The 57671-nt window shown below is 45.7% G+C and carries 37 protein-coding genes and 1 tRNA gene (2 of these 38 cut by a window edge); 21 read left to right on the top strand and 17 right to left on the bottom strand.

Annotation, left to right across the window (positions count from 1 at the left end):
- From QUA53_RS04670 to pyk, 3 genes are all read right to left on the bottom strand, one after another.
- Nucleotides 1-485 carry the 5' portion of a bifunctional serine/threonine-protein kinase/ABC transporter substrate-binding protein gene (locus QUA53_RS04670; RefSeq protein WP_333094680.1) on the bottom strand. Its footprint begins 1981 nt before the window's first position, so the window shows 485 of its 2466 coding nt (coding positions 1-485); the start codon lies at nucleotides 483-485; its stop codon lies beyond the left edge, outside the window.
- Between the two features lie 529 nt (nucleotides 486-1014).
- Nucleotides 1015-1086: transfer RNA gene (locus QUA53_RS04675), tRNA-Thr, on the bottom strand.
- 94 nt (nucleotides 1087-1180) lie between these two features.
- Entirely contained in the window at nucleotides 1181-2968 is a 1788-nt protein-coding gene (pyk, locus tag QUA53_RS04680) for a pyruvate kinase (protein WP_333094681.1), read from the bottom strand.
- Nucleotides 2969-3399: 431 nt separating this feature from the next.
- Between pyk and crtR the strand changes: the two genes are divergently transcribed.
- The gene (gene crtR / locus QUA53_RS04685) at nucleotides 3400-4290 is read left to right on the top strand and encodes a beta-carotene hydroxylase (protein WP_333094682.1); all 891 of its coding nucleotides are present in this window, start codon (nucleotides 3400-3402) and stop codon (nucleotides 4288-4290) included.
- Between the two features lie 161 nt (nucleotides 4291-4451).
- On the opposite strand, the gene aroH is transcribed toward crtR, so the two are convergent.
- Nucleotides 4452-4859 (bottom strand): chorismate mutase, encoded by a 408-nt coding sequence (gene aroH, locus QUA53_RS04690; RefSeq protein WP_333072926.1) that lies wholly within the window; start codon nucleotides 4857-4859, stop codon nucleotides 4452-4454.
- A 138-nt stretch (nucleotides 4860-4997) separates the two neighbouring features.
- Nucleotides 4998-5816 carry a signal peptide peptidase SppA gene (sppA, locus tag QUA53_RS04695; protein ID WP_333094683.1) on the bottom strand — a complete coding sequence of 273 codons (819 nt, stop codon included), beginning with the start codon at nucleotides 5814-5816 and terminating at the stop codon, nucleotides 4998-5000.
- A 276-nt stretch (nucleotides 5817-6092) separates the two neighbouring features.
- Between sppA and QUA53_RS04700 the strand changes: the two genes are divergently transcribed.
- Nucleotides 6093-7166, top strand: coding sequence for a DMT family transporter (locus tag QUA53_RS04700; RefSeq protein WP_333094684.1), 1074 nt, complete (start codon nucleotides 6093-6095; stop codon nucleotides 7164-7166).
- Nucleotides 7167-7199: 33 nt separating this feature from the next.
- Here QUA53_RS04700 and QUA53_RS04705 read toward each other — a convergent pair whose 3' ends face one another.
- Nucleotides 7200-7877, bottom strand: a complete 678-nt coding sequence (locus QUA53_RS04705) for a phage tail protein (protein WP_333094686.1) — start codon at nucleotides 7875-7877, stop codon at nucleotides 7200-7202.
- Between the two features lies 1 nt (nucleotide 7878).
- A complete protein-coding gene (locus QUA53_RS04710) occupies nucleotides 7879-8988 on the bottom strand; it encodes an AAA family ATPase (RefSeq protein ID WP_333094688.1) in 1110 nt (369 codons plus the stop codon).
- 47 nt (nucleotides 8989-9035) lie between these two features.
- Here QUA53_RS04710 and QUA53_RS04715 point away from each other — a divergent pair, with 47 nt between their 5' ends.
- From QUA53_RS04715 to QUA53_RS04730, 4 genes are all read left to right on the top strand, one after another.
- The gene (locus QUA53_RS04715; RefSeq protein ID WP_333094689.1) at nucleotides 9036-9884 is read left to right on the top strand and encodes a M20/M25/M40 family metallo-hydrolase; all 849 of its coding nucleotides are present in this window, start codon (nucleotides 9036-9038) and stop codon (nucleotides 9882-9884) included.
- A gap of 72 nt (nucleotides 9885-9956) precedes the next feature.
- Nucleotides 9957-13649 carry a hydantoinase B/oxoprolinase family protein gene (locus QUA53_RS04720; RefSeq protein WP_333094807.1) on the top strand — a complete coding sequence of 1231 codons (3693 nt, stop codon included), beginning with the start codon at nucleotides 9957-9959 and terminating at the stop codon, nucleotides 13647-13649.
- A 435-nt stretch (nucleotides 13650-14084) separates the two neighbouring features.
- Nucleotides 14085-14732 (top strand): sigma-70 family RNA polymerase sigma factor, encoded by a 648-nt coding sequence (locus QUA53_RS04725; RefSeq protein ID WP_333065799.1) that lies wholly within the window; start codon nucleotides 14085-14087, stop codon nucleotides 14730-14732.
- 111 nt (nucleotides 14733-14843) lie between these two features.
- Nucleotides 14844-15167, top strand: a complete 324-nt coding sequence (locus QUA53_RS04730) for a 2Fe-2S iron-sulfur cluster-binding protein (RefSeq protein ID WP_333072940.1) — start codon at nucleotides 14844-14846, stop codon at nucleotides 15165-15167.
- A gap of 607 nt (nucleotides 15168-15774) precedes the next feature.
- On the opposite strand, the gene treS is transcribed toward QUA53_RS04730, so the two are convergent.
- Complete coding sequence (gene treS, locus QUA53_RS04735) at nucleotides 15775-19143, bottom strand: maltose alpha-D-glucosyltransferase (RefSeq protein ID WP_333248711.1); 3369 nt, start codon at nucleotides 19141-19143, stop codon at nucleotides 15775-15777.
- 585 nt (nucleotides 19144-19728) lie between these two features.
- Here treS and QUA53_RS04740 point away from each other — a divergent pair.
- Nucleotides 19729-19959: a photosystem II protein, Psb35-related gene (locus QUA53_RS04740; RefSeq protein WP_333072942.1), complete on the top strand. Its 231-nt coding sequence runs from the start codon at nucleotides 19729-19731 to the stop codon at nucleotides 19957-19959.
- Nucleotides 19960-20058: 99 nt separating this feature from the next.
- Here QUA53_RS04740 and QUA53_RS04745 read toward each other — a convergent pair whose 3' ends face one another.
- Nucleotides 20059-23010 (bottom strand): AAA family ATPase, encoded by a 2952-nt coding sequence (locus QUA53_RS04745; RefSeq protein WP_333094691.1) that lies wholly within the window; start codon nucleotides 23008-23010, stop codon nucleotides 20059-20061.
- 275 nt (nucleotides 23011-23285) lie between these two features.
- On the opposite strand from QUA53_RS04745, the gene QUA53_RS04750 reads away from it, so the two are divergent.
- The 3 genes from QUA53_RS04750 (at nucleotide 23286) to QUA53_RS04760 (ending at nucleotide 27724) form a co-directional block, all read left to right on the top strand.
- Complete coding sequence (locus QUA53_RS04750) at nucleotides 23286-24701, top strand: MBOAT family O-acyltransferase (protein WP_333094692.1); 1416 nt, start codon at nucleotides 23286-23288, stop codon at nucleotides 24699-24701.
- Nucleotides 24702-24706: 5 nt separating this feature from the next.
- On the top strand, nucleotides 24707-25678 hold the full coding sequence (locus QUA53_RS04755; protein WP_333094694.1) for a DUF459 domain-containing protein: 972 nt from the start codon (nucleotides 24707-24709) through the stop codon (nucleotides 25676-25678).
- 276 nt (nucleotides 25679-25954) lie between these two features.
- Nucleotides 25955-27724 (top strand): hypothetical protein, encoded by a 1770-nt coding sequence (locus tag QUA53_RS04760; protein ID WP_333094695.1) that lies wholly within the window; start codon nucleotides 25955-25957, stop codon nucleotides 27722-27724.
- A gap of 116 nt (nucleotides 27725-27840) precedes the next feature.
- Here the strand turns inward: QUA53_RS04760 and gloA are convergent, their stop codons facing one another.
- The 4 genes from gloA to QUA53_RS04780 all read right to left on the bottom strand — a co-directional run bounded on the left by gloA (nucleotide 27841) and on the right by QUA53_RS04780 (nucleotide 31398).
- Nucleotides 27841-28269 carry a lactoylglutathione lyase gene (gloA, locus tag QUA53_RS04765; RefSeq protein WP_333094696.1) on the bottom strand — a complete coding sequence of 143 codons (429 nt, stop codon included), beginning with the start codon at nucleotides 28267-28269 and terminating at the stop codon, nucleotides 27841-27843.
- A gap of 110 nt (nucleotides 28270-28379) precedes the next feature.
- Nucleotides 28380-28892, bottom strand: a complete 513-nt coding sequence (locus tag QUA53_RS04770; protein WP_333094697.1) for a cupredoxin domain-containing protein — start codon at nucleotides 28890-28892, stop codon at nucleotides 28380-28382.
- A gap of 19 nt (nucleotides 28893-28911) precedes the next feature.
- A complete protein-coding gene (locus QUA53_RS04775; RefSeq protein WP_333094699.1) occupies nucleotides 28912-31167 on the bottom strand; it encodes a heavy metal translocating P-type ATPase in 2256 nt (751 codons plus the stop codon).
- A gap of 36 nt (nucleotides 31168-31203) precedes the next feature.
- Nucleotides 31204-31398, bottom strand: coding sequence for a heavy-metal-associated domain-containing protein (locus QUA53_RS04780; protein ID WP_333094700.1), 195 nt, complete (start codon nucleotides 31396-31398; stop codon nucleotides 31204-31206).
- Nucleotides 31399-31720: 322 nt separating this feature from the next.
- Between QUA53_RS04780 and QUA53_RS04785 the strand changes: the two genes are divergently transcribed.
- From QUA53_RS04785 to QUA53_RS04810, 6 genes are all read left to right on the top strand, one after another.
- Nucleotides 31721-32443, top strand: a complete 723-nt coding sequence (locus QUA53_RS04785; protein ID WP_333094701.1) for a DUF305 domain-containing protein — start codon at nucleotides 31721-31723, stop codon at nucleotides 32441-32443.
- A gap of 348 nt (nucleotides 32444-32791) precedes the next feature.
- Nucleotides 32792-32989, top strand: coding sequence for a hypothetical protein (locus QUA53_RS04790; RefSeq protein ID WP_333094702.1), 198 nt, complete (start codon nucleotides 32792-32794; stop codon nucleotides 32987-32989).
- A 193-nt stretch (nucleotides 32990-33182) separates the two neighbouring features.
- Complete coding sequence (locus QUA53_RS04795) at nucleotides 33183-35138, top strand: efflux RND transporter periplasmic adaptor subunit (protein ID WP_445305231.1); 1956 nt, start codon at nucleotides 33183-33185, stop codon at nucleotides 35136-35138.
- 97 nt (nucleotides 35139-35235) lie between these two features.
- Nucleotides 35236-38349, top strand: coding sequence for an efflux RND transporter permease subunit (locus QUA53_RS04800; RefSeq protein ID WP_333094704.1), 3114 nt, complete (start codon nucleotides 35236-35238; stop codon nucleotides 38347-38349).
- A gap of 39 nt (nucleotides 38350-38388) precedes the next feature.
- Nucleotides 38389-38868 carry a hypothetical protein gene (locus tag QUA53_RS04805; RefSeq protein WP_333094706.1) on the top strand — a complete coding sequence of 160 codons (480 nt, stop codon included), beginning with the start codon at nucleotides 38389-38391 and terminating at the stop codon, nucleotides 38866-38868.
- 739 nt (nucleotides 38869-39607) lie between these two features.
- The gene (locus tag QUA53_RS04810; RefSeq protein ID WP_333094707.1) at nucleotides 39608-47140 is read left to right on the top strand and encodes an amino acid adenylation domain-containing protein; all 7533 of its coding nucleotides are present in this window, start codon (nucleotides 39608-39610) and stop codon (nucleotides 47138-47140) included.
- A gap of 329 nt (nucleotides 47141-47469) precedes the next feature.
- Here QUA53_RS04810 and QUA53_RS04815 read toward each other — a convergent pair whose 3' ends face one another.
- The 3 genes from QUA53_RS04815 to QUA53_RS04825 form a co-directional block, all read right to left on the bottom strand.
- Complete coding sequence (locus tag QUA53_RS04815) at nucleotides 47470-48414, bottom strand: FTR1 family protein (protein WP_333094708.1); 945 nt, start codon at nucleotides 48412-48414, stop codon at nucleotides 47470-47472.
- An 87-nt stretch (nucleotides 48415-48501) separates the two neighbouring features.
- Complete coding sequence (locus QUA53_RS04820; RefSeq protein WP_333094709.1) at nucleotides 48502-49530, bottom strand: helix-hairpin-helix domain-containing protein; 1029 nt, start codon at nucleotides 49528-49530, stop codon at nucleotides 48502-48504.
- Nucleotides 49531-49690: 160 nt separating this feature from the next.
- Nucleotides 49691-50695: a multicopper oxidase domain-containing protein gene (locus QUA53_RS04825; protein ID WP_333094710.1), complete on the bottom strand. Its 1005-nt coding sequence runs from the start codon at nucleotides 50693-50695 to the stop codon at nucleotides 49691-49693.
- Nucleotides 50696-50900: 205 nt separating this feature from the next.
- Here QUA53_RS04825 and rppA point away from each other — a divergent pair, with 205 nt between their 5' ends.
- The 5 genes from rppA (at nucleotide 50901) to rpmB (ending at nucleotide 56075) form a co-directional block, all read left to right on the top strand.
- On the top strand, nucleotides 50901-51590 hold the full coding sequence (gene rppA, locus QUA53_RS04830) for a two-component system response regulator RppA (RefSeq protein ID WP_333094713.1): 690 nt from the start codon (nucleotides 50901-50903) through the stop codon (nucleotides 51588-51590).
- Nucleotides 51591-51676: 86 nt separating this feature from the next.
- Entirely contained in the window at nucleotides 51677-51907 is a 231-nt protein-coding gene (locus QUA53_RS04835) for a hypothetical protein (RefSeq protein ID WP_333218968.1), read from the top strand.
- Between the two features lie 198 nt (nucleotides 51908-52105).
- Entirely contained in the window at nucleotides 52106-53437 is a 1332-nt protein-coding gene (gene rppB / locus QUA53_RS04840) for a two-component system sensor histidine kinase RppB (protein WP_333094716.1), read from the top strand.
- 264 nt (nucleotides 53438-53701) lie between these two features.
- A complete protein-coding gene (gene htpG / locus QUA53_RS04845) occupies nucleotides 53702-55690 on the top strand; it encodes a molecular chaperone HtpG (RefSeq protein ID WP_333094718.1) in 1989 nt (662 codons plus the stop codon).
- 148 nt (nucleotides 55691-55838) lie between these two features.
- Nucleotides 55839-56075 carry a 50S ribosomal protein L28 gene (rpmB, locus tag QUA53_RS04850; RefSeq protein WP_333065932.1) on the top strand — a complete coding sequence of 79 codons (237 nt, stop codon included), beginning with the start codon at nucleotides 55839-55841 and terminating at the stop codon, nucleotides 56073-56075.
- 78 nt (nucleotides 56076-56153) lie between these two features.
- On the opposite strand, the gene QUA53_RS04855 is transcribed toward rpmB, so the two are convergent.
- Nucleotides 56154-57671, bottom strand: partial view of an adenylate/guanylate cyclase domain-containing protein gene (locus QUA53_RS04855; RefSeq protein ID WP_333094720.1) — the 3' portion only. It continues 1458 nt past the right edge of the window; the window shows 1518 of its 2976 coding nt (coding positions 1459-2976); its start codon lies off the right edge, out of view; its stop codon occupies nucleotides 56154-56156.

Here is a 57671-nt window from a genome sequence, read left to right on the forward strand (position 1 = left end):
CCAAAATCAATCAGAACTATTTGCCGATCGCAATCGCGCCGAATTAAGTTAGAAGGAGTGATATCGCGGTGAATGACATTGTGTTCGTGAACAAAAGCGATAACTGGCAAGATATCCTGCAAAAATTCAACTACTTGCTCTTGAGTCCATTGAGTATTTGGAGCGAATTCTTGCCTCAGCGGATGTCCTTCAATGTATTCTTGAATTAAATAAAAATTGTCATTCTCTTGAAAGCTATCGAATAACTGTGGAATGCGCGAATGTCCGCCCAATCGGCGCAAAGATCGAACTTCTCTTTCCAATCGCTGCTGTGCTTCTGGCAAGAGTTGCGGATCGCTTGGCTGCCTAATTTCCTTAATAACGCACAGGTGGTTATCCGGTATGTCTAAATCCCTAGCTGTATATGTCCTCGCAAACCCTCCCCGACCTAATTCACTGACAATTTGGTAACGTTGGCGCAGGATATCTCCTGGTTGCAGGCACATAGATTTTTCGCTATTTTTTTAATTGTCTGCGCTCTTCAAGGTTGATTTTACCGCATTTTTACAGCGATTTCTGTTAAGTTTCTGTTAAGTTTTAGAAACACTAGCGATCGGCAAAGTAATTACAAATTGTGTTCCCTTTCCTCTTTAACAATTTACCTCAATTGGGACTTGATTTTTGGCAACAATTTGACAAGCAATAGCCACCCTCTATCTGGTATTTTTGCCATCGACAAAAGCCGCAATGCCATAGGTTTCCAGCATCGGACTTCAGTCCTTATTAAAATCCGAGGACTTTACTCCTGACTAAAAACCATAAAAATTGGTAATGAAATAGCTTCGTAGTGAAGAGTTCAGTCCTCATTAAAATCCGCGATGAAATAGGTTCCTAGTGAGGACTTCAGTCCCCATTAAAATCCGACGACTTGCATTCCTCACTAAAATAGACAAACCATAGACAAGTCATGGAAAAAACAAAGGTTCTACAGCATTAATAAGCTATAGAACCCTTGAAAATATATATTTTATTGCAAGCCGATGGTGGGATTTGAACCCACGACCGTTCGATTACGAATCGAATACTCTACCCCTGAGCTACATCGGCACAGACAATTTTGAATTGTAGCACAGCCTAAATGAAAAAATCAAGGAGTTGTAGAATTTAATTCACAACTCCAAAACTCCTAGCTCACCAAAAGTTAAACGGTCACTTCCGCGTCAGTTGAGCCGCCTCTGGCCCCGGAATAAACTAAACCCCGCTGCATATCCAGCGTCAGCATAGTTCCGTCCCGAATTACCCGCGTGGCATTCTTCACGCCCACCATCACCGGCACGCCCAAGCGCAAACCGATAATCGCGGCGTGAGAAGTCAAACTGTCCTCCTCCGTCACCACACCGGCTGCTTTCCGAATCATCTCCACAAAAGCGACGCTGGTGTGTTCCACTACCAAAATTTCTCCAGGGTGGAAATTTCCTACATCTGCCGCAGTGCGAGCAACCCTGGCCATGCCACTCACCGATCCCAAACCGACACCGGTGCCTTTGCCTAAAACTGCTGTCACTACCTCAACTTTGATCAAATCCGTCGATCCGGCAACCCCTTGCAGAGTACCGGCGGTCATCACGACTAAATCTCCGTCGCACACTAACTCTTTTTCCTGGGCGACTGTCATGGCAGAGTGAAATGTCTGGCCGGTGGAGGGCAAATCCAACACCAGCAAGGGTTTGACTCCCCATACCAATTGCAGTTGTCGGGCTACGTCTACGTGAGGAGTAACTGCCAAAATGGGAGTTTTGGGTCGGAACTTCGAGACATTTCGGGCTGTGGCGCCGGTTTTGGTCAGCGTCATGATGGCTGCGGCGTTCAACTGTTCGGAGATTTGGCTGACTGCTTGGCTGATGCCGTTGGGGATCGATCGACCAATATCTTCTACATTCCTAATATTCCGCTTAATTCCTTCCTTCTCCATCCGCACTGCAATTCTCGCCATCGTCGCCACCGCTTCGACGGGGTACTTGCCGACAGCAGTTTCATTCGAGAGCATCACTGCATCAGTTCCGTCAAGAATCGCGTTTGCCACGTCGGAAATCTCGGCGCGGGTGGGACGGGGATTGTTGACCATGCTGTCGAGCATCTGGGTAGCGGTAATTACCGGAATACCCAGGCGGTTGGAGGTAGCAATCAGGCGCTTTTGCAAAATCGGCACGTCTTCGGCGGGCAGTTCCACTCCCAAATCGCCGCGGGCGACCATCACGCCGTTGCAAAGGGTGAGAATTTCCTCCATTTGTTCGATCGCCTCGTGCTTTTCGATCTTGGCAATCACTGGTACTTGCTTGCCCGCACTGGCAATCAGTTCTTTAATTTCGAGTACGTCTTGGGGATTTCGCACAAAGCTCAGGGCTACCCAATCGACACCTTGGTCGAGGCCGAACATTAAATCTTTGCGGTCTTTATCAGTCAGCGCCTTAATTGATAGGTAAACTCCCGGAAAATTCACGCCTTTGTTGTTGGAAAGCGGCCCGCCGACGACGACGCGGCAGTACAATTCCCGCGCTGCGCGGTCTACTTTTTCCACCAGCATTTCCACTTTGCCGTCGTCAAGCAGAATCACTGCTCCCTCTGGAACTTCGTCTGCTAGGGGGTCGTAGGTGACGGAAGAAATGAGTTCGGTGCCGGGAACCGGGCGGCTGGTTAAAATAAAAGGATCGCCGTTTTTGACCACTATAGAGCCTGTCTCAAAGCGCCCTAAACGAATTTTCGGACCTTGGAGGTCTTGGAGGATGGCAACCGGCTGGTTGAGTTCAAAGGAAGTTTGCCGGATTAAGCGAATGCTGCGCTGGTGGTCTTCTTCTGTTCCGTGGGAAAAGTTGAGTCGCAAAGTTGTGGCACCGGCTTCTATGAGCTGGCGCAGCACTTGTGGGTCCGAAGTTGCTGGGCCAATGGTGGCGACGATTTTAGTCCGGCGTAGGGCTTTTGGCAATTGCATCAGCGGTGTTCTGGGGAGGCAGGTGGATTTCTTGTTTAAATTTCGGCTAACGTTTCATCTTTCACTACAAGCAATGACGCTAGTCTCAAGTCTTAAAAATTTTGATAGTCGTCAAAAAAGCAGGTATTGAACAATATATAGAATATCTGACTTTTTACCCATCGGTAATCTTTTCTCGGGCAGCGCGCTTTTTTGCAAATTTATCTGCTCTCAGGCTTGACATAAATACAAAGATACCCATTGATTTTATTGGGTCTGCAGAGTTCTTTTGGCTAATCTAGCACTGGTATCCTTGCACAACAGCAATACTTTCCTGGTTGTGCAGAGGCTAGTTTCTGGCGATCGAACTCTGTTCTTTCATAAAACTTTACTATTGTCCGGCTTGTATCTTATACTACGCAAGAGTGAAATATTAAGGAGTCTTAACAAAGATGTCGGAGGCAGGACGGCCGCTGACAGTGCCGAAAGAGTTTCTGAGTCCTCCCGGTGACTTTAATCCGACACTGCTGCTGTTTTTGAGTGCAGTAGCGATTATCGTGATTTCTAACTTGGGTTTCTGGTGTTGGGGATGGCCGCAGTGGTGCTGTTTTTCGCTGAATGTGTTGGCGTTGCACATGGCCGGAACTGTGATTCACGATGCGTCTCATAATGCGGCCCATCGCGATCGCACAGTTAATGCTATTTTGGGACACGGTAGCGCGCTGATGTTGGGTTTTGCTTTCCCGGTGTTTACGCGGGTACATATGCAGCATCACGCCCACGTCAATGACCCAGATAACGATCCAGACCATTATGTTTCGACCGGCGGGCCTTTGTGGTTGATTGCTGCGAGGTTTTTTTACCACGAGATTTTCTTTTTTAAGCGCAAACTGTGGCGGAAATACGAATTATTGGAATGGTTCCTCAGCCGTTTGTTTGTGATCGCGATCGTGTATATCTCGATTCAATACGGTCATTTAGATTACGTGCTGAATTTTTGGTTTTCTCCGGCTTTGGTGGTGGGGTTGGCCTTGGGGTTGTTTTTTGATTATTTGCCGCACCGTCCGTTTCACGATCGCGATCGCTGGAAAAATGCCAGAGTATATCCGAGTCCTATTCTGAATATCTTAATTTTGGGGCAGAATTATCATCTGATCCATCACTTGTGGCCTTCAATTCCTTGGTACAATTACAAGCCTGCTTACGAAGCTGTGAAGCCGCTGCTAGATGAAAAGGGTTCTCCTCAAACTTTGGGAATATTGGAAGGGAAAAAGGACTTTTGGAGTTTTATATATGACATTTTTTTAGGGATTAGGTTGCATCACAAGAAAGCGTCTGATTGACAAAAAACCCGGCTTCTCAAAGAAACCGGGTTTTTTTATAATAAAAGCTTTTAACCGTATATCCCTAGGGCAGGTTTTGTACTGTATCAAATGCCGTAAAAAATAAACCCACCTGTAATGGTGAGTTAACTGTTAAATCAATCCCAAAGTGAATCTATTATTTATTTTTCCCCAGCCACCGCCACCGCTAAATTCCTATCGGGACGCAAATTTTGAGCTCCCCGCAAATAAGGATGATAAATTTCAGTATGTGCCGGCCAATTGACGTGAATTAAAAACCGAATGCAGCGTTCCAAAGCACCCTCAACGTGCATTTGCTGTACGTCCAACAAAGGAACATTGCACCAGTGAGAACGTTCGCGGGCGATCGCGGCCGGAAACACAGCATCTAAATCGCGAGTAGCAGAAAACGTAGCACTAATAATTAATTCTGGATTTATATCATTTTTTGCTTCTAATTCATCTAACAATTCTCTCACCGCTTCTCGAATTGCTGCCACCGAATTCTCGCTAGCAGTAGTTGCCCCACGAATCCCCCGCACTTGCCACTCCACGCAAATTTCCTCCATTTTAGTCAGTTGTCAGTTGTCAGTTGTCAGTTGTCAGTTGTCAGTTGCTAGTTGTCAGTTGCTAGTTGCAATTACCTATTACTAATTACCAATTACCACTGCCAACTAACTACTGCCAAGTGCCAACTGACTATTTAATCACGGGCGATACATCCACAGCGGCAAACCGCTAGTAGAAAGCTCGAATTCCAGCAAATTATTGTAAGCTGAAAGCCCAGATATATCCAGACTACTCCCCAAGACGCGATTTAGGAAAGGTTTTTGTTTTTCTAGCGTGCAAGACTCGGTTTTTTCCGGGTCGAGGCCTGCGAGTTCGGCGGCAAGGCGGCGAGCGTCCTCTTCTGTTCCCAGCCGATCGACCAAACCCAATTCTAAGGCTTGCTGACCGGTAAAAACCCGACCGTCGGCAAAACTTTTGACTTTTTCAACAGCCAATTTCCGGGCTTCAGCAACGGTTTCCACGAATTGCTGGTAGCTGGTGTCGATCAAGTCTTGCAAAATTTGCTGTTCAGGATCTGTCAATTCTCGATCGAATGCCAAGATATCTTTATACGGCCCCGATTTAATCACCTGAAAAGAAACGCCTACTTTTTCTAACAGCCGTTCTAAATTGTTACCCCGGATAATCACGCCAATGCTGCCGGTAATTGTACCGGGATTAGCAACGATATGCTCGGCTCCCATGCCGATGTAAACTCCGCCAGAAGCTGAAATATTGCCAAAACTGGCAACAATTTTGACTTTTTCGCGCAGACGCTTGAGTGCGCTGTAAATTTCCTGGGAATCGCCGACAGTGCCGCCGGGGCTGTCTATCCGCAGCAGCAAGGCGGGAAATTTTCGTTCTTCAACGGTTTTGAGAGCTTCTAGGACTCGTTTACGGGTTTCTCCGGCAATGGCTCCGGTGATTTCGATACGGGCGATTTGTTTGCGGTAGCGGGGCTTGAATGGCCAAATCATGGGCAGTTTTCGGGCAATGTTACGGATTTTTGTAGCTAACTCTTATAGTGTGACTCATCCGAGGGAAGAAGGCATTCGGATCGGGCAGAGGGAAGATTTTCGCCATCTGGCGTTCGCTCACTATCGGGATCTCCCACTCTCCGACTATCGGGTTCCTCTGCCATAAGTACGATCGAATTTAACTCAACACCACTATATAATAATTGTAAAAATTGCTTAACAAATCTACATCATTCTCGTGAGAGCCACTCTCATTAATTATTTGGAGTCTCCGTCATGCAGCTAAAGCTTACCGATTCAAAACTGCCTTTTGCCCCGCTGTTGCTAATTGCGCCGTTTTTCCTGTGGGGAACCGCGATGGTAGCGATGAAGGGGGTGATGCCCCACACAACGCCCCTTTTTGTGGCATTCGTGCGTTTAGTACCTGCCGGCGTTTTGGTGCTGCTGGCGGCAGCATTCATGGGAAAACCGCAGCCGCAGGGTTGGAAAGCTTGGCTGTGGATTTCGCTGTTTGCTTTGGTTGACGCTACTTTGTTTCAAGGCTTTTTAGCCGAAGGTTTGGCGAGAACCGGTGCGGGCTTGGGTTCGGTGATGATTGATTCTCAACCGCTAGCTGTGGCGATTTTGTGTTTGTGGCTGTTTCAAGAAAAAATTGGTTTTTGGGGCTGGTTGGGATTAGTTATTGGCGTAGTTGGCATCAGTTTAATTGGGTTGCCGGATGGCTGGATTTTGGGGCTGTTTCATCCAGAAAACGTGCAGGTTTCTGCGGGTATCGAACAGTTGTTTCAGGGTGGAGAATGGTTGATGCTGTTGGCTGCTTTGTCGATGGCTGTGGGTACGGTTTTGGTGCGCTGGGTTTGCCGTTATGTTGACCCGGTGGTGGCGACTGGTTGGCACATGATTTTGGGCGGTTTGCCGCTGTTGGCAATTTCGGCTGTAACTGAGTCCGAACAGTTTGTGAATATTGATTTTTCCGGCTGGATGGCGTTAGGTTATTCTACCGTGTTCGGAAGTGCGATCGCCTACGGTTTATTCTTTTATTTTGCTTCTACCGGGAGTCTAACCAGTTTAAGTTCTCTTACCTTTCTTACGCCTGTTTTTGCTTTGCTGTTCGGCAATTTGTATTTGGGCGAAATCCTCAATCCGCTGCAATCGATGGGAGTTGGACTGACTTTGGTGAGTATTTATTTGATTAATCAGCGGGATACTTTGGGTGAGAAATTGCGAAAAGTGCGGCACGGTGAAGCGAGTGCAGAAGTTGAAGCAACAGGATTGTTAGAGTCGTCTGAGTTGAATTCTGTAGAATTACCCGTGCAGTTGCGGGTTAGCGAATTGGAATCAGAAGTGTAGCAGGTGGAAAAGTTTAGGCAAAATTGCCTAAATTTACCACTCGTCCTCTAAAGGAATAACAATTTTCTTGCTTTCAATCTCTACTACAAAACTTGTCAAACTGGGATTTTTTTGGTAACAATCCATCAAATCCTTATGCTTGCGATATTGTTTGGAAATTTCCCGATAATATTCAGGCTTTTTAGCGTCAATTGTAAAATCATGTTTCTTTACAAGCTCTTTATTTAACGTTTCTAAACACTTTTTGAATTTAGACTTTTTGTTGTCTTTATAATACAGTGGCAGCAACCAACACTCAATAGAGTGTACTGATATAGCCCAAATGATTCGCTGTTGACATTGACTGTAGAAATCTTCGCCAATTTCCTCTTTAAACTTTTCGATAACTTTTTCAATCAACTCTTGAGGAGTAAATTCGCCATTTTCATCTCGCTGTGGGATATCATAACCATGCTCTTCTGAAACATCAGTATCTATTTGGATAATTATATAGTCATTAAATTGAAACGCTTCTTGAAAATCTTTTAAACGGCAATAAGCAAAAACTTGACTCCAACTACCATAACCTTTAAATTTGTTTTCATCTTTTTTATCTCTTTCTGGTTGAAGCGGTCTAATATCTAGATCTGGATTCTTGAAATATCCTGCTAAAATATTTTCAATCACAATCTGGTCAGTCAATCCCTCAGTAATTAATCCAAAACTAATCATATTAAAAATTCTTAGGAAGTCCGCCGATATAGCCCCTCAAAAAAGCCTCGGATAATTTTACAGGTTCCTGTCCTTCGAGAGGTTCAGGTTTGAGAATGCGTCTAGCTTTAGTATGCCCTAATTGGTTACGGTAGATCACAAACAGCCGCTGTTGATCATCATCTAAATCTAAACCGTCCAAAACTGCCGGGTTGTGGGTTGTGAATATAGCTTGTTTGTCGTGTTTTTTTGCTAATTCGACTAATTCTTGCATTAATCTGCGACACAATCTGGGGTTGAGAGAAGCATCAATGTTATCTATTGCAAAAAATTTAGGTGTGATATCACTAATAAATAAAGCGAAGTAAAAAAGCAAAAATAAAAAGCCTTCATTAGAACTTCTTTGGTCAAAGTAAGTTAACTCTTGATCTAAGTATCTATCTTTAATTTGGAGAGAGTTTTGAATATTTGATAAATTTGGAGGAGCTTCAAAATCTTGAAACCAATCTATGAGTTGCAGCTTTTTTTTGATTTCATTAAGCGGCTCTTGGTTATCATCAGAATTCAAAAATTTTAAAAGTTTAAACAAACCTTCTCCATTAATCCCTAATGGTTGAATTTGACCTTCTTTTTCAAAAGTTCGTAAAGCTTGGTTTTCAGGAGAGAAAATTATAAATTTTTTTAGACCAACTATTTGATAAGCCTGATGTTTAAAAGTCTTACTTTTTTCTATATTTGTGCCAGTATGATAACTTACAAAATCGTAAACTGGACTATAAGAAATATAATACTTGCTGTCATTAACCCACTGAGAATAGGGAGAGTTATCATTTTGTAAACGAAATTTAAATTCTTGTCCATCATTCCATCTTAAGTCAATTTTGATATCTTTAACCAAATTTTCCATTTCAAAGGCCGATCGCATAAATTGAGGTTCTGTAACTCTGATGCCCCTAGATGCTAAAAACTCGTTATCCAGCTTGTCATCTGCCGCAGCAGAAGCAAGGGCGATCGCCTCTAGGATATTGCTTTTGCCACAGCCATTTTCACCGATCAATACGGTGACTCGTCCTAATTCTAGCTTCAGCTTTTGAATGGACTTATAATTTTCGATTCTGACTTCTCCAATCATAATTTAATCCCATATAATCTTAGTGTACTCATTGTATCTCCGATCGCATGAATCTCAAAGAACGCTTGCACAGCCATCTGATTCAAATTGTACGCGATCGCAATCCATACCTCGCATCCCAAGGGCATTTTTATGCTCAGCAATACATCCGCGAACAGTTGGCACAGTGGGGAACTGTAGAAATTGACGATTTTTCGGTTCGCGGCCGAATTCATCACAATTTGATTTTGGATTTACCCCCCTTAGATCGGGCTAGTAAGAAGCGGTTGCTGCCGATCGTAATTGGTGCTCATTACGATACTGTACCCGGAACACCTGGGGCGGATGATAATGCTACTGGTGTTGCTGTTTTGCTGGAACTCGCAAGGGATATCGCATCTGGGCCGCTCAAATATCCAGTGCAATTAGTCGCCTTCGATATGGAAGAATACGGCTGTTTGGGCAGCAAGCATTATGCAGCTAAATACAAGCAACAGCAAAAGTCAATCCGGTTAATGATTTCTTTAGAAATGTTGGGTTATTGCAACCACAATCCTAATTCTCAAAGCTATCCCGCTGGCTTGCAATATTTTTATCCAAATAGTGGCAATTTTATTGCTTTAATTGGCACTTTCCAGACTGTTCCAGATTTGATTAATTTGAGTTGCAAAATTCGCAAATCTGGTCAGCCCTGCGAGTGGCTGCCGGTGCCGAATCGAGGTTTAATTGTGCCGGATACTCGCCGCAGCGATCATGTTCCTTTTTGGGATAATGGTTATCCGGCTATTATGGTGACTGATACTGCTAATATGCGAAATCCGCATTATCATCGAGAAAGCGATAAGATTGAGACTGTGGATTTGGATTTTCTGGCTGGTGTTTGTCAGGGGTTGGTTGAGGCTATTAGATATATATAACAGTTTTATTTTAACGAATCGCGAAGGCGCAAAGGGCTCTAAGGAAGGAAAGAGAAGATGAGTGGTAAAGATATGAATGCTGTTTTTGACGATCGCACTCGCTGGCAATTTTGGATCGATCGCGGTGGCACTTTTACTGATATTGTCGCCAACAGCCCCGACGGTAAGTTAGTCATTCACAAGCTGCTATCGGAAAACCCGGAACGCTACACAGACGCAGCAGTCCAAGGAATTCGCGATATTTTGAGAATTCCCGCCGACGCAGCTATACCGTCCGCCGAAATTGAAGCGATTAAAATGGGGACGACGGTGGCGACAAATGCTTTGCTGGAACGAAAGGGCGATCGCACAATTCTGTTAATTACTAAAGGTTTCGGCGATGCGCTGAGAATTGGCTATCAAAACCGCCCGAATATTTTCGCGCGTCACATTGTTTTGCCAGAGATGCTGTACGATCGAGTTATTGAAGTTGCAGAACGCTACAGCGCTCAAGGTCAGGAGTTAACTGCTGTCAATCCCGAATTTATCCCGTGTTTGCAGCAAGCATACGATGAGGGAATTCGCAGTTGTGCGATCGTATTCATGCACGGCTACCGCTACTCGGAACACGAACAACAAGTTGCTAAAATAGCGAAAGAAATTGGCTTTACTCAAATTTCAGTATCTCACGAAGTTAGCCCGCTGATGAAATTAGTTTCGCGGGGAGATACTGCGGTTGTCGATGCTTATTTATCTCCGATTTTGCGGCGGTATGTCGAACAAGTAACCAGTCAATTAAGAGAGGCAGAGCCTGGGAACGAGGCTGTAGGGGCGGGAACCGGGGCACCGTCCCCTAAATTAATGTTCATGCAATCGAACGGCGGCTTAGTGGACGCTGCACAATTTCAAGGAAAAAACAGTATTTTATCAGGACCTGCTGGGGGAATTGTCGGTGCAGTTCAAACGAGCAAAAAGGCAGGTTTTGATAAAATTATTACCTTTGATATGGGCGGAACTTCGACAGATGTTGCCCATTTTAACGGCGAATACGAACGCGAATTTGAGACGGAAATTGCTGGGGTGAGATTGCGATCGCCCGTGATGGCAATTCACACTGTAGCAGCCGGCGGCGGTTCAATTGTGTTTTTTGACGGTGCCCGCTACCGCGTGGGGCCGGAGTCTGCAGGGGCCAATCCTGGGCCTGCTTGCTATCGCAAAGGCGGCCCCTTGACGGTGACTGATTGCAATGTGATGTTGGGGAAAATTCAACCGGATTTTTTCCCGAAAGTATTTGGATTGAATGGAGATTTGCCGATCGCCCCTGACGTAGTAAAGCAAAAATTTGGGCAACTAGCGGGGGAAATTGGGGGCGAGAGGACGGCCGAAGAGGTGGCGGAGGGTTTTTTGGCGATCGCGGTGGAAAAGATGGCAAATGCTGTCAAAAAAATCTCGCTTCAGCGCGGTTACGATGTTTCGGAGTATACATTGTGCTGTTTCGGCGGTGCGGGCGGCCAACACGCTTGTGCGATCGCGGATGCTTTGGGGATGAAACGGGTATTTATTCACCCTTATGCGGGTGTGTTGTCCGCTTACGGTATGGGTTTGGCTGATGTGCGGGCTATTCGCGAAAGGGCGATCGAGCAACAATTAAGTCTCGAATTAATCACTGATTTACATCATATTTTAACCGAATTGGAGGCTGAGGGAAAGAGGGAATTGAACCGCAGAGTCGCAGAGAACACAGAGAATGAGTCAGAGGTTTTAGTTGTTAACAAGTTGCGCTTAAAATATCAAGGAAGTGACTCGGTTTTGGCTGTCGATTTTGCTGACAATATTGAGGCGATGCAGGCTGAATTTGAAGCAGCTCACCGACAGCGTTACAGTTTTATTATGCCAGAAAAACCGCTGATTGTGGAAGCGGTTTCGGTGGAAGTTGTAGAAAAAATGGATGTGCCGGAAGCATCCACTATTTCCCCATCTGGTAGGACGGGGATCTTGCCCGTGCAACCAATTTCAACAGTGCAAATGTATGTTGCTGGCGGCTGGCGGGAAACGCCTGTTTATCAGAGAGACGATTTGCGATCGGGCGACTGCATAGAAGGCCCTGCTATGATTGTTGAAGCTACGGGAACTAATATCATAGAGCCGGGCTGGGAAGGGGAAATCACCGAAAATAATGATTTAATTTTGAACCGCAGATGCACGCAGATGGACGCAGATAATATCCGCGTTGATTCGCGTTTATCTGCGGTTAAATCAGATCCAGTTTTGCTGGAAATTTTTAATAATTTGTTTCGGGCGATCGCCGAACAAATGGGCGTCACATTGCAAAACACAAGTTCCTCAGTCAACATCAAAGAACGCCTCGACTTTTCCTGTGCAATTTTCGACAAAAACGGGCAATTAGTTGCCAACGCGCCGCACATTCCCGTACATCTGGGTTCGATGAGCGAAAGCGTTGAAGCTTTAATTTTAGCACAAGGCAATGCGGTTCAACCGGGCGATGTTTATGTTTCTAACAATCCATACAACGGCGGCACACACTTGCCAGATATCACCGTTATTACTCCAGTATTCGATCGGGATTCCTCCCTTCCTTTGTTTTATGTAGCCTCGCGGGGACACCACGCCGACATCGGCGGCCTTACTCCCGGTTCCATGCCTCCCAACAGTACAACAGTAACTGAAGAAGGCGTATTGCTTGACAATTTCCTGTTAGTAAGCAAGGGCTATTTCCGAGAAAAAGAATTACTAGAAATTCTGACAGCGGGGAATTTTCCTGTTCGCAATTCCGCTCAAAATATAGCCGATTTGCAAGCACAAATTGCTGCTAACAAGCGCGGCGCAGAAGAGCTGCTTAAGATGGTAGAACATTATGGATTAGAGACTGTGCAAGCTTATATGGGCTTTGTGCAAGACAATGCTGAGGAGTCGGTACGCAGGGTAATTGATGTTTTGCAAGATGGTGAGTTTACTTATCCGATGGATAGTGGCGGACAAATTAAGGTAGCGATTACAATAGACAAATCTGCGCGCCGTGCAAAAATAGATTTTACTGGCACTTCAGCTCAACAATTCAACAATTTTAATGCTCCCGCTGCGGTGTGCAAAGCCGCTGTTTTGTATGTTTTCCGCACGTTGGTAGATGACGATATTCCTCTAAATGCGGGCTGTTTGAAACCTCTTGAAATTATCAATCCCGAAGGCTGTATGCTGAATCCTCGCTATCCAGCGGCGGTAGTTGCCGGAAATGTGGAAACTTCGCAAAATATTACCGATGTTTTGTATTGTGCTTTGGGAGTGATGGCGGCTTCTCAGGGAACTATGAATAATTTTACCTTTGGAAATCAGCGCTATCAATATTATGAAACTATTTGCGGCGGTTCGGGTGCTGGTGCAGATTTTGACGGTACGGATGCGGTTCAAACTCACATGACTAATTCGCGTTTAACTGACCCAGAAGTATTAGAATGGCGCTTCCCAGTGCTGTTAGAAAGTTTTGCAATTCGGGATCGTAGCGGCGGTAATGGCTCTCATCGCGGGGGAAATGGAGTTGTGCGGCGAGTGCGGTTTCGGGAGGCGATGACGGCGGGAATTTTATCGGGGCGGCGGGTGATTTCTCCTTGCGGTTTGAATGGGGGTGAAGCTGGTAAATTTGGGCGGAATTATATTGAAACAGTTGATGGTAAAGTTGAGGAATTAGGGAGTACGGCGACTGTGGAAATGCAGTCTGGGGATGTGTTTGTAATTGAGACTCCGGGGGGCGGAGGATATGGTTATTTATAGTAGTAATATCAACTCCGGTAGCATCGGAATGAATATTACCCACAGTCAGGACACGGCAATGCCGTGTCCCTACAATTAATCGGGTAGGGACACGGCAGTGCCGTGTCCTCGGTATCATTCTGATTCTACCGGAAACGATATAAGTAAGCGAGCGCTTTTAATTTATCGTGCTGAACCGACACGCATTGTTGCGGTGAAGATTCTTTTTTATGGGAAGTAATATAGCCAGAGTTTTTGAGAACTTTTCTGATGTGTGAAAAGCTCGATCGCACAACTGAAAAATATATATCTTGAAAGAGGGACAAAATGCCATAAATACCGCTCTGCTGGCACCGCACCGCTAAAAAATGGCCCTCAACTCTGGAATGTCGATCGACAAATCGTGTAGAATCGGGCTGCACCAGCATTTATTCTCCAAACCTTTCCAGAACAATTGTGCAAACACCTAATTTTTCCGAACTCAACCATCCTGTGGTCAAATCCCTGTTCCATCACAGCGACCAGGAATTATTGACTCTGTTTCAAAACCATCCCGATCAAGGTCGGTTCTTCACGGCGATTTTTTGCCGCTACGCTCAAATTGTCCACTCCCTGATTCGCCATTCCGTGCGATCGCCTGTACAAGGCGATTACCTGTTTGCCCACACTTGGCAGCACATCTATCACGAACTCCGAGGCCTCGATTTGCGCCGCGAGATCCAAGAGTCTGATGGCGAAAATCTCAGTCTCCAAAACTGGCTGATTAATGTCACCGCAGTCTGCATAAATCAAGCCCAATTGCCCCCTGTTGAGTCGATTCACTATTCTTTGCAATCGGCTCCGCCTCCCCTTTGGTGTTACGTCAAACAAGCCTTGGAATTGTTAGCGCCGCTGCCGCGTTTAGTGGTGTTGATGGCTCAGACTTTCCGCTGGAGCGAAACTCGAATTGCAGCTTATTTGCAAGCAGAAGGCGAAGCTATTTCGCCGGCTCAGGTAAAGGCTTTGCTGCAAAAAGGATATCAAAGTTTAGAATCCAACTTGCCGGAGGATATTCGGGCTATTTATCTAGATGAAAATCTCGATTATCAAGAAGCACTTGTCTAGATATACACGATATAAACCCGCCCTTTCTATTTGTAGGGGCGGGTGTTACCCGAAATATTTGCTAGGACTAACAGAATCGTAAACCCGCCTTTTGCGAGGAATAAGAAAAAAATGGCAGTTTATCAAGTTCGGTTGGTAAATGAGGCTCTCGCGCTCGATCGCACGATCGCAGTACCAGACGACCAGTATATCTTAGATATGGCAGAAGATGCCGGTATCCGCTTGCCGAACGGATGCAAGCAAGGAGAGTGTTCTGCTTGCGTTGTCAAACTGCTGAGTGGTGAAATCGACCAAAGCGAACAAAAGTTTTTGAAGCCATCAGAATTGCAAGCTGGCTACGCTGTTACTTGTGTGGCTTACCCGCTTTCTGACTGCACGTTGTTAACGCATCAAGAACAAGTTTTATATCAAACATCTCTTTATTTAAAATCGTAAGTATGGAGCGATTTAAAGATACTCGTGAAGACATCTACTCATTCCAGAATGAATTTCTGGTGAGATGCCCTTTTTGTGGTTCATGTGCGATCGTGCGTTGTATAGATCCTGATAAGGTCGATAGCTTTGCTCCTCGCAGATTTTCCTGTACAACTTGTGGTTCCTCAAAAGATTGGTCTGAACAGAATATTGAAAGCTGGTATAGTAAGGCACAGGATAATTACTTCCACTATCCTCTGTGGCTTCAAACTTCCTGTTGCGGTAAGACGCTTTGGGCTTACAATCTTCGACATTTAGAATTTATTGAGGCTTTTGTTCGGGCAAAGTTGAGGGAACGAAAACCTCATGAAATTTATGGCTGGTCGAATCAGAGTCTGTTCTCTCGACTTCCAAAATGGATGCAATCAGGTAAGAATCGAGAAGAAATTCTCAAAGCGATCGTAAAGATACGTGAATCAGTTGTAACTCCTACCTAATATTCGCCGCTGGAAATGGTTGTTCAACCAGATTTCGTGTCATGTAAGGTGCGTGACTCTCCAGCATCTCGCTGCAACTTTAGTGGCTAGAAAGCCACGCACCCTAACGAGTATAGATAAACCCCCCCTTATTAATTTAGCAACTGTAGAATCCGCTTCAGCGGAATTTCCGCCCAATCTAAGCGGTAATTAAGTTCGTAGGCTAGCTCGCCAACCGCTTTTTCCAAAATGTAAGCATCCAACAAAACTTGTAGTTCCGGTATAGATTTGGGCAAGAAATTCGCATCGGCTGCTGTTACCAAATAGCTGTTAAGAAAAGTGAGGCTGACCCAGCGGTGCCAAACGTTCGCCCACTGCTGCATCTCCGGGAGATTTTCCGGGCGAATCATCCCACTTTCTACTTCATTCCGGAGTGCCAAAGTAACAGCGTAACTTATAGATTGCAGCATTCCCGCAACATCTCGCAGGGGCGACCTCTTCATCCGCCGCTCGTTTAAAGGTCGATCGCGTTCTCCTCCGAAATCAATAATTACGAAGTCTTTGCCTGTATAAAGAACTTGCCCGAAATGAAAGTCTCCGTGACAGCGAATTCTATCGGTCGTGATTCTCAAGTTCAAAATAGATTTGAAACGTTCCATGAGCAAATCTTCACGGTTGAGCAGCTTTTGCGCCGATTTTTGTATTTCGGGCGGCAGTTTTGACATCCGTTTTTTGAGATCCAGCAAAGTTCTTCCGGCCAGATTTCTCATGTGTTGATAGATGGAACGCTGGTAAAAGGAGGTGAAGCTTTCTGGGGCAAAAGCGGGATTTTCTGTGTCAGCAGCTAAAGCGAGGTGAAGTTCGGCTGTCCGCTGACCTAAAAGTTCGGCTGATGCTAAGTAAGAGCCGATGAGTTCGCGAGCTAAGGCGGGAATTTCTAGGGATAAATCCGCTACTAGCGAGTTTGAGTTCCGCTGCATTTGTCCGGTCAAAGCGCTCGGTAAATAATTTTCGGGGGCAGTAGATAAATTCTCGCCGGAATGCTTTGCTTCTACGGTCATTACTTGCTCGAAATAGTCGCGCAGTGTGTCTAATGTATAAGACCAAGCGTCTATGCTGTCGGGGATTAATTTTTGCAGTATTCCGACGGTAAGGACTTGTTTTGCTGGTGTGTGATATTCCAATGCTCCGGCAATTGGAGCGTAGTGTTGGATCGAGTTGCGCTCTGTTAAAAAGCGTCCGATTTCTAATTCGGGGTTGATTCCTTCCTCGATTTTTCGCAATATTTTCAGGACGAAGCGGTCGCCGTAACCTGCGGATGTATTGCTTTGTTCTTTTTTGAACAGGTGAGGGTCGAGCTGCGATAAATCTTGTTCTGAGTTGAATGAACTGTCGGCAATTCCTAGCAGTTGACCTGCAGCACCTCTGTAACTGCGAGAATTGGCGATCGCCCCCAGCAGCGCGCTCAGAAAACCTTTGTCCCCGGCAGCGTCAAATAGTACCCCGACTTCCTTGTTGGTTTCTGGGAAGTGGAGGCGGGCGATCGCCCGATCGTCCACATCGCCTTTCATCTCTTCCCACCCTAAAGGCAAAACGTAAGTTTCCGGCATACCTTCAGTATAATTCAACTGCAAAAACAGAATGTAAACTTGAGATTGCTCCCCCGCACTATCTTTACATTCAATCGGTACAATCTCACTTATTTCTAATGATTGAATTGTCCGATCTGTACCGCTAAACCAGCGATTGCGCCGCAGGTATCCCGGCAAAATATTAAGCAGCATATCGCTTAACTGACTTGTAGCAAAAGCAGTTTTCCAATTGCCGATAACCGCCAAAGTAGGCAAGTCTGTGGGAACGCCGTGGAGCGCCAAATCTTCGTTTTTAACAGTAAGAGTAAACCAGTAAAACGTGTGAGGACTCAAGCACAAAAAGTAAGGCGATTCGCCAACCGCCGGAAACTCCGTGCGACCGAAAATCTCCACCGGAACAGCGCCTTTAAAGGGCGCAAGGTCTAATTCGGCCGTCTGGACGAAGCGTGACAAATTAGCCACTACCAGGATGTGTTCGTCTTGATAAGTGCGTACAAAAGCTAAAACTTTGCGGTTTTCCGGGTACAGAAACTCGCAAGTTCCGCGGCCGAATGCTTGGAAGCGCTGCCTAATTGCAATCAGGCGTTTCATCCACCACCACAGAGAACTCGGATTCGCCCGCTGCGCGTCCACGTTAACAGATTCGTAGTGATATTCAGGGTCAACAATGGGCGGCGCGTAAAGCCGCTGCGGGTTAGCACGGCTGAAACCGGCATTGCGATCGCCACTCCACTGCATCGGAGTTCTCACCCCGTTGCGATCGCCCAAATAGATATTGTCTCCCATGCCAATTTCATCGCCGTAGTAAAGCACCGGCGTACCCGGAAGAGACAGCAGCAAAGCATTCATCAACTCGATGCGGCGGCGGTTATTTCCCATCAAAGGAGCCAAGCGGCGGCGGATGCCCAAATTAATTCTCGCTTGAGTGTCTTGAGCGTAAACCCGATACATATAATCTCGGTCTTCATCGCTGACCATTTCCAGCGTCAATTCATCGTGATTCCGCAAAAATAATGCCCACTGACAGTTATTTGGAATCGGCGGAGTTTGCTGGAGAATATCGCTAATTGGGAAGCTATCTTCCATGTACAAAGCCATAAATAAACGCGGCATCAGCGGAAAATGAAAGTTCATATGACATTCATCCCCGGCAGCGTAATATTGAACTGCATCCTCCGGCCACTGATTCGCCTCAGCCAGCAGCATCCGGTTCGGAAATTTCTCATCTACGTGCTGCCGCAATTGCTTCAGGAATTGGTGAGTTTCTGGCAGGTTTTCGCAGTTAGTACCTTCGCGCTCGTACAGGTAAGGCACCGCATCCATCCGCAGTCCGTCTACTCCCAGTGCCAACCAGAAATCTACCACATCTAAGATGGCTTGGCGGACGGCTGGATTGTCGTAATTTAAATCTGGTTGGTGAGAATAAAAACGGTGCCAGTAATAAGCTTTTGCTACCGCATCCCAAGCCCAATTAGATGTTTCAAAATCTTGGAAAATAATCCGAGCATCTTGATATTTTTCCGGCGTGTCGCTCCACACATAAAAATCTCTTTCGTTACTTCCTTTCGGGGCGCGGCGCGCTCGCTGAAACCAAGCGTGCTGATCGGAAGTGTGGTTGACAATTAACTCAATAATGACTCGAATTCCCCGCTGGTGCGCTGCTTCTAAAAGGTCTTTAAAATCCTCTAATGTGCCGTAAATCGGGTTGACGGTAGTATAGTGAGATGTATCGTAACCGTCGTCTCGGAGCGGCGAGGGAAAAAATGGCAGTACCCAAATTGCTGTTACTCCCAAGTTTTGCAGGTAATCCAGTTTTTCTGTCAGCCCTCTAAAGTCGCCGATGCCGTCTGCATTGCTGTCGGCAAAAGCCCGAACTGGTACTTCGTAAATAATCGCGTCTTTGAACCACAAGGGGTCGTCATTTAACATTGAGTTGGGCATGATTTGTAGCGATGATTGGTAATTGGTAATTTGTACTTAAAATTTGGTAATTGGGAGTTGTTAGTTCCCATCCAAACCGATAAATCATAACTCATAATTTAGCCGCTATTCCTCATGCCAGCGGCAGACTTTTAATCGTAATTTATTAACGCAAAACTTATAATTTCTTAACTATAAAATCTCAACAAGCTGTTTTGCTATTTCGGATACAGTTCACAATTCCGATACATATGCGCGGTGTACACCCGAAAGACAGGTCCGCGGTGCACACCCTACCAAGGCGTGTCAACTTAAGCCTGAAACCCCTCTGAATCTCTCGCTGGTAGTCCAGTCTCGATCCCGCTAAATCCCCCTTGATAGGACTTTGAGAACACTCTTGTCCCCCCCTTATTAAGGGGGGCTAGGGGGGATCGAGCCCTTGTTGACAGTAAGCGCACCCTACAGACTCAGGATTAGGTGCGGTATTTACTACCTGCCAGACGGTTGCCACGACATTACAGTACCTTGACGTTTATGACTAATTTTCGTTACATTAGTTTACATAAAGCAACAAAAGTTAAGGAAAAAGCAAATATGGCTATTGTAATCGCTCTTTTAATCGTCGGTTGGGTCGCGGCCTCAGTAATTGGCACTCAAGCATATTTCCTCGGGGAACAGTCAAAGCCCATCCACGAGCGGAATTGGAACGATGAATCTTTTGAAAAATTGGCTGTAGCAATCACGGCAACAGAGATGGATTACAGCGTTCGCGTTCCCGCCTACAGCCTGGATGCCTATGGCAGCCGCACCATCTCTAATTCTTGACATATTTCACCATTTTTAATAACAGGCAGGATGCCTGTTCCACAAGAAAATTGATTGTTTGTGGAACAGGCATCTTGCCTGTTCCAAACTATTCGGCAACTACAAACTGTTACCTGTCAGCGCTGGGCGAGAATCTTTTTTGCGAAATAGTAAACTATTATTTTCGCAGTCGATCGCAATTGTATCACCCTCCACAAACGCATTTTCCAGAATCTTGTTAGCCAGCGGGTTTTCCAGCTCCCGCTGGATGGCGCGTTTCAAGGGACGAGCGCCGTAAACCGGATCGTAACCGACATCTGTGATATGGTTTTTCGCCGCATCGGACAGTTCCAAAGTAATTTTTTGTTCGGCCAACAACCGCTCGATCCGCTTCACTTGGATACTGACTATTTGCCGCAGTTCAACCTTGCTCAAAGTGTGGAACAAAATTATCTCGTCCACCCGATTGAGAAATTCGGGTCTGAAGTGCGATCGCAGCGCTGTCATCACCCGTTTTAACATCTGTTCGTACTCTTGGTCTGTCTCCCGGTCTTGAGTCAATAAATTTTCATTTTCACTCTTGTTTTCAGTCTTGTTTTCACTCTTAGTTACAGTATCAACATCAACTCGCTGGGCCGACACCTCAACAGTACCGTCGGCAGCCACTTTATAATCTGTCTTTTGACTTGACAAATCTTTCGTTTCCTGCTTCCGATTAGCAGGTTTTTTGACGGTTTTTTCCTTCTTAGTAAACACGTCTAAAATGTGGTCGCTGCCGATATTGCTAGTCATCACAATTACGGTATTTCTAAAGTCAACCACTCGACCTTGAGAATCGGTAATTCTGCCGTCATCCAACACTTGCAGCAAAATGTTAAATACGTCCGGGTGCGCTTTTTCCACTTCGTCAAACAGCACCACCGAATAAGGATGTCTCCGCACTGCTTCGGAAAGTTGTCCCCCTTCATCGTAACCGACATATCCGGGAGGAGCTCCTACCAACCGGGAAACGCTGTGCTTCTCCATGTATTCCGACATATCGATGCGGACGATCGCATCATCGCTGTCAAACAAAAACTCCGCCAACGCCCGCGCTAACTCTGTTTTTCCGACGCCTGTGGGGCCCATAAACAAGAAAGAGCCGATCGGCCTCCCCGGATCTTTCATCCCCGCCCTAGCGCGCCGAATTGCCGCCGCCACGGCTGTTACAGCTTCCTCTTGACCGATAACTTTTTGGTGCAAGTGTTTTTCCAATTGCAGCAATTTTTGGCGTTCGGATTCTAACAACCGATTAACCGGAATGCCCGTCCATTTGGCGACAATTTCCGCAATATCGCCCTCAGTAACTTTTTCGCGCAGCAGGGAAGAACCTTGAGCTTGCTGTTTCAAAAGTTCCGCTTCTTTCGCTTCGCGATCGCGCACCGCAGTTTCCAACTTGCCGTACTTTAACTGTGCGGCTTTATTCAAATCGTAAGCCCTTTCTGCTTGTTCGATTTGCACTCGCAATTGGTCTTCTTCTGCTTTCAATTTATTGATTGCATCCAACAACTGCTTTTCGCCCAACCACTGAGAGGACAATTTTTCCTGCTTGACTTTTAAAATGTCAATCTCAGATGTGATGCGTTCGACGCGGAAGCCGAGCCCGGGGGCGAGAGCACCTTTTCCTTCGCCTTCGATCGACAATTTTTCCATTTCCAACTGCATCACCCGGCGGTCAATGCCTTCCAATTCCACAGGTTTAGAGGTAATCTCCATTTTCAAGTGGGCGGCCGCTTCATCTACGAGGTCGATCGCCTTGTCCGGCAAAAAGCGATCGGAAATATAGCGAAAAGACAGAGTTGCAGCAGCTACCAGGGCCGAATCAGTAATTTTTACCCCGTGGTGGCGTTCGTAACGGTCTTTCAATCCGCGCAAAATCGAAACAGTATCTTCAACGCTGGGTTCGCCGACAAATACTTGTTGAAAGCGACGTTCCAAGGCAGGATCTTTTTCAATATTCTTGCGGAATTCGTCGAGAGTTGTAGCGCCGATGCAGCGCAATTCGCCTCTGGCTAACATCGGTTTTAACAAGTTTCCGGCATCCATTCCCGAACCGGAACTGCCACCGCCGCCAGTGCCTACAACGGTGTGCAATTCGTCAATAAATAGGACAATTTGCCCGTCGGAATCGATGACTTCTCGCAATACAGAACGCAATCGTTCTTCAAATTCGCCCCGGAATTTGGCCCCTGCAATTAAACTGCCCATGTCGAGGCTGAATAGCTGGCGATTTTTCAAAGATTCCGGTACGTCGCCGTTGACAATTCGCTGGGCTAAACCTTCGGCGATCGCAGTTTTTCCGACTCCGGGATCGCCAATTAACACCGGATTGTTTTTTTGGCGGCGGGAAAGAACTTGTACCACGCGGCGGATTTCCTCGTCGCGGCCGATTACTGGGTCGAGTTTGCCTGCTTTGGCGGCTTCTGTCAAATCGCGGCCGTACTTGCTGAGGGCGTCGGAGTTAGCTTCCCCATCTTGATCTTGGGCTTTAGCGTTGCTGCGGCTGCCTTTCCCGGTTTCGGAATTTTTTTCTTGGGCTTTAGCAGTGGCGCGGAAAGATTTGATTGCTTCTTCGAGTTTTGGTCGATCGATCGTACCGGCTGGGGGTTTGCGATCGTAACCTGGGCGGCCCGGCGGGCCGTCGCCTTTTGTCAGCAACCTGCGGCCGACTCGTTCGTCTTCTACTAAGCCAATTAATAAATGTTCAACGGCGATAAAATTATCTTGCCAAGTCGCCCTGGTGGCCTCGGCAACATCTAACATCACTTCTAAGCCGCGACCGAGGTATAGTTGGTCAGCGTTGGCAACTCTGGGCTGTCGTTTGGCAAAAGCATCTAACTGCTGGGCCAACCGGGGGGCATCGACTCCAGCTTTGCTGAGAATGCTGTTGGCCTGGCCTTGCTGTTCGAGAAGGGCAATGGCTAAATGTTCAACCTCTAGCTGCTGATTGGCAAAGCGGCGGGCTACATCCTGGGATTTGACAATGGCTTCCCAGGCTTGATCTGTAAATTTGCTAGGGTCTGTTGGCTGCACGTTGGTTCCTCGCAATCAAGGGGATTCCTGTTGTTATCCGTTAATACATCGTCTCACAACCATCATAATCTTTAAACAGGATTATGAATTTATGAGTGCGGTTAACTAGGGCGGAAGTTGTGAAATAATTGACCTGTTGCAAAAGCTTCCAGTCCGCAATCCACCCCAAATTTTGTGCGGTCAGATCGGCGGAGGGCGATACCCTTGGGGAGAGGTTCGCTGGCCGTACTTATAAAAATATTGCCAGAAACAAGATTTTTAATCGGCTGAGATTTATGCTATTTCCGACTTACCAATTTCTCGTATTTTTCCTAATTATTTTTAGCCTGATCGTCTCTGTGAAACCCCAAGTCGATTTGTATAAAATTGTCTTGTTAGTTTCTAGTTTATTATTTTATTCGTTTTGGAGCTTTGACTTTCTCTTGCTCCTGATTTTCTCTACAGTCTACAATTATATCATTCTACGGGTTCTCTGCAACAGTAAGTATAAAAAACTTGCTTTAATCTCCGGTCTCATTTTAAACATTGGCTATCTCGGCATCTTTAAATATTGCAACTTCTTTGTAACTTCTTTATTTGAGGTACTGAACCAGCTACAAATTCCAGCCAACTTTCCCGTTTTACAAATAATCGCCCCCGTCGGCGTGTCTTTCTACACTTTTAGAATGATTTCTCATTTAATCGACTGCTACCAGCAAAAAATCCCTTGTCCGAAATTTGTAGACTATGCCGCCTATATTACCTACTTTCCCCAAATTGCCTCCGGGCCAATCTCGCGAGCTCGCGAATTTTACTGGCAGCTAAATTCACCGGAAAAATACGACTATAAAATTGAAGAAGTTATAGTTTTGATTTTGTCGGGACTCTTCAAAAAATATACTTTATCGAGCTTTTTGTTTAACTTCACTGACTTGCCATTCAAAGTCCCGCAGCAGTACAGCAGTATCGATTTAATCCTCGCGGCAATTTCCTATTCCTGTTTGATTTACGTAGATTTCAGCGGCTATTCGGATTTAGCGAACGGCATCTCCTGTTTGCTGGGTTTCAAACCCATTGCCAACTTTAATATGCCATACCGATCGCTCAGCTTGCAAGAATTTTGGAAAAGGTGGCACATCAGTCTTTCCGAGTGGTTAAGGGATTACGTTTACTTTCCCTTTGGTGGCAATAAATACGGCAAGTTGAGGAAGTACGTAAATTTACTGATGACAATGGCGATCGGTGGATTTTGGCACGGCGCAGGTTTAAACTTTATTTTCTGGGGAGCAATTCACGGTTTAGGATTAATTGTCAACCATTTATGTAAAGATATCCCCCAAGCTATCCACTTTAAATTAGACTATGCGTTTCCCAGATTTGCAAAATTTTGCAGTTGGTTGTTAACATTTAGTTTTGTTACTTGTAGCTGGGTATTTTTCGGCACTCCCAACTGGGAAACTGCGGTGAGTTTTTTTGAAGGAATTGTCCATCCTGCAGTCGCAACTTTTCAATTTAACTTTTGGCAATTGTATTTAGTAATTGCAGTTATCGGCGCGATTAACTTGTGGGGCGATCGCATCGCGAAACTATTGCAAACCGTATTGTCATTAAAAAACATTTTCTTTCGGGTTGTCTTAGTTTCGCTGCTCGTATATACTATCTTGATGTTGGGGCCGAGTACCGTTCCGCCTTTTATTTACTTTAATTTCTAATAAATATGAAAGACCGGGAAATTTTGCTGATTGTTACTTCTGTAATTCTCACTTTAATATTTTCAAACTTATCATTATTTCTCAAAAGCTTTGCTTCAACTCCTTTCGCCAGTCCAGAAATTAAACAAGCGGCGCGCCTGATCGAAATAGACGGTTTCCGAAAATCAGAACAAGATTTTTGGAGCAAAATTAAAGATATTAACTTCGATAGCCTCCCCAAAGAACCAGAAATCCCTCCAGTCAAAACCGAAACAAAAGCGACCGTTGAACCCCCAAAGCCTGCTAATGCTAAAAAACCAACCCCAGCTAAACCCAAACTAACCAGACCTTATCGCAGATTTTTATTTATTGGAGATTCCGTAATGTTCGACTTAGGAATTCAACTCCAGTACACTCTTAAGAAAAAATACAATATCGCCGATACGAAAATTGACTACAAAGTCTCGACGGGGTTAAATCGGATAGATTATTATGACTGGTATGCCAGAACTCGCCAAGTTCTTAATAATTACCAGCCCGATGTAGTGATAGTTTTGTTCGGAGCAAACGATCCTCAAAATATTATTGATTATCAAGGAAAAGCCCGGGTTGTTATGACAAAAGAATGGCAAAAAGCTTATCAAGAAAGAGTAGAAAGATATGCCAAGTTACTAGATGCGTCATCCGTCAGAAAAGTGTATTGGATAGGTCAATCCATACCTAAAAAGCCTTTTTATATCAAAGCTTTTCCCATCATGAACGATATTTATAAAAATGCCAGCAAATCTTCATCCAAAATAGAATTTATTTCTACTTGGGAGACATTTGGACAAGCCGGAAAACTTGTTCCTGTAGTTGCCAATAAATCGGGTAAGCGAGGCTATGTAAAAAATAATGACGGGTTGCACTTTACCTCCCACGGAGCTCAAATTATCAGCGACTTAATTGTTGACCAAATGGTGAGCGACAAAATATTAAAAGTTCCGACAAAGAAATGACTATAGTAGGTTGGGTTTCGTGACCAAACCTAAAATTTTGACATTTCACCGATTACTGCTAAATTATATATTTAGTTAGGGGCGCGCCTTTGCCTTGCTCAACCATGTTTATAAGAAAAATCTGGGGTTTAGTCAGGAGAAATTTACTGGTGAAACCGGGTTTATAACTCCCTATGCCTCCAGGACTAATATTGACAAAAAGCAGCAGTAAATGCAATGCTGAATTTAGCATCAAACAACGGCGTCCATATCTAGTAATTGTCCTGGGGACAAATTATGACGAGCAATATGTGGAAACTCGATCGCCCTAGCATCCCTGAGCCAATGGAATGCAGTGGTACAGCACTAATCATCGCTCTCACTAAATATACTCAACCTTGGCAAAGAGTAAACACAGTTGAACGAACTTTGCAACATTGCGGGATCGATCCTTTTGCTGAAGTTTTGGGCGTACAGAACAGCGGAATATTAAGGGCTAATATACCGGAATCGCTCAGAAAACCACATCCGAATTTGCTGTTTCGCGCTTTGGCAATTCAGGCATTTGGGAAGATGCGAGAGGGGCTGATATCAAGTGAGATAGCGGCTAGAGCCACTGATTTTAGCAAAAATCTGCTGGCGGCGTTAGAAGTGGAAGCGCGAGGGGGATCGACTCCTTTAATTCGCTGGTCTGCGGCTGTTAGTATTAAGTCAATTTGCTTGGATGAAGCAGGGCAAGGCAAGGAAGGTGCTGTCAATATCACCATCAATGCAGAGGAAATTGAGCGGCGGGTGGTAGAAGAGCAAATTAAAGTGTTAACAAGCAACAAATTTGCTTTGGGCGACAGCAGCAGAAATGACAGCAGTAAGGAATATGAGAATTGTCTCGATTTTTGGGTGTACGGGCCGAGCTGGCTGCTGCCGAGCCTGTCAATGGATTGCGAAGAATATCTGTTTTGGATCGAGCGAGTATTTGCTGCGATCGCAGTTACGAGTCCGTACAAATTGAGTGCCGAAAACGATGCAGCGGTAACAAACTTTTGGGAAGTTGCCGAAAATAATTTTAATGACTGGGAATTCTCCAAAATACTTGCCAAAATTTTTGAGTTCCTGCACCACCCGGAAGCGAGAGTAAAAAATCTAGCTGCTATTATTTTAGAACCGTACAAAGACAAGCTAGACCGAAAAGCGGCGCAGATTATGACAGCGATCGTATATAAATTTAATGTAAAATATCAGCCCTTAGAATGTCTGACTATTTCCGAAATTGAGGAGTACAAAGCGTCACTATATCGAGGTAAAAAGGAAATTGACGAGATGTATAGTCAGGCTTTGTCGCTGTGCGGCGATCGGGATGTCGAACTCGCAAGTTTCTTGTCATCTAAACAAAATAAATACCAAAATACTCTAGACGAGCATATCAACAATCTCAGCAAGTTAGTTAAATCAATAATATATTGCCAGAGTTTGTTAGATGCTAATAGGGAACTTTTGTATTTGACTATAGAGCGGCTAGAAAAATGGGATTACACCCTCGACAATAAACTGGCTGCCCATCGCAAACAACTCACAAACCTGAGCTTAGACAAAAACACCTCGGAGCAGTGCATCAACCTAGACAATGAACTTAATTATATCAGAGACGCTTTGCAGTATACTCTGTATGAAATCACCTCAAATATTAACAGCAAAATTAGAGAGTTAGAACTTTCTGTGTCCAAAAATAACAAGACTGCAACAGATATGTTTAAGTGGACGTGGGTATTATTCGGGGTGTGGTTTTCAGTAGGGCTGCTTTTATATTTATCTGATGTAGTAATTAACTCGATATCCACCGTGAGCTACCAAAGCGAATTTCTAGTTTATTGGACTATTTTTTTTAGTGTGATGGTGGTATTTTTGTTAGTATTAGCTGTATTCTTTTCGGCGCTCGCTGCTTTAGACCAGCGCCGAGAATCTAAATTAATTCCTAAATTTGATAGTTTAAGTCAAATAGGCAGCAGTTTTGCTATTTTGTGGCAAAAGAGTTACTTGCAGCAGTTTGTACCGTCGGTGCGATCGCATTAAAAATGTTGAAAACTTCCTAAATCCCCTCAGTAGGGTGCGTCAGAGAAAGAGTTTCAACCTAACTCAAAAAGTTTGTTTCTGACGCACCCTACCAGGACTAGGAGGACGATCGATCTCTAAGATGCGGTTGCCGCACTTACTTTCTGGGTGTTGCTACCTTGATTTGCCAGTTGAATTAATTCAACCTTATATCCATCTGGGTCTTGCACAAAAGCGATGACTGTTGAACCGTGCTTCATCGGGCCGGGTTCGCGACTAACTTTACCGCCACGAGCTTTAATTTCTTCGCAAGTACCGTAAATGTCGTCAACGCCGATCGCAATATGACCGTAAGCATCCCCCAAATTGTACTCTGTGACGCCCCAGTTGTATGTTAATTCCAAAACTGTAGTGTCGGATTCATCGCCGTAGCCCACAAAAGCCAGAGTAAATTTACCGTCTGGATAGTCCTTTTGCCGCAGCAATTTCATGCCCAGAACCTCAGTGTAAAATTTGAGGGACTCTTCCAGGTTGCCGACTCGGAGCATCGTGTGTAGTAGTTGCATTTAGCTCACTCCAAATTTCTTAAGCTTTCATCTATTTTAGCGATTTCTTGCTGAAAAAACTCGCGCCTCAACCGTCGCAGTTGCCGCAGGTTGATAACTTTCTATTTGATTTAGCTTTGTACTTCCACTACACCCCGAAACATATTCATGCCGCACGTAAATAGGTATCGTCCAGGTTGGTCAGGGGTGAATTCAACAGCCGTTACCTGATTTAGAGGTAATTCTCGCACAATGTGAAAATCTGGTAACAACACTTTTTCAAGACAACTATTGGGGTCACGCCTCAAGAAATTGAGCCTGACTAATTTACCCGCTTTCACAACTACAGTGGCAGGCTCATAACCCCCGTCTACAGTAATATTCAACTCTTGTATCCCCTGAATAGATTCAGCTTGCTGCCCTTTAGCTTTACTGAATAAAAACCACCAAAATTCCAAACCAATTAATGTTAAACCACCTATTGTGACGCCAACTTTTAAACCTAGTGGCTGTTCAATGCTGCGGAATTGAGTCGTAGAAGTAGAATGCTGGACGGACATTTCGGAAGCTTGAACTCCCGATGTCATTCCCATCACAATTCCTAAACTCGCGAGACTTCGCCAAATTTGAGTAGGCTGTAACATTTTTATAATTCCTCCAAATTTAAGCAATAGATTTTGGTTTAAAATTCCGCAAACGCAAAGCATTAGTAATTACAGAGACTGAACTGAAAGCCATTGCTGCACCGGCGATAATTGGATTGAGCAGCCAGCCAAAAATGGGGAACAAAATGCCCGCCGCGATCGGTATTCCAGCGATGTTGTAAATAAACGCAAAAAACAAATTTTCCCGGATGTTCCGCATGGTGGCGCGGGAAAGTTTAATTGCTGTAACTATGCCTTGCAAATCTCCTGAAATTAAGGTAATGTCACTGGCTGCGATCGCCACATCGGTGCCGGTGCCGATCGCAATTCCCACGTCTGAAGCGGCCAAAGCCGGCGCGTCGTTAATCCCATCTCCCACCATCGCGACAATTTTTCCTCCCCGTTGCAGGGCTTGGATTTGAGCTGCTTTTTGGTCGGGTCTAACTTCGGCAAAAACGCGAGTAATGCCCACGGATTGGGCGATCGACTCCGCAGTCGCGCGGTTGTCCCCCGTCAGCATCGCCACCTCCAAACCGAGTTTTTGAAGTGCTTTCACCGCCTGCGCTGACGATGGTTTGAGAGCATCAGCAATGCCGAGAATTGCCTCTATTTGGCCTTCTACAGCCATCCAAACAACCGTTTTGCTTGCAGCTTCCAAAGCTCTGGCGCGCAGTTCCAGATATTCAGTATCGCAGCCTAGTTCCTGCATCCACCTCAGCGTTCCTAGGGCGATAGACTTCCCGCCTACAACCCCTCGAACACCACTCCCCGCGATCGCCTCAAAATCCTTAACATCCCTCAAATTTACCTCTTGAGATTGAGCGTATCTAACAACAGCTTCCCCCAAAGGATGCTCCGAATTGTGCTCGACCGACGCCGCCAATTGCAGCAATTTTAACTCATTGCTGTTCGCCGTTCCTTTAATTGTCACAAAATCAGTTACAGTCGGCTTACCTTCGGTAAGAGTTCCAGTTTTATCTAACACGATAATTTGGATTTTGTGAGCCAATTCTAAACTATCGGCTCCTTTAATTAAAATTCCGTTTTCTGCACCTTTACCAGTGCCAACCATCACAGCAGTCGGAGTCGCTAAACCCAAAGCGCAGGGACAAGCAATAATCAATACTCCCACCATTGTCACGGTCGCTAGAGTGAAGTTTCCCGTCGTGTTAAACCAAACAATAAAAGTAGCTAAAGCGACGGAAATTACTACAGGAACAAACCAACCCGTCACTTGGTCGGCTAACTTTTGAATTGGTGCTTTTGAACCCTGTGCATCCTGCACCATCTTGACAATTTGAGCTAAAAAGGTATCTTTGCCAACTCTTGTCGCCCGAAACTTGAAGCTGCCAGTTTTGTTAATTGTCGCTCCGATAACTTCGTCGCCAAGCTGCTTTTTGACAGGCAAACTTTCTCCCGTAACCATTGCTTCGTCTACTGTGGAATATCCTTCAATTACCTCTCCATCTACGGGGATTTGCTCTCCCGGCCGCACCTGCACAACATCGCCAATTTCCACTTGGGCGATCGGCACTTCCAACTCTTCCCCGTTGCGAACTATCCGAGCAGTTTTTGCTTGCAAACCCATGAGTTTCCGAATGGCTTCGGAAGTCTCTCCCTTCGCCCGATTTTCTAGGGTTTTCCCCAACAAAATTAAGGCAATAACGCTAGCTGCTACTTCGTAGTAAACGCTAGGAGTCAAACCTTGGGCTGTCAAGAAACCTGGGAAAAATGTCACAAATACAGAATAAAAGTAAGCAGCACTTGTACCCAAGGCAATCAGAGTATCCATTGTCGCTACACGCCGTTTTAGGGATTTCCAAGCTCCCACATAAAACGATTTGCCGCACCAAAATTGTACGGGGGATGTCAGGACTAATTGCAGCCAAAAATTGTGCAGCCATGCGGGAATAAATGGCAGGTGCAAGCCGGTCATCGCTGGAATAGCACCCACAACCAGCAGGATGCTGATGATACCTGCTGTCCAGAGTTTCCGCTGCAAGGTTTGAGATTCCGATTTGCGATCGGCTTGTTCGGAATCATCCTCTGTCGCCGCCATTTCTGGAAGTGGCAAAGCTTGGTATCCCGCATCATCAACCGCCGATTGAATTGTTTCTAAGTCGGTTTGCTGGGAGTCGTATTGGATGGTTGCTTGTTCCATCCCAAAATTGACATGACACTCAATTACGCCGGGAACAGATTGAATTGCTTGTTCGATAGAGGAAGCACAAGAAGCACAACTCATGCCCCGCAATTTAAGTGTGAGATTGTCCATATATGCCATCCTCAATGAGACATTTACCCTTTGTCTTTAAATAGTTGGATAGCCCGCCGATGCGATCGCTTTCCTAACTTCACTTTCCGACTTAGCGGTTTGAATCGTGACCAATTTTGTCTTGAGATCCGCCTCAACAGTTGAGGCTGAGTCAATGGCTTGGACTGCTTTTGCGATCGTAGTCGCACAAGCAGAACAAGCCATTTTAGGAACTTTTAGCTGTAAAGTCATAATTTGAACCTCAGCAGAAACTACTCTGCTCAATCAATGAATTAACTCCATTGTAAAGTCTCCAGTTAACTGGAGAGTCAAGGGTAATTGCAAAATAAATCAGGAATTATAAAAAAACTGGTTTGACACGCTACCCATAGGGGTAAGGCACGCGCTGTGCACCCTACATAATTAGATTCAAGTGAGTTCTGTAAATCTTAAATTTGAGGGCGATCGACGGCACAGCAATAATTCTTTACAAGTTCGCAGCAAAAATTTCATCCTAATTTCATTTATATATGAAAAACTGAAAATAAATGGCAGTTTTAAGGATATAAAATCTATGAAACCAATTTCATTAAAAACAGGCTTTGCAGTCCTGATATTGACCGCCGCAGCCGCTTTAACCAGCGGAGTGCTTGCAGCTTGTTCAAAAGCCCCTTCCAGCGAAACTCAAGCCCCAAATGTTACGGCTGCAACCGAAGCAAACAACAAGCAAAACGTGGCCCAAGGCGGTGGCATGAATCATGGCATGAATCATGGCATGAATCACGATATGTCAATGGATTTAGGCCCTGCCGATGCCGATTACGATTTGCGGTTTATTGATGGCATGACAGTACACCATCAAGGTGCTGTAAACATGGCAAAAGAGGTGCTTAACAAATCAAAACGCCCGGAAATGAAAAAACTTGCCACTGATATAATTGCTGCTCAAAACCGCGAAATCAATCAAATGAAAGAGTGGCGAAAAGCTTGGTATCCCAAAGCCAGCAGTACCCCGATGGCTTATCACGCTCCAATGGGTCACATGATGGCAATGACTCCCGAACAAATGCAAAGCATGATGATGAGCATGGATTTAGGGGCCGCTGACGACCAATTTGACTTGCGATTTATTAATGCGATGATTCCTCACCACGAAGGAGCTTTAGTGATGGCTGAAGATGCTTTGAAGAAGTCAAAACGCCCGGAAATGAAGAAATTGTCTCAAGAAATTCTGACTTCGCAAAAGCAAGAAATTGAGCAAATGAAACAGTGGCGCCAAACTTGGTACAAACAGTAATTTAGCTCACCTCAATAAAAAGTGACCCCAATCGCGAAAATGAGTGACATTAATCACAGTAGCTCAAGAGTTCCGAAAATACTTACTTCACCAAAGCAAGAAATCGAGCAAATGAAAAAGTCGCGACAACCTTGGTAGACAAAGTAATGTAGCTCGACTGTGGCTGTCAGCATTTGTCTGACTCCACCTCACTTCCCTGAGAGTACCTACACCTACTGTAGATAATTGAACCGCCCTACCTCTAAAGTAGTAGAAAGTTACGTAAGAATACTGTAGACAATTGCTCAGCCCTACCTCTAAAGTAGTAGATAGGTCAGCAAAAAGCTATATACATAGAGAAGGTAGTTTATGATATTGAATACCTTGGAATTAAACAGCACTTATAAATCGAATGCAGCCGTAGATGAGCTACTGAGCGAATTGACAAAAGAAATTGCAGCGCCAGCAGAGATAAAAAAAACAGAAAAAAATCTACAGCAAAATCGCTTGTCATTAGGCGAAACTTATCTTCGTATTTTAGAATCTGGTGGGCATCTGGGCTGCTGATTCAAAATTTCATCCTAATTTCATGTGACCGTGAAATACTAGGTTGAGTAGAGCATTTCTAGCTCTTGGTCATTGCTTAGCGGTCGCTTCTTGGAAAATGCTAATAAGTAACTTTACTTAATGGGTGTTACTTACTTACCTTGGCAAAATACCAACTGCTAAACCTGTGGCACTCAACCTGATTTCAAGGACAATGCCAACGATGATATTTTACAAATATGCTCCATCTCCGGCAATTATTAGCAGCTTTTCGGGAAGTTTGCTCAGCCTAATTTTGCTAACTTCTCCCGCCGCAGTTTTTGCCCACGCTGGCCACGGAAATGAATTTCACCAAAGCAGCGAAACACCTCAAACTCCTGCTGCTATTTCTGTCGATGCCGAAACAGCAAAACGATTAGGAATTAAAGTCTCCCCTGCTGCCTCTCAGCGACTAGATATCGGCATTAAAACTACTGGACAAATTGAAACTTTACCAAACCAAAAAGTAGAAGTTACTGCTCCTGTTGCTGGGAAAGTAGTAGAGTTGCTGGTTAAGCCTGGCGACAAAGTATCAAAAGGTCAACAGGTTGCGGTTTTATCGAGTTCAGAATTAGGACAATTGCGGGTTGAATCTCTCTCGAAACGTGCCGAAGCTGAGGCAGATTTTCAGCAAGCGGAAGGCGATCTCAAACTAGCACGAGAAAATTACGATCGCCAACTTCAAGTATCTGCAGCAGAAATCGCCCAAGCCCAAACCCAATTGACAGCGGTAACTAAGCAGTACCAGCGAGAACAAGAATTAGTAAACAAGCGTTCGGTTGTGCAAGCCGCTAAAGAAAACTATCAACGTCAAGTTGAAATAGCGCAAGCCGAAATAGCGCGGGCAGAAACAGAATTAACTATTGCTAAAGAACAGTTCGATCGCGACCAAGAATTAGCGGCATCAGGAGCGATCGCGCGGCGCACAATGCTGGAATCGCAAGCCCACTTCGCCGAAGCACAAGCCGCTGTTGCTAAGGCAAAAAGCCGTCCTGAAGTTATCAAAGCCCAAACCGAAATTAAACAAGCCGAAGTAGACCTGCCGATGCGGGAATTGCGGGAATCTCAAGGCAGAGTAGCAGAAGCAAAAGCTCAACTTACCAGAGCTCAGAGTCGCCGGGAAGTCCTAGAAGCCGAGAACCAACTCAAACGCGGCAAAACTGCCGTTGAAGTCGCTCAGTCGCGCATTCGCTTGGCTGACGCAGCCTATCAAGCGCGACTCCAACAATTAGGAACTGTTGCCAACGATCGAGGACTCGTTACCGTAGTTGCTCCGATTTCGGGGACGGTAGCCGATCGCGAAATCACCCCAGGAGAGTCAGTAAACGCTGAAAAACCGTTGATGAGTCTCTTAAATGACAGCCGCGTTTTTGCCACAGCCAATATTTACGAAAAAGACCTGAATCAAGTAAAAAAGGGTCAGGAAGTCAGGGTAAAAGTCGCTAATTTACCCGATCGCACTTTTAATGGAAAAATCGCCTTAATTGGGTCATCCGTGGAAGGAGAAACGCGGGTTGTGCCGGTCAAAGCAGAACTAGATAATATTAACGGGGAATTAAAGCCCGGACTGTTTGCGGAGTTAGAGATTTTAACAGACAAAACTGCCACAAATATTTTAGCAATTCCGAGTGCGGCGGTAGTGGATGTTAGCGGTAAAAAAACCGTTTACGTCCAAAATGGCAATGCTTATCAAGCTGTTGAAATTGAACTCGGTCAAACTGCCGGAGATTTAGTTGAAGTTAAGAGGGGTTTATTCGAGGGAGATTTGATAGTAACGCAGCGAGCACCTCAACTTTACGCACAATCTTTGCGGGGGGACAGCAAGTTCTCAAAAGACGAGGCAAAGAAAGACGCACCTCCCAAGGTAACAGAGGTTAATTTTAATAATTTACCCGTGTCTTTATGGTGGGCGGGAATAGGAGGAGGAGTTGCGATCGCATCCCTGACTTTCACAGCCGGCGTGTTGTGGGGAAATCGGCGCAAATTGCCAGCAATAGCAGCGGATTCTGGAAACAATGCCGGAAACAATAGTTTTTCCGCCTCTGCATCGGCGTTGGACAATGAATTGCTGTTACACAATAACAACCATCACGTTAAAACTCAAGAGGCAGAAGTCAAGAGTTTAAAGTAACAGCACGACACGGAAGTCACGGATACACGGATAGCTGTTTTTATCAATGCCCAATGCCCCATGCCCAATTCCCAATTCCCAATTCCCAAATTATTAAATGTTCAGCACAATTCTCAGATGGGTAATTAACCGTCGCTGGCTAGTCGTTATCGCCACCATTATTATTAGTCTTTGGACATTATATATCATCCCGCAAATGTCCCTTGATGTCTTCCCTCCTTTTGCACCCCCGCAGGTGGAAATTCAGACGGAAGCACCGGGTCTGGCACCGGAAGAAATCGAGTCTTTAGTAACACTGCCAATTGAAAGTGCGATTAACGGAACTCCTGGGGTGACAGCAGTGCGATCGTCTTCTGCTGTGGGCCTTTCTTCGGTTAAGGTAATCTTTGATTGGGGAACTGAAATTTATCAAGCGCGCCAGTTGATAACAGAACGGTTGCAGCAAGCTGAAAGCAAACTCCCGGCTGGGGTAGAAACACCGCAAATTTCTCCGACAACTTCTCCTGTGGGCACTGTTATTACCTATGCTTTTACATCAGAAACTACTCCTTTGATGGAAGTGCGCCGTCTGGTTGATTGGCAAGTCACAAATCGGCTTTTGGCAGTAACAGGCGTTGCTCAAGTGGTGGCTTACGGCGGCGAAGAAAGGCAGTATCAAGTATTAGTAGAACCTGCCAAATTGAAAGCTTTTAATGTGTCGTTGCAGCAAGTTGGCGAAGCGGCGGCGGCTGCGAATGTTAACGCGCCGGGGGGGTATTTAATTACGCCGGATCGAGAAACTTTAATCCGGGGGGTGGGGCGGATTGAGTCTCTGGAAGATTTGCAGCAATCGGCGATCGCCTCTCGCCACGGAACACCTGTCAGAATTTCTGATGTAGCTGATGTCAAGATTGGTGCTGCAATCAAGCGGGGCGATGGCAGTTTTAACGGCAAAAAAGCTGTAATTGTGATGGTAAACAGACAGCCAGTTGCTGATACTCCGACGGTAACTAAAGCGGTTGAGGCAGCAATGGCTGAGGTGCAGCAAGCTCTGCCAAAAGATATTAAAGTTACTGTGACTTTTCGACAGGAAGAATATATTAACTCCTCGGTGGAGAATGTGCGATCGGCTTTAGTTGAAGGCAGTATTATCGTCACCATTATTCTCATCCCGTTTTTGATGAATTGGCGCACTCTGACGGTTGTTTTGCTGGATTTCTTTCTGACTTGGCTGTTCGGTTTGCTGGCGATGTATTGGCTGGGGCTGGGGCTGAATACGATGACTTTGGGGGGTTTGTCGGTGGCGATCGGCACTGCTATCGACGATGCGATCGTCTATGCCGAAAATACCTACCGCAACTTGAGAGAAAATACGTCTTCTCTTCATCCGCACCCGGTGATGGATGTGATTTTTGATGGCAGTCAGGAGGTGCGCGATTCGTTAATTGGAGCGACTGTTATTGGCATTGTGGTGTTTTCTCCTATTTTTACTTTGCCCGGTGTAGAAGGTCGAATTTTTACGCCTATGGGGATTACTTATCTGGTAGTTGTGGTGATTTCTAGTCTGGAATCGCTGTTAATATCTCCGGCCCTTTGCGCCATTTTATTGCCTAACAAACGCATGAGTGTAAAAGAACCTTGGCTGCCTAGATTTTGCAAGCATATTTATCATTATTGTATCAGGATATCAATGCGTTATTCGGCGATTATTTTAGCTTTTGCTGCTGCTAGTATGGTGGCGGTATTAATTATTTTGCCATCCTTTGGACGGGTGTTTTTGCCGGAGTTTCAGGAGCAAACTTTGGTGAATACTATTCTGCTTTATCCGGGGGTGTCTTTGGAAACAACAGATAGCGCGGCTTTTGCTATTGAAGATGCACTGAAGGATGATAGCAGGTTTGAATACGTGCAAGTGCGATCCGGCAGAGCTCCGGGTGATGCTGATGCTGCGGGAGTTAATTTGGCTCACATTGATATCGGTTTAAGCGAGGAGGGCATGAAAAACAGGCCGAAAACTTTGGAATCGCTGCGGCAGGAGTTTGGTAAATTGCCGGGAGTTGCACCAAATATCGGCGGTTTTATTTCTCACCGGATGGATGAGGTTTTATCTGGTGTCAGAAGTCAGATTGCTGTCAAAATCTTTGGCCCGGACTTGGAGCAACTTCGCAGCATCGGTGCCCAAGTTGAAGAGCAAATGAAAACAGTTGACGGAATTGTGGATTTGCAACTCGAACCGCAGGTGCCAGTGCCACAAATTCAAATTAAATTTAACCGTCAAGCTGCGGGTAGATACGGTTTGAAAATCGGAGAGCTTTCAGAAATTATTGAAACAGCTTTGAACGGCAAAGTTGTTTCTCAAGTTTTGGAGGTGCAGCAAACTTTCGATTTAGTTGTTTGGTTGCAGCCTGAAGCCCGAAATAACTTAGAAACTATTCAGAATTTGCTGGTTGATACTCCAAGTGGCAACAAAATCCCCCTCGCCCAAGTTGCTACTGTCAAATACGGTACGGGCCCAAATACCATTAACCGCGAGAATGTTTCTCGCTTGATTGTGGCTGCAGCGAATGCTAAAGGTAGGGATTTGCGATCGGTTGTGAATGAAATTCAAGCTAAAGTCAAACGAGAGGTGCAGTTGCCTTTTGGCTATTTTATCCAGTACGGCGGTCAATTTGAAGCTGAGCAAAGAGCTTCGCAAAATATTATGATATTTAGTGCGATCGCCTTTTTGGTAATTACAGTATTGATGTACTTGTCCGTCAAGTCCCTTCCTTCAACTGCTATGATTATGATTAATTTGCCGATCGGCTTAGTGGGAGGAGTAATTGCGGTAGCTTTGACTGGCGGCATCATCTCTGTAGCTTCCCTAGTTGGCTTTGTCACATTATTCGGCGTTGCTACCCGTAACGGCTTGCTTTTAGTAGACAACTACAATACTAAATTTGCTGAAGGACTGCCTTTTAAGGAAGCAATAATTAAAGGTTCGATGGAAAGGCTCAATGCCATCCTGATGACCGCTTTAACTTCGGCTTTGGGTTTAGCACCTTTAGTATTTGAAGGCGGGGCGGGCAAGGAAATCCTCCAACCGCTGTCAGTAGTAGTTTTAGGAGGGTTATTTACTTCTACAGCACTAACTCTGTTAGTTTTGCCAGCTTTGTATGCTCAATTTGGGCATTTTTTACGACCTCAACAACCTCGGCTAGTTATTGAAGACGGAAAGGTAGTTAAGGTGTGATATTTTCTAATTATTGTCAGTCAACAAGGAGTCAAACCAATGAAATCGCTCAAGTCAACTTTAATTATTTTAGGTAGTGTCGGATTGTTATTGTTGGGAGCTTGCAGTAAAGGCGACCAAGCAAGCGATTCAAATACCACTCCAGCATCCCCTCCTGTCGCCTCTCAACCTGCGTCTTCGGCTCCCGCCACTGCTCCTGCAACAGCAACTAAAGGGGGGCAAGTTGTAAAGTCTGGAGCTTACTATTTAGAGTTTGTACCGGAAAAAGAAGCTACCGGAACTCATTTAGATGTTTATTTGCAAAAAGGGGAGAAAAAGGAACCAGTTCCTAACGCCAAAGTGACGGCTCAAGTGCAGTTGGCGAATGGAAAGCAGCAAACCCTAGCTCTCAAGTATGATGCTGAGGGCAAACATTACGCTGTGGTGTTTCCCGGCAAAGATGCAGGAAGTTATCCGGTGAAAGTGACTGCGGATATGAACGGAGAAAAAGTTGATGGTCGTTTTACCTTCAATCAATAAATAGCTGATTTCCTAATGCGCTCTAACTTATGGGCGCATTAGGAAATCAGCAACAAACAACTGCCTCTTGCATTTCCACTAAACTAAACTTTTCCGGCAAATATACTTTCACAAACTCAAAATCATCTGATCTCAAAAATTTAAATTTTTGAGTAAAAAATGTGTACTAATGTAGATGATTGATATTTGTTTGCGATCGGCAATTATATTGAATCTACAACATCGGAGTGCGATCGCCTGCGTCAGCTATTGCTGATAAAGGGTTACAAATTTTCAGCTCAACATTTGCATCCTTTGTTGAGTAAACCTTTTAGGACTGTTAGTACATTTGTATGGGGGAAGTCCAGGTTAAAACTCCGCTGACAAATGCCCGTCAGGAACCATCGCGGACTGGGCTGGATTTTGATCGCACCTTGACAGGGTTAGGGAACGATCGCTTATGATGGGGAGCACGGGGATCGGGTGCATCGCTAGGCTAGCCTTGGGCAATGGCAAAGCTGACGGACTGGGGTTAGATCGCGAATTAGAAGTGATGATGTCAACCTATTAGAAGTGATGATGTCAACCTAGCTACTTAAAAAAATCTCAAATTAGCTAACCAGGCTTCTAGAGCGTGCGGCGAACTCTTTCATGCCTGAAACAATGATTATCAAGCGAATAAAGTGATTGTCCCAGCAGTGGAAAGACCCCGTGGCAAACACTGTTAGATTGACTTGCTCAAACTATAAGCAATACAAATATGTATATTCAGAATCAATTTAGTTGTTTTCTTATTGGAGAAGGAACTTTACTTATTCAATGTGCTGAACTTCTTTTAGAGCGGGGTCATCAGATTTTCGGTGTCATCTCCCGTGATGTATCGATAAGTAGCTGGGCGAAGGCAAAGCACATACCTCACATCCCACAAACAGAGAATCTCATAGCATTTTTAAGACAACAGCCTTTTGATTACCTATTCAACATTGTCAACAGATCGCTATTACCCAAAGAAATTTTGGAGTTGCCGCGTCAGTTAGCGATCAACTACCATGATGCCCCACTGCCGAAGTATGCGGGACTCAATGCTACCTCTTGGGCTTTGATGCACCGGGAGAAGACTCATGGGGTGACGTGGTATGTGATAAGTAATTTGGTTGAGGGCGGCGATATCCTGAAGCAGGTTGCTATCGATATTGCTGATGACGATACGGCTTTTTCTCTCAATGGGAAATGTGATGAAGCGGCGATTCGTTCGTTTGAAGAGTTAGTTGATGATATCTCAAGTGGCCAAGCGTTAGCGAACAAGCAGAACCTAGATGAGCTAACCTATTTGGGACACTCAAAAAGACTTTTTGCTGGAGGTGTACTCTCGTTCAATCGTTGTGCCTATGATATGGATGCCGACATTAGGGCATTGGACTTTGGTTCCTACCCCAATGCCCTTGGTGTGGCGAAGTTGAGTATAGGGAGCGACTTGATCATTATCCCCAAACTCGAAGTTAAGGATGACCTGTCTAAGTCTTCTCCAGGAACAATCACGGCGATTGAACCCAACTTCTTGACGGTTTCTACAGCAAGTTACGAGGTAGTGCTGCGCCAAGTGCTGACCATCGACGGTCAAGCGCTATCGATTCCTGATTTGGTCGAGAGATTTGGACTGCAAGTTGGGTATAAGTTTAAGGACATCGAGCCAGACAGGGCGAGGCGTATTGAGAGGTTTGATGGATTAATTGGTCAGCACGAGGATTTTTGGGTAAAGAAATTAGCGACGTTACAGCCAATTACGGTTCCCTATGCAGATCCGATGGCATCACACTTGGAACAGAAGCAGTACACAAGTGTAAAGATGTCCATACCGCATGAAGTCACAACATTTCTGGAGGAGCGCCAGCCCGAATGGAATAAAGGCGACTTCCTGTTTGCTGCTTTTGCCATTTATCTGGGCCGTATTGGAGGAACTGGATGTTTCGATATCGGATTTAGAGATGTCGAGCTGCAACGGGAGTTAGTAGGGATCGAAGGCGGTTTTGCCTCAATTGTTTCTTGTCGCGTAGATATAGACTACGAGCAAAGTTTTGAGGAAGTTTTTAAAGTCATTGAGGAGCAGGTGGAGTTGACCAAACTTCACAAGACTTATGCGCGTGATGTCGTAGCTAGGTATCCAGCTCTTCGTTCATTGCCCGATCGGAGTCGTGAACCCATTTTTCCGGTGGTCGTAGAACGGGTAGAAAAACTAGACGAGCACCAAGCCGGGTTTGGTAATGAGTTGACGCTGGTCATTCCGTCAGAGGGGAAAGAATGCTGTTGGCTCTATAACACCGAGGCATTGGATGGTGACAGCATTGCCAGGATGTTGGATCAGTTTGCTACTTTCTTGCAAGGTATCGTAACTGACCCCAAAGGGCGCGTTGCCGATCTGCCTCTGTTATCTGAGCGAGAGTGTCACAAAATTCTGGTGGAGTGGAATGATACTCAGGCAGATTACCCCAAGGATAAGTGTATCCATCAGTTATTTGAGGCTCAGGTGGAGCAGACACCTGATGCGATGGCGGTAGTTTATGAAGACAAACAGTTGACCTATCGGGAACTAAATGGCCGAGCGAATCAGCTAGCGCACTACCTGCAAAAACTGGGGGTAGGACCAGAGGTTTTAGTGGGGATTTTTGTAGAGCGATCGCTGGAGATGATGGTGGGGCTTCTCGCTATTCTCAAAGCGGGTGGAGCCTACGTGCCTCTAGATCCGGCATATCCGAAAGAACGTCTAGGGTTCATGCTGTCAGACTCACAGGTGTCGGTGCTATTGACCCAAGAGAAGTTGCTAACTCGATTGCCTGAGCAAGGTGCGTATGCGATCTGCTTGGATACAGGCTGGGGGTTAATTTCTCAGGAGAGTGAGAAGAATCTCAACAGCGGGGTTAATGCCGCCAACTTGGCTTATATAATTTACACCTCTGGGTCAACCGGGAAACCAAAGGGAACGATGATTGTCCACCAAGGATTGGTCAATTATCTTAGCTGGTGCATAAAAGCGTATGCAGTAGCCGATGGGGTTGGTTCTCCGGTTCATTCTTCGATCGGCTTCGACGCGACCATTACCAGCTTATTCTCTCCCCTATTGGTAGGACAGAGGGTAGTCTTCCTCCCAGAGAAGCAGGAGATAGAAGCTCTTAGTGCCGTCTTGTGTTCTCAAAGTAATTTTAGCCTCGTCAAAATCACCCCGGCCCATCTGGCACTACTCAGTGAGTTATTACCCAGTAAGCAGGCGGCGGGTCAGACAAGAGCCTTAATTATCGGTGGCGAGGCTCTCTCGAAAAAGAGCATTTCATTCTGGCAGACTCACGCACCTGAAACTAGACTAATTAACGAATACGGTCCCACAGAAACGGTTGTTGGATGCTGTATCTATGAGGTTCCGGCTCAGACCTCCCTATCAGGTTTGGTTCCAATTGGTCGTCCTATTGCCAATACTCAGCTTTATATATTGGATCGGTCTCTCCAACCCGTCCCCATCGGAGTCACAGGTGAACTGCACATTGGTGGCGACGGTTTAGCGCGGGGCTATCTCAACCGGACAGAGTTGACGACCCAGAAGTTTATCCCCAACCCCTTTAGTAACCAACCCGGAGAACGTCTGTACAAAACTGGGGACTTAGCTCGCTATCTACCCGACGGCAACATCGAGTTTCTCGGTCGTATCGATAATCAGGTGAAAATTCGTGGCTTTCGCATCGAGCTGGGCGAGATTGAGGCAGTGCTGATGCAAAACCGGGCTGTCCAAGATGCCGTAGTTATAGACCAGGAGTACGACCTTAATGACAAGCGCCTCGTGGCCTATGTGGTTCCTAGCCAGGAGCAAGTCCTCTCCATCAGTGAACTGCGCCGCGACCTAAAGCAGAAACTGCCCGAGCACATGATACCTTCTGCATTTGTGCAGCTCGAAGCGGTGCCGCTGACGCCCAACGGTAAGGTCGATCGCCGCGCTCTCCCAGTGCCTGACGGGACAAGATCAAATCTAGAAGAAACTTTTGTGCCACATCTTACGCCTTTTGAGGAAGTGCTCGCGGGCATCTGGAGCGAAGTTCTCAGGCTTGAGTGGGTGGGCATTCACGACAACTTCTTTGAGTTGGGGGGACATTCCTTACTAGCAACCCAAGTCATTTCTCGCGTGCGCGAAGCTTTCGGAGTAGAACTCCCCCTGCATACTCTCTTTGAGGAGCCTACCCTAGCTGGCTTGGCCAAGAGCGTCGAGACAGCCAGCCGAGCAGAAGAAAAAGGCAGTCTACAGGGTCTGCCCATTAGTCTCATCTCACGCGAGGGAGACCTGCCTTTGTCGTTTGCTCAGCAGCGGCTGTGGTTCCTCGACCAATTGATGTCTGGGACACCCCTATATAACCTCCCTAACGCTCTTGGCTTGAAAGGTTCGCTCAACGTGACGGCACTAGAGCAGAGCTTAAGTGAAATTGTGAGGCGTCACGAAGCTCTACGGACTACCTTTAGTGCTGTGAATGGGCAGCCAATTCAGGTCATTCATCCGGCTGTTACCTTGCTGTTGCCGATCGTAGACCTCCGGGAACTTCCTGAGACTGAACGGGAGGTGGAAGCTCAACGGTTAGCTACTGAGGAAGCTCAGCGCCCCTTTGACTTGGTTAATCAACAATTGTTTCGCGTCAAACTCTTGCACCTGGCAGAAGAGGAACATTTGCTCCTGTTGACCATGCACCACATCGTCTCCGACGGCTGGTCTCTTGGTGTGTTTATGGGGGAATTGACGGCGCTTTATGAAGCTTTTTCCACTGAGAAGTCCTCGCCATTGCCTGAACTACCTATCCAATATGCTGACTTTGCGGCCTGGCAGAACGAGTGGCTCGTCGGTGAGGTGTTGGAGGTTCAACTTAACTACTGGAAGCGGCATCTAGGTGGTCAGTTGCCCGTGCTGGACTTGCCCACCGATCGCCCCCGACCTCCAGTTCAAACTTATCGAGGTGCAAGGCAATCTCTGGAACTGCCTAAGAAAAGTTCCGATGCCCTCAAAGCGCTCTCGCAGCAGGAAGGCGTTACTTTGTTTATGACCTTACTGGCGGTCTTCCAGATACTACTCTACCGATATACAGGTCAGGAAGACGTTATTGTGGGTTCTCCCATCGCTAATCGCAACCGCGTTGAAGTTGAAGGGTTGATTGGATTTTTTGTCAATACTTTGGTGCTACGAACTGAGCTTTCAGGCGAGCCAAGTTTCCGGGAATTGCTAGGTCGGGTGCGTGAGGTGGCTTTGGGAGCCTATGCTCACCAGGACTTGCCTTTCGAGAAGCTGGTAGAGGAACTGCAACTAGAACGGGATTTGAGCCGTAATCCCCTGTTTCAGGTGATGTTTGTTCTCCAAAATGCCCCGATATCGGCTTTGGAGTTTCGGGGTCTAAGTCTAACCCCTCTGGAAGTCCATAACGGCACAGCAAAGTTTGATTTAACCCTTGAACTAGAAGAGAGTGCGGAGGGTATCAGGGGCTGGTTTGAATACAACACAGACTTGTTCGACACCCTCACTATCACCCGGATGACGAACCATTTTCAGACCTTGGTGGAAGGCATCGTCGACAATCCCGAACAGCGCCTCTGCGATTTACCCCTGTTGAGTGCAGCCCAACAGCATCAACTGCTAGTGGAGTGGAATAACACCCAGACAGATTACCCCAATCAAGCCTGTATCCATCAGTTATTTGAAGCCCAAGTAGAGCTAACTCCTAACGCGGTTGCAGTAGTCTTTGAAAACGAGCAATTAACCTACCAGCAGCTCAATTATCGTGCCAATCAACTAGCACACCACCTGCAAAAAATGGGTGTGGAGCCAGAAATGCTGGTCGGAATTTGTGTAGAGCGATCGCTAGAGATGATCGTAGGACTCCTAGGCATTCTCAAGGCTGGTGGGGCTTATTTGCCGTTAGACCCATCGTATCCCCACGATCGTCTAGCCTTCATGCTGGAAGATGCCCAGGTGTCGGTGCTATTAACCCAACAGAAGCTAGTCGCAGGTTTTTCCGAGTACAAAGCACAGCGTTTGTGCTTGGACACCGACTGGGAAGTAATCGCCCAAGAGAGCGAGGAAAAACCCCTCATCTGCCTGACGAGCGATAACCTGGCTTATACAATCTATACCTCCGGTTCTACAGGGAAACCCAAAGGAGTGCTGGTAACCCATCAAAACCTAGTCCACTCCACCAGTGCTCGTATTTCTTATTACAGCGAACCCGTCACCAGTTTCTTCTTACTTTCGTCGTTTGCCTTTGACAGTTCGATCGCAGGCATCTTTTGGACATTGTGCCAGGGAGGCATACTTGTAATACCACCAGCAAATTTCCAACAAGAGCTGTTACAGCTTACAAAGTTAATTGCTCAACATCATGTATCGCATTTATTGAGTCTTCCATCTCTCTATAACCTGATTTTGGATCAAGCGGAATCACAACAGCTCACTTGTCTTCGTAGTGTTATTGTGGCAGGCGAACCGTGTTCCAGAGAGTTGGTTGAACGCCATACTAAGCTGCTGGCTAAGACATCTTTGTTCAACGAATACGGGCCAACAGAAGGAACGGTCTGGAGCAGTGTATATCATTGTCAGTCTTCGGCACTCAGAACACAGGTTCCGATTGGTCGCCCTATTGCCAATATGCAGATATATCTGCTGGATAAATATTTGAATCCTGTTCCCATTGGTGTACAGGGGGAACTCCACATTGGTGGTGAAGGCATCGCCCGAGGCTACCTCAACCGCCCCGAGTTGACCAAAGATAAATTTATCCCCAACCCCTTTAGCAATGAACCAGGGACACGCCTTTATAAAACTGGGGACCTAGCTCGTTATCTACCCGACGGCAACATTGAGTTTCTCGGTCGCATAGATAATCAAGTCAAAATCCGTGGTTTCCGCATCGAACTGGGGGAGGTTGAGTCAACTCTATCCCAATATCCTACTGTGCAGCAGTGTGTAGTAACAGCAAGGGTTGACATAGAAGGCGACAAACGTTTAGTTGCCTACATTGTTTCCAATCAACAGCAGAAACCCACTACCGACGACCTACGATGCTTCCTCAAGCAAAGGCTCCCTGACTATATGGTGCCATCAGCCTTCGTTTTCCTAGACACCATACCCCTAACACCCAACGGGAAAATAGACCAGCGCGCCCTGCCCGCACCCGACGGGCTCAGGCAAGAGCCAGCTAGTACCTTTGTGCCTCCCAGCGATGATTTAGAAATCCAACTAACAAAAATTTGGGAAAACGTTTTACGCAAAAAGCCCATCAGTGTGAAGGACAATTTCTTTGACGTGGGAGGACACTCTCTACTAGCCGTGCGCCTATTGGCACAAATCGAGAAAGCCTTTGGGAAAAATCTCCCCCTGGCTACCCTCTTCCAATCACCAACTATTGAGCAACTGGCCAACATTCTCCGCCAGAAAGGATGGTCAGCACCTTCGCAAACGGTGGTGACAATTCAACCGGGAGGCTCTAAACCGCCTTTGTTCTTTTTCCATGTACTTGGCGAGGGTCTAAAGTTTTGTCGCCCTTTGGCCAGTCATCTAGATCCTGAACAACCCATTTATGGGCTAGCAGTAGGGATTATGGATGAAGTTTCTTTGAATAAAATTGAGGATCTGGTGGCTCACTACCTCAAAGAAATGCGAATCATCCAACCTGAAGGTCCTTATCTTTTAGCAGGTATATATTGCGGGGGCCGAATAGCCTATGAGGTGGCGCAGCAGCTCCACGCGCAAGGTCAAAAGGTAGCTCTGCTAGCCTTGTTAGATACTTTAAAAGATGATAGAGCCATCAAAATAATGCCAGTCGAAGAGCGGGTATTGGCGCACTGGAATAACTTTTTACGATTTGGCCCCGCCTACTTGTTAAGCCAGAGGAGGCTAGAGGAAGCAAAGAATCGGCTAATGAGTATTTACTGCGAGTTTTACGAGCGTATGGGGCGTCCTTTGCCTCCAGCTTTCCAAAGCTTCACTTATCGAAAGAAAAAAGAGGAGGGAAATATGGAGTGGGAGTTCGCACCAAAACAGGTTTACCCGGAGCGAGTGACCCTCTTCCGGCCTATGGAGAACATGGACTTCTTAGAGCCTGATTTGGGATGGAGCGAACTGGCTCCTGGAGGATTGGAGATCCATGATGTTCCTGGCAATACCTTTAGTATGCTACAAGAACCTCACGTACAGGTGCTGGCTGAAAAATTGAGGGAGTGCATAGATCGTGTGCAGGCGGATGATTTCTATCATGTCGGGCCGATTAACGATGATTAAACTTTTGCCTCCGGCTACCAAGAGACTGGACTTCCCCCATACAACTGTACTAACAGTCCTAAAACTCTTACTCAACAAAGGATTCAACTGTTGATCTGACAATTTGTACCCATTTATTAGCAATAGCTGATGCAGGATCTCGCGCTCAATTGTTGTAAATTCAATATAATCGCCGATTACAAACAGATATCAATCATCTACATTGGTACACACTTTTTTACTCAACAATTGACACCTTTGTGATAAGAGGCTTTTGAGTTTGTGTAAGTATATTTGCTGGGGCAAGTTCCGACTAAAAAGCCGATCGTATTTCGATCGCACTTAATTTCCTATTTCATTACCTGTGTTTTTTTCAATGGGAAAAAGACGCGACCTGCCAGACTTTGGAAGTAGATGCCACCGACAGTACCTAAAAACATCAAATAGGCGATCGCCTGCACGACATAGAGCTTGTCCGTGTATCCAAATAGCGCACTCAACAACAAACCGGGAAACTTTTCTTCGGGAAGCAGTTGCGATGTATTCCAGACCATCGGCCCGAGAATGCAAGAGTGGATTTTAGTAAATCTTTCGTAATAGAAACACAGTGCTGCTGATTCGCGATTTGTTTGCGATAAAATATTCATCGCGCTGTCAAAAATTCCCAAAGTAGATACCACTAAACCCGCTACAATAAATAGCAATAAAATGCCCATATATTTGAAAAACAGGCGGATATTAATTTTGACTCCCCATTTAAATAGCAGGACGCCCAGTCCGGTGGCTGAGAGAATGCCCGCCAAAGCGCCGAGGGCTGGAATAATGCCTTGTTGAAACTTGGCAACGACAAACAAAACAGTTTCAAACCCTTCGCGCAAAACGGCAATAAAAACTAAACTAAATACGCCCCAACCAGCATGAGAGTTTTGCGTTAAGGCGGCACTCACAGCGCCTTCAACTTCGGCTTTCATAAATCGCGCTTGCTTGGTCATCCAAATCAGCATCCAGCTCAGCATTGCGATCGCTATCAGCCCAAAGATTCCCTCTAGCAGCGACTCCATAATCGGTGCAAAAGGCTGATTGGATGCGGACAAAATTTGAATCGTCCAGCCGAAAAGTACACCTATCAAAGCGCTGGCGATAAGTCCAACGCCAACACCACCGAAAACCCAAGGACTTAAATAACTTTGTCCTGATTTTTTGAGGCAAGCTAGAACGATTCCGACAACTAAAGCGGCTTCGACTCCTTCGCGGAGGGTAATTACAAATGTGGGCAATGCTTCGCCAAAATTCATTTTTTTATGGTGGGAATGAGATTGGTTAATGAGCGAGGTAATTGGCAGATTATTTACCAATTACCGCTCTTGATGAGAGTGGTGTTTTTAGGATGCTGGTTTGAGAACTTTTTGGCTGTCGCTTTCGATCGTTTTAACTAGCTGGTTGACTTGTTCGGTGGTTTTGACGGGGGCGGGGGGTGCGATCGCCGTTGGCCAATTTGTCTTCAGTTCAGCCATGTTGGCAACAATTGCTTTGTCAATTTCAGGGCTGGTTTTAGCCACTTGTTCGGCGATATCTTTGTACAGCATTTCCGCGTACATGACAAAACCCCGCGAATCTTGGTATTCAATAATTGCGGAAATTTTGCCGTTAGCAACTGCGGCTCCGTATTCGGAATTAGCTGTATCCAGCAAGCCGTTAATCACTTGCAGCACGAATTTCGGATCTTTTCGCTGCGTTTCGGGAAGGGCGGCAATTGCTCCATCAACTGCTTGCATAGATGTGTCAAATTCCGCCTTGACTTGAGCCGGATCTTTTGCACCCGCTTTAACTAAATCCTGCAATTTAATTAAAGTAGCCTTAAATTCAGGAATTTTACGCTCGTTTAACTGATCTTCCACATCGGCATAAATTTCTTCGACTGGATGCCCGATGTGCGGTTCTGCCTGGTCGGGTTTGCCTTGATCCAATAGTTCTTGGGCTACGAAAAGATGCCCTTTCATCAAGCCAAGTTTAGTCATGTAATCTACATCTTTGGCTTCGCCTGTCAGCACCACATTTTCAATAGTTACCAGGTCTTTAATTTGGTCGAATTGGGCTTGAGTAATGACATTTTTGGAAACCAATTCTTCGACTTTTCCGTAAGGGCGGCTGGCTTGAATTTTGTTAGAAAGTGCCGGCACTCCTAACTTGGCTTCAAGTTTATCTAACTCTGAAAGAATGGCAGTATTGATGTTGATGCCGCCCTTGCCGCCGTGATTCCCGCTGTGACCGCTTGTGGATGCCGGACTGGCTGTGGCAGCGGGTGAGGGTGTGCTGTCGGTGTTGCTAGCCGTGGGGGAAACGCAACCGGTCAGAGCAACGAGGATGGCTGTAGCAGTGACTGTAGGTAATAAATGAAAAGTTGATAACATGGCAGTTGCTAATTTTTACGTTATGTGCATTTGGACTCGCAAGTTATTAAGAAACTTTCTCAATTACTTGCGAGCTATTCATTTTACCTATTTGCGATCGAGCTTGTCAAATAATTTCATACTTTATGTGAATCGGCGCACCCTGGTAGCAGGATTCGGTTTAAGTGATGACTTCAAATACCCCCATGCAGCCTGCTTCGGCGATCGCATCTTGATGGGGATGAAACATATATTTTCCAGGGTAGCCGTAGGTAAATTCTAATATATGTCTTTCAGCTACTCCCATGGTGATGACATCAGTTCTTTCACTGGGAGTTAAAGTCATTCCCGTGCGATATACGTCAAAAAAGTTGGCGTGCAAGTGGAAAGTTACTGCTGCTTCGTACTCAATCAGGTTGAGAACGTAGAGCCGGATTAACTGATTTTTGTAAATAGGTATCGGGTTATTCATATAATAATTTGGCAACCCATTAAAAGCGTATAGTTCGTTTTTTTCGTCCTCGTTTACGTCATATCCCCCCATGATTAACATGATTTCATCTGCGGGAGGACGGGGTTTTGGCGGATCGATAATGAACATTCCATATAGTCCTTTACCGATGTGGCGTGTTACGGGAGCAATATGGCAGTGATATAGATGGACTCCATAAGGATTGGCATCGAATTCATAAATAAATACCGAACCGTTCCTTACTGGTTTAACGCCATCCATTTCTGTGGGGTGAATGCCGTGAAAGTGCAGCGAGTGAGAATGTCCACCTTTGTTAGAAAAGATGACGCGGATACGATCGCCCTCAGTTGCCCTCAATGTCGGCCCCGGCACGCGATTGTTGACGTTCCAGGTGTTGAAAGTGACGGCGCTGTTAAGTTGGACGATCGAAGTATTAGCTTCCAGGCGAAATTCCCGAACCGTGCGCCCGTTTTCGCGCGTCACCGTGCCGTAATCAAAATCCCGCGCAATTTGCATCGGGTTGATATTGCTGACGGTGAGTGCATCTGCCGGGATTGGCGGAATTCTCGCCACTGATGTCGGTTTGCGAGTCAGGTTTTGAAGTGCGATCGCGCTCCCCGCTACCCCAGCCCCAGCTATTCCTAGCTGTAGCAGTTGGCGGCGACTCCAGCGCCCAGCCTTTTTAATGGCGGGGCGATCGGATAAATCTGTCATACTTATTGATAATTTTTCGCAAAAATTTACTCGTGGTAGATTATAAGACATTACCAGCTTGTTGTCAATTATTGTCAACAGTTATTTTTTCGGCGAAGTCAGAAAATTTCATGCTGATTTCATCTCAGTATGTGAGGTTAGATGTTGGGGTAGATGCTGCCAATCGCTAACAATGTATAAGGATTTACCGCTATAAATTAGAGTTATGAGAGTTTTGCTAGTTGAAGATGAGCCAGATTTAGGGAAAGCGATCGATCGCACTTTAAAGCAGGAAAAATATATAGTTGATTGGGCTTTGGATGGCAATGAAGCTTGGGAATATTTAGACAGCCAGTGGACGCAATACACCCTCGCTATTTTTGACTGGTTGCTACCAGGATTGTCAGGATTGGAACTGCTGCGGAGATTGCGTGCTAAACATAGCGCACTGCCCGTTTTGATGCTGACAGCAAAAGACCGAATGGAAGATAAAGTTGCGGGACTAGATGCCGGGGCTGACGATTATTTAGTTAAACCGTTTGGGATGGAGGAACTATTAGCAAGATTGCGGGCTTTGCAAAGGCGATCGCCCCAAATTCAACCGCAAGAGCTACAGGTAGGAAATCTGGTTTTGGACTGCGGAAATCGAACTGTGGGCCATCTCGATCGAAGTGGCAACAGCCAGATAATTCCTCTAACAAACAAAGAGTTTCAACTGCTACAATACTTTATGAAACATCCTTACCAAATTATCACTACTGACCAAATTCGGAATCAGCTATGGGAGGCGAGTGCAGATACCTTTAGCAATGTGGTAGCAGCTCAAGTGCGCTTGCTGCGGCGCAAACTTGAGTCTGTGGGCGGCACGAATTTAATTGAAACCGTTCACGGCGTCGGGTACCGCATGAGAAATTAAAGCGGTAGGGGCAACGGCGCGCGGATTATATCTCGTTTCCAGTATCTGGCTATAATATAGAAAATTCGATCGTAAAAATGACTGCTATGAAAGATTTAATCGAACAAGAGTTAGAAAAGCTCGCTATAGAACAACTTAAACAAGTATTTAAATTTATTTTTTTCCTAAAATTCCGTACCCGATTAGCTACTATTCCATCAATCGCTGAGACTAACTTAGCTGCACTATACGGCGAATTTTCCGAAGAAGACACACAACTTGCGGAACTCGCAATAAGCGAATATACAGAACTCCTAAAACATGAAGATTTGGCGTGACAGCCAAATATAAAAAATGTATTTTTACCTGGAAATGTTTATGTTAATAGGACTTAGACACGGGTGTCATAAACCTGATTATTTAAGAGCTTATTCTCTCTTTTATCCTCCTCTGCGTTCTCTGCGTCCTCTGTGGCAGGTAAAAAAATATCATCTTCAACTAATTGCCAATTACCAATTACTAGCAAGATATGAAAAGTGAATCAAAATAAACTATTTAACCGAACTCGCTGGCAATTAGCCATTTCCTATGCGGCTGTAATGGGTTTGATTTTAAGCGTGTTGGGATTTGGCGTATACAAGGCGATCGCCCACGCTCACTGGGTAGCCATAGACCGCGAATTAGAATCGGTAGCGGGGACGCTGCACGACAGCCTAGAACTCAAATTGCAGCAGCCCGGACGCTTGGAGCCAATAGTAAACGAACTTTTGCCCAACCTCCGCCTAATTGGAGTTAAAGGCATTAAAGAACAGTTGCCAAGCCGCCATATTTTAAGCGCTATCAACCAAGGCTATTATTATATTCGTTTATTTGATTATTCGGGGAAATTAATTGCTACAGCAGGCGCTTATCCCGAAGAATTACCACCAGCATTGAACTCCCAATACTGGCAAACAATAACTGACGCCAAAGGCAATGTTTACCACCAAATTTCTGTAGCGCTACACACCCAAACACAGCAAGATTGGGGATATTTTCAAGTTGGCCGGAGCCTGCAAGACTTCAATGACTATCTCAGTACAGTGAAATGGGTTTTGAAATTAGGATTGCCTACAGCATTGATTTTGATAGGCTTTGCTAGTTGGTTGTTGGCAGGATTGGCCATGAAACCGATTTACTCTTCTTACCGACAAATCCAACAGTTTACAGCGGATGCAGCTCACGAATTGCGGACGCCTTTAGCGGCTTCGCAGGCGACTGTAGAATCGGCGCTGTTGACGCCTCAATTAGATGAACAAGAGGCGCGGGAAATTTTGCGGACGGTAGAGCGCCAAAACCGACGATTGACTCAGTTAGTTGCTGATTTGCTGCTGCTGGCTCGCATGGATAATCAAGCCATACGCGATCGCCTTCAATTGTGTTGTTTGAATGACCTTGTTAGCGATTTAGTCGAGGAATTGGCAGCAATGGCGATCGCTTCTAAGGTAACGTTAACATCCGAAGTGCGAGTGCAGCAGCAATTAAATGTTGTCGGCAATTCCGACCAACTTTATCGCCTAGTGGCTAATTTAATTGTTAATGGCATTCAATACACTCCGGCGGGCGGGAAAGTAACAGTTATTTTAGATTGCAGCCACCAAGAGGCGATCGTTCAGGTTCAAGATACCGGTATTGGGATAGCGGCGGCAGATTTAGAGCGAATATTCGATCGATTTTACCGAGTCAACAGCGATCGATCGCGCCATACCGGCGGTTCGGGACTGGGATTGGCGATCGCCCAAACCATAGCCCGGGCACACCGCGGCAGCCTCAGCGCCCGCAGCGAATTGGGTTCCGGCAGCACCTTTCTCCTGCAGTTGCCTTTGTGAGCTACTATGTGAGGGCAACTGACATCTTGCACCATGTTCGCTTAACAGGCTTTTCGGCCTGTTCCACAAAAAGTGAATTATTTTGTGGGGAGTAGGGGTTGGAGAGGAGAACCCGCCCGTGAAAGGCTGATTGAGAATTGTCCGAGATGTGGGGAAAACCGAATCATCTTTTTGTGGTAATCCCTTTTGCAGAAGAGAGCACGATCGCCGAAAATCATTAAATAGCTATTTCTAAGCAACTAGCAGTCATCAGAGAGAAAAATTATGACAGTTTTAGAACAGGGAACAATCTCAATCCATACCGAAAATATTTTCCCGATTATCAAGAAGTCGCTATATACTGACCACGAAGTCTTCTTGCGGGAACTAATTTCTAACGGCGTCGATGCCATTGCCAAACTCAAAATGGTTTCCCGTTCCGGCGAATACGGCGGCGACACGGGCGAACCGCAAATCAACATAGCGATCGACAAAGAAAACAAAACCCTCTCAATTTCCGATAACGGCATCGGCATGACCGCCGATGAGGTAAAAAAATACATCAACCAAGTCGCTTTCTCCAGCGCAGAAGAATTTATTGAAAAATACCAAGGCAGCGGCGAGGACGCAATTATCGGTCACTTCGGTCTGGGTTTCTACTCTTCTTTCATGGTGGCCAAGAAAGTAGACATTGATACTCTTTCTTACCAAGAAGGCTCCCAAGCAGTACACTGGTCTTGCGACGGTTCTCCCGCTTTTGAACTATCAGAATCTTCCCGCACTGAACGCGGCACTACTATTACTCTTACCCTCCAAGACGAAGAACAAGAATATTTAGAACCCAGCCGCATTAAGCAGTTAATCAAAACTTACTGCGATTTCATGCCCGTTCCCATCAAATTTGAGGGAGAGGAACTCAACAAGCACAAAGCAATTTGGCGGGAATCAGCCAGCAATTTGCAAAAAGAAGATTACTTAGAACTCTACCGCTACCTTTACCCGTTCCAAGACGAGCCGCTGTTGTGGGTACACCTGAATACAGATTATCCTTTCATTGTCAACGGGATTCTTTACTTTCCCAAACTGCGGCCGGATGTCGATGTTACCCAAGGCAATATTAAGCTATTCTGCAACCAGGTTTTTGTCAGCGACCACTGCGAAGAAATTATCCCGAAATTCTTGATGCCGCTGCGGGGCGTTATTGACAGTACCGACATTCCCCTGAACGTTTCTCGCAGTTCTTTGCAAAGCAATCGTACTGTGCGGAGAATCGCTGATTATATTGCGAAAAAAGTGGGCGATCGCCTGAAAGAACTCTACCGCGACGACCGCAACGAATACATCCGCTGCTGGCAAGATATCGGCACTTTTGTCAAGTTCGGAACTCTCAACGATGACAAGTTCAAAAAGCAAGTCGAAGATATCTTAATCTACCGCAGCACCTACGAACCAACAGCCGAGAAGCCAGAAACTGCAACGCCCGAAGTTCAGGTGCAAACAGAGGAAGGAGATTTGTGGCAAGATGTCACTCCGAAGTCGGAAAATTCTAGTTCCACGCAGCCTTACACGACTCTAAAAGAGTATTTGGAACGCAATCAAAAACGCCACGAAAATCGCGTATTTTATTGTACCGATCCGGCGTCTCAAGCAACTTACGTGGCAATGCACAAAAGCCAAGGTTTAGAAGTGCTGTTTATGGATTCTTTCATCGACACGCACTTTATCAGCTTCTTAGAACGAGAATACTCAGATGTCAAATTCTCGCGGGTTGATTCCGACATCGACGAAACGCTAATTGACAAAGAGAAAGAAGCGGAAATTGTCGATCCGGCAACGAATAAGACTCGCAGCGAACAAGTTAAAGAGATGTTCCAAAAAGCTCTCAACAAGCCGAAAGTGAACATTCGCACAGAAGCTTTGAAGTCTGACTCTGCGGAGGCGACGCCACCTGCGATCGTACTTTTGCCGGAAGCTTTGCGCCGGATGCGGGATATGACCGCGCTTTTGCAGCAGCAAGCGGCGGAATTCCCCGAAGAACACGTTTTGCTGGTGAATACGTCTCACCCGCTGATTCAAAATCTGGCGAGTTTGAGTCAGGGTGCGATTATTCAAGGCGGCGGTGAGTCTCCGTCGGCTGAGTTGGCGAGTATGATTTGTCACCACGTTTACGACTTGGCTTTGATGGCCCAGAAGGGTTTCGATGCTGAAGGGATGAAGGATTTTGTCGAGCGATCGAATCAAGTCTTGACAAAATTGACTGAACGTGCAATGTAATTAACCCCCCCAACCCCCCCTTGCTAAGGGGGGGAGCAAGAGTTTATTTCTATTGGTAAAGGGATAAGTCAAGCCTTCTTCCTTCTTCCTTCTTCCTTCGGGTATAATGAGAGGCTGCACGCAAAAAAACGGTAATCTGGAGGGAAGTATGTCACGGAAATGTCAGCTAACGGGGAAGAAGGCGAATAACGGTTTTGCAGTTTCTCACTCGCACCACCGCACTCACAAGTTGCAAGAGGCAAATTTGCAGTGGAAGCGGGTTTGGTGGCCGCAGGAAAAGCGCTGGGTAAGATTGCACCTTTCTACAAAGGCGATTAAAACCTTGCAAAACAAGGGTTTGGAAATCATGGCGAAGGAAGCTGGAATTAACCTGTACAAGCTTTAAAAAACTTGGCTAATTGAGAAAAGGGCGATCGGGCAAATTAACTGGTGCGATCGCCCTTATTTTAGGGAAAAACCTTGACTAGAGCAATTTTCGGCATTCCAGTAAATAAGTAGTCATCACGCCTTTGCCTTTAACTTCGATCGCGCCCCGACTTTCAAATACATACTTATCGTGCAATATATCATAAATTGCCGACGTGACTTGAATGCACCCCGGCAAGCCGTGGGATTCCATGCGGGAAGCGGTGTTAACGGTGTCTCCCCATAAATCGTAAATAAATTTTTTAATACCGATTACTCCGGCGACAACCGGGCCGGTGTTAATGCCAATTCTGATGCTAAAATCTCGATCGTGGGTATCGCTGAATTCAGTAATTGCCTGCTGCATATCGAGGGCCATTTGGGCGATCGCCTCTGCATGATCGCTGCGGGGCATGGGCAGCCCTCCTACTACCATGTAGGCGTCACCAATGGTCTTGATTTTTTCCAATCCGTGCTTTTCTGCTAGGCGATCGAATGTGGAAAAAATGTCGTTAAGCAAGGAAACTAATTCGGGCGGAGAAATTTGGGAACTAATTTGGGTAAAACCGACTATATCTGCAAATAATACTGTTACTTCGGAAAATGTATCGGCGATAATGCTTTGGTCTTGTTTTAATCTATCGGCGATCGCTTGCGGTAAAACGTTGAGTAGGAGACGGTCGGATTTTTCTTGTTCTAAGCGCAAAGCTGCCTCAGCTTGTTTGCGAGTTGTGATATCTTGAACAGTACCTTCGTAATAAAGCAAATTTCCGTAGGAATCGCGCACGGTATAAGTATTTTCTGAAATCCAAATTATGCTGCCATCTCGGCGGTAAATTTGAGATTCAAAATCCGATACTTTGCCTTGTTCTTCTATTAAGCGGACAACTTCGGCGCGGCGATCGGGGTCAACATAAAGTTGTTGGCTAATATCAGTTAGTGTACCCACCAATTCCTCGCGTGAACTGTAACCGTAAATGCGAAGCAAAGCAGGATTGGCGCTGAGATATTGCCCATCTGGGGTAGTTTGAAAAATGCCGACTATCGCATTTTCAAAGATGCTGCGGTATTTTTCTTCAGCTTGCCGCAGCGCTTCTTGAGCCCGCTGGCGTTCTCGCGCTTCCATTGCGAAAGTTACAGAGTCGGCTAGAGAAACAGCAAAACTTTGTTCTTCAATCGTCCAAAAGCGGGGCATTCCTACGTGTTCTAAACAGAGAACTCCTGCTGTTTCTCCGCCTATTTGAATCGGCGTATCTAGCATAGAAGTGATGCCCAAGGGAATTAGGTAAGATTCCGCAAATTCTTTAGTTCTAAAATCTTTTTGTGCGTCAAAGGCAGCAATTGCGCGTTCTTCTCGCAGTGTTTGAAAATAGACAGGATAGTCTGCTGCTGCTAATTCCAAGCCGTGTGAGTGCTGGTTGAGAGTGCGATCGAACAAATCTAGGCACTCGATCTTGGATTTAGTGCGATCGTACAGCCAGACACTCGATCGGGCAACTTCCAGAGTTCGGCTAGCAGTTTCAGTTATTTCTTGAAGCGCCTTTGTTAAGTCGCCTTGATTCAGCGCTTTATTTTT

Source organism: Microcoleus sp. Pol12B3 (genome assembly GCF_036701355.1).
Lineage (GTDB): Bacteria > Cyanobacteriota > Cyanobacteriia > Cyanobacteriales > Microcoleaceae > Microcoleus.

Coding starts and splice junctions, on each gene's coding strand:
- pyk (WP_333094681.1), bottom strand. CDS start 2,968: ATGCAATTGCCAAAAGCCCTACGCCGGACTAAAATCGTCGCCACCATT.
- crtR (WP_333094682.1), top strand. CDS start 3,400: ATGTCGGAGGCAGGACGGCCGCTGACAGTGCCGAAAGAGTTTCTGAGT.
- aroH (WP_333072926.1), bottom strand. CDS start 4,859: ATGGAGGAAATTTGCGTGGAGTGGCAAGTGCGGGGGATTCGTGGGGCA.
- sppA (WP_333094683.1), bottom strand. CDS start 5,816: ATGATTTGGCCATTCAAGCCCCGCTACCGCAAACAAATCGCCCGTATC.
- QUA53_RS04700 (WP_333094684.1), top strand. CDS start 6,093: ATGCAGCTAAAGCTTACCGATTCAAAACTGCCTTTTGCCCCGCTGTTG.
- QUA53_RS04705 (WP_333094686.1), bottom strand. CDS start 7,877: ATGATTAGTTTTGGATTAATTACTGAGGGATTGACTGACCAGATTGTG.
- QUA53_RS04710 (WP_333094688.1), bottom strand. CDS start 8,988: ATGATTGGAGAAGTCAGAATCGAAAATTATAAGTCCATTCAAAAGCTG.
- QUA53_RS04715 (WP_333094689.1), top strand. CDS start 9,036: ATGAATCTCAAAGAACGCTTGCACAGCCATCTGATTCAAATTGTACGC.
- QUA53_RS04720 (WP_333094807.1), top strand. CDS start 9,957: ATGAATGCTGTTTTTGACGATCGCACTCGCTGGCAATTTTGGATCGAT.
- QUA53_RS04730 (WP_333072940.1), top strand. CDS start 14,844: ATGGCAGTTTATCAAGTTCGGTTGGTAAATGAGGCTCTCGCGCTCGAT.
- treS (WP_333248711.1), bottom strand. CDS start 19,143: ATGTTAAATGACGACCCCTTGTGGTTCAAAGACGCGATTATTTACGAA.
- QUA53_RS04740 (WP_333072942.1), top strand. CDS start 19,729: ATGGCTATTGTAATCGCTCTTTTAATCGTCGGTTGGGTCGCGGCCTCA.
- QUA53_RS04750 (WP_333094692.1), top strand. CDS start 23,286: ATGCTATTTCCGACTTACCAATTTCTCGTATTTTTCCTAATTATTTTT.
- QUA53_RS04755 (WP_333094694.1), top strand. CDS start 24,707: ATGAAAGACCGGGAAATTTTGCTGATTGTTACTTCTGTAATTCTCACT.
- QUA53_RS04760 (WP_333094695.1), top strand. CDS start 25,955: ATGACGAGCAATATGTGGAAACTCGATCGCCCTAGCATCCCTGAGCCA.
- gloA (WP_333094696.1), bottom strand. CDS start 28,269: ATGCAACTACTACACACGATGCTCCGAGTCGGCAACCTGGAAGAGTCC.
- QUA53_RS04770 (WP_333094697.1), bottom strand. CDS start 28,892: ATGTTACAGCCTACTCAAATTTGGCGAAGTCTCGCGAGTTTAGGAATT.
- QUA53_RS04775 (WP_333094699.1), bottom strand. CDS start 31,167: ATGGACAATCTCACACTTAAATTGCGGGGCATGAGTTGTGCTTCTTGT.
- QUA53_RS04780 (WP_333094700.1), bottom strand. CDS start 31,398: ATGACTTTACAGCTAAAAGTTCCTAAAATGGCTTGTTCTGCTTGTGCG.
- QUA53_RS04785 (WP_333094701.1), top strand. CDS start 31,721: ATGAAACCAATTTCATTAAAAACAGGCTTTGCAGTCCTGATATTGACC.
- QUA53_RS04790 (WP_333094702.1), top strand. CDS start 32,792: ATGATATTGAATACCTTGGAATTAAACAGCACTTATAAATCGAATGCA.
- QUA53_RS04795 (WP_445305231.1), top strand. CDS start 33,183: ATGCCAACGATGATATTTTACAAATATGCTCCATCTCCGGCAATTATT.
- QUA53_RS04800 (WP_333094704.1), top strand. CDS start 35,236: ATGTTCAGCACAATTCTCAGATGGGTAATTAACCGTCGCTGGCTAGTC.
- QUA53_RS04805 (WP_333094706.1), top strand. CDS start 38,389: ATGAAATCGCTCAAGTCAACTTTAATTATTTTAGGTAGTGTCGGATTG.
- QUA53_RS04810 (WP_333094707.1), top strand. CDS start 39,608: ATGTATATTCAGAATCAATTTAGTTGTTTTCTTATTGGAGAAGGAACT.
- QUA53_RS04815 (WP_333094708.1), bottom strand. CDS start 48,414: ATGAATTTTGGCGAAGCATTGCCCACATTTGTAATTACCCTCCGCGAA.
- QUA53_RS04820 (WP_333094709.1), bottom strand. CDS start 49,530: ATGTTATCAACTTTTCATTTATTACCTACAGTCACTGCTACAGCCATC.
- QUA53_RS04825 (WP_333094710.1), bottom strand. CDS start 50,695: ATGACAGATTTATCCGATCGCCCCGCCATTAAAAAGGCTGGGCGCTGG.
- rppA (WP_333094713.1), top strand. CDS start 50,901: ATGAGAGTTTTGCTAGTTGAAGATGAGCCAGATTTAGGGAAAGCGATC.
- QUA53_RS04835 (WP_333218968.1), top strand. CDS start 51,677: ATGAAAGATTTAATCGAACAAGAGTTAGAAAAGCTCGCTATAGAACAA.
- htpG (WP_333094718.1), top strand. CDS start 53,702: ATGACAGTTTTAGAACAGGGAACAATCTCAATCCATACCGAAAATATT.
- rpmB (WP_333065932.1), top strand. CDS start 55,839: ATGTCACGGAAATGTCAGCTAACGGGGAAGAAGGCGAATAACGGTTTT.